The 56649-nt window shown below is 38.3% G+C and carries 68 protein-coding genes (2 of these 68 only partly in view); 58 read left to right on the top strand and 10 right to left on the bottom strand.

The genetic code is table 11. The features are described 5' to 3' along the window. The 3 genes in view from V4519_05355 to V4519_05345 are tightly spaced (at most 25 nt apart) and all read left to right on the top strand, a layout consistent with a single transcriptional unit that may run on beyond the window. On the top strand, positions 1-463 hold the 3' portion of the coding sequence (locus V4519_05355) for an FkbM family methyltransferase (protein MES2437407.1). Its footprint begins 170 nt before the window's first position; 463 of the gene's 633 nt are visible here — the last part of the coding sequence; the start codon falls outside the window, past its left edge; its stop codon occupies positions 461-463. Between the two features lie 25 nt (positions 464-488). Beyond that, on the top strand, positions 489-1409 hold the full coding sequence (locus V4519_05350) for an META domain-containing protein (GenBank protein ID MES2437406.1): 921 nt from the start codon (positions 489-491) through the stop codon (positions 1407-1409). Between the two features lie 9 nt (positions 1410-1418). Further along, a complete protein-coding gene (locus V4519_05345) occupies positions 1419-1775 on the top strand; it encodes a hypothetical protein (GenBank protein ID MES2437405.1) in 357 nt (118 codons plus the stop codon). A 57-nt stretch (positions 1776-1832) separates the two neighbouring features. Here V4519_05345 and V4519_05340 read toward each other — a convergent pair whose 3' ends face one another. Further along, positions 1833-2696 (bottom strand): calcium-binding protein, encoded by an 864-nt coding sequence (locus V4519_05340; GenBank protein MES2437404.1) that lies wholly within the window; start codon positions 2694-2696, stop codon positions 1833-1835. A 123-nt stretch (positions 2697-2819) separates the two neighbouring features. On the opposite strand from V4519_05340, the gene V4519_05335 reads away from it, so the two are divergent. Continuing rightward, positions 2820-3422, top strand: coding sequence for an alpha/beta hydrolase (locus tag V4519_05335; GenBank protein ID MES2437403.1), 603 nt, complete (start codon positions 2820-2822; stop codon positions 3420-3422). 43 nt (positions 3423-3465) lie between these two features. On the opposite strand, the gene V4519_05330 is transcribed toward V4519_05335, so the two are convergent. Further along, positions 3466-4560 carry a hypothetical protein gene (locus V4519_05330; GenBank protein MES2437402.1) on the bottom strand — a complete coding sequence of 365 codons (1095 nt, stop codon included), beginning with the start codon at positions 4558-4560 and terminating at the stop codon, positions 3466-3468. 237 nt (positions 4561-4797) lie between these two features. Continuing rightward, on the bottom strand, positions 4798-5145 hold the full coding sequence (locus V4519_05325) for a phage holin family protein (GenBank protein MES2437401.1): 348 nt from the start codon (positions 5143-5145) through the stop codon (positions 4798-4800). 76 nt (positions 5146-5221) lie between these two features. Between V4519_05325 and V4519_05320 the strand changes: the two genes are divergently transcribed. The 16 genes from V4519_05320 to V4519_05245 all read left to right on the top strand — a co-directional run bounded on the left by V4519_05320 (position 5222) and on the right by V4519_05245 (position 15704). Further along, the gene (locus tag V4519_05320; GenBank protein ID MES2437400.1) at positions 5222-5935 is read left to right on the top strand and encodes a hypothetical protein; all 714 of its coding nucleotides are present in this window, start codon (positions 5222-5224) and stop codon (positions 5933-5935) included. Between the two features lie 10 nt (positions 5936-5945). Further along, the gene (locus tag V4519_05315) at positions 5946-6365 is read left to right on the top strand and encodes a hypothetical protein (GenBank protein ID MES2437399.1); all 420 of its coding nucleotides are present in this window, start codon (positions 5946-5948) and stop codon (positions 6363-6365) included. A gap of 10 nt (positions 6366-6375) precedes the next feature. Further along, positions 6376-7425, top strand: coding sequence for a serine hydrolase domain-containing protein (locus V4519_05310; GenBank protein MES2437398.1), 1050 nt, complete (start codon positions 6376-6378; stop codon positions 7423-7425). Positions 7426-7463: 38 nt separating this feature from the next. After that, complete coding sequence (locus V4519_05305) at positions 7464-8060, top strand: hypothetical protein (GenBank protein MES2437397.1); 597 nt, start codon at positions 7464-7466, stop codon at positions 8058-8060. A gap of 68 nt (positions 8061-8128) precedes the next feature. Next, the gene (locus tag V4519_05300; GenBank protein MES2437396.1) at positions 8129-8398 is read left to right on the top strand and encodes a hypothetical protein; all 270 of its coding nucleotides are present in this window, start codon (positions 8129-8131) and stop codon (positions 8396-8398) included. Positions 8399-8403: 5 nt separating this feature from the next. Further along, a complete protein-coding gene (locus V4519_05295; GenBank protein ID MES2437395.1) occupies positions 8404-8910 on the top strand; it encodes a GNAT family N-acetyltransferase in 507 nt (168 codons plus the stop codon). A 114-nt stretch (positions 8911-9024) separates the two neighbouring features. After that, positions 9025-9294, top strand: coding sequence for a hypothetical protein (locus V4519_05290; protein MES2437394.1), 270 nt, complete (start codon positions 9025-9027; stop codon positions 9292-9294). A gap of 95 nt (positions 9295-9389) precedes the next feature. After that, positions 9390-9920, top strand: coding sequence for a peptide deformylase (def, locus tag V4519_05285; protein MES2437393.1), 531 nt, complete (start codon positions 9390-9392; stop codon positions 9918-9920). 3 nt (positions 9921-9923) lie between these two features. After that, on the top strand, positions 9924-10574 hold the full coding sequence (locus tag V4519_05280; GenBank protein MES2437392.1) for a hypothetical protein: 651 nt from the start codon (positions 9924-9926) through the stop codon (positions 10572-10574). A gap of 5 nt (positions 10575-10579) precedes the next feature. Next, positions 10580-11224, top strand: coding sequence for an HD domain-containing protein (locus tag V4519_05275; GenBank protein ID MES2437391.1), 645 nt, complete (start codon positions 10580-10582; stop codon positions 11222-11224). A gap of 471 nt (positions 11225-11695) precedes the next feature. Next, positions 11696-12541 carry a peptidoglycan-binding protein gene (locus tag V4519_05270; GenBank protein ID MES2437390.1) on the top strand — a complete coding sequence of 282 codons (846 nt, stop codon included), beginning with the start codon at positions 11696-11698 and terminating at the stop codon, positions 12539-12541. Positions 12542-12744: 203 nt separating this feature from the next. Continuing rightward, on the top strand, positions 12745-13917 hold the full coding sequence (locus V4519_05265) for a hypothetical protein (GenBank protein MES2437389.1): 1173 nt from the start codon (positions 12745-12747) through the stop codon (positions 13915-13917). Positions 13918-14020: 103 nt separating this feature from the next. After that, a complete protein-coding gene (locus V4519_05260) occupies positions 14021-14455 on the top strand; it encodes a pyridoxamine 5'-phosphate oxidase family protein (GenBank protein ID MES2437388.1) in 435 nt (144 codons plus the stop codon). Next, complete coding sequence (locus tag V4519_05255; GenBank protein MES2437387.1) at positions 14452-15024, top strand: Maf family protein; 573 nt, start codon at positions 14452-14454, stop codon at positions 15022-15024. The genes V4519_05260 and V4519_05255 overlap by 4 nt, the downstream gene beginning before the upstream one ends. Before the next feature lie 10 nt (positions 15025-15034). Beyond that, positions 15035-15283, top strand: a complete 249-nt coding sequence (locus V4519_05250) for a hypothetical protein (GenBank protein MES2437386.1) — start codon at positions 15035-15037, stop codon at positions 15281-15283. Between the two features lie 4 nt (positions 15284-15287). After that, complete coding sequence (locus V4519_05245; protein MES2437385.1) at positions 15288-15704, top strand: NUDIX domain-containing protein; 417 nt, start codon at positions 15288-15290, stop codon at positions 15702-15704. On the opposite strand, the gene V4519_05240 is transcribed toward V4519_05245, so the two are convergent. After that, complete coding sequence (locus V4519_05240) at positions 15701-16312, bottom strand: TIGR00730 family Rossman fold protein (GenBank protein MES2437384.1); 612 nt, start codon at positions 16310-16312, stop codon at positions 15701-15703. The genes V4519_05245 and V4519_05240 overlap by 4 nt on opposite strands. A 101-nt stretch (positions 16313-16413) precedes the next feature. On the opposite strand from V4519_05240, the gene V4519_05235 reads away from it, so the two are divergent. The 25 genes from V4519_05235 to V4519_05115 all read left to right on the top strand — a co-directional run bounded on the left by V4519_05235 (position 16414) and on the right by V4519_05115 (position 35694). Further along, complete coding sequence (locus V4519_05235; protein ID MES2437383.1) at positions 16414-16821, top strand: MarR family transcriptional regulator; 408 nt, start codon at positions 16414-16416, stop codon at positions 16819-16821. A gap of 4 nt (positions 16822-16825) precedes the next feature. Continuing rightward, positions 16826-18334 carry an efflux RND transporter periplasmic adaptor subunit gene (locus tag V4519_05230; protein ID MES2437382.1) on the top strand — a complete coding sequence of 503 codons (1509 nt, stop codon included), beginning with the start codon at positions 16826-16828 and terminating at the stop codon, positions 18332-18334. A 23-nt stretch (positions 18335-18357) separates the two neighbouring features. After that, the gene (locus V4519_05225; protein MES2437381.1) at positions 18358-19074 is read left to right on the top strand and encodes an ABC transporter ATP-binding protein; all 717 of its coding nucleotides are present in this window, start codon (positions 18358-18360) and stop codon (positions 19072-19074) included. 1 nt (position 19075) lies between these two features. Further along, positions 19076-20311: an ABC transporter permease gene (locus V4519_05220; protein MES2437380.1), complete on the top strand. Its 1236-nt coding sequence runs from the start codon at positions 19076-19078 to the stop codon at positions 20309-20311. 38 nt (positions 20312-20349) lie between these two features. Then, positions 20350-20832: a hypothetical protein gene (locus tag V4519_05215; GenBank protein ID MES2437379.1), complete on the top strand. Its 483-nt coding sequence runs from the start codon at positions 20350-20352 to the stop codon at positions 20830-20832. 75 nt (positions 20833-20907) lie between these two features. Further along, entirely contained in the window at positions 20908-21267 is a 360-nt protein-coding gene (locus tag V4519_05210; GenBank protein ID MES2437378.1) for a response regulator, read from the top strand. Between the two features lie 25 nt (positions 21268-21292). Beyond that, positions 21293-22087, top strand: a complete 795-nt coding sequence (locus tag V4519_05205) for a hypothetical protein (protein ID MES2437377.1) — start codon at positions 21293-21295, stop codon at positions 22085-22087. 164 nt (positions 22088-22251) lie between these two features. Beyond that, positions 22252-22623, top strand: coding sequence for a hypothetical protein (locus tag V4519_05200; protein MES2437376.1), 372 nt, complete (start codon positions 22252-22254; stop codon positions 22621-22623). Positions 22624-22695: 72 nt separating this feature from the next. Further along, positions 22696-23217 (top strand): hypothetical protein, encoded by a 522-nt coding sequence (locus tag V4519_05195; GenBank protein MES2437375.1) that lies wholly within the window; start codon positions 22696-22698, stop codon positions 23215-23217. Between the two features lie 78 nt (positions 23218-23295). Continuing rightward, positions 23296-23574, top strand: a complete 279-nt coding sequence (locus V4519_05190; GenBank protein MES2437374.1) for a GlsB/YeaQ/YmgE family stress response membrane protein — start codon at positions 23296-23298, stop codon at positions 23572-23574. Between the two features lie 97 nt (positions 23575-23671). Continuing rightward, entirely contained in the window at positions 23672-24760 is a 1089-nt protein-coding gene (locus tag V4519_05185) for a DUF2914 domain-containing protein (protein ID MES2437373.1), read from the top strand. A 180-nt stretch (positions 24761-24940) separates the two neighbouring features. Beyond that, positions 24941-25309, top strand: a complete 369-nt coding sequence (locus V4519_05180; protein MES2437372.1) for a hypothetical protein — start codon at positions 24941-24943, stop codon at positions 25307-25309. Positions 25310-25326: 17 nt separating this feature from the next. Next, a complete protein-coding gene (uppP, locus tag V4519_05175) occupies positions 25327-26109 on the top strand; it encodes an undecaprenyl-diphosphatase UppP (GenBank protein MES2437371.1) in 783 nt (260 codons plus the stop codon). Next, complete coding sequence (locus V4519_05170; protein ID MES2437370.1) at positions 26106-26600, top strand: hypothetical protein; 495 nt, start codon at positions 26106-26108, stop codon at positions 26598-26600. Before uppP ends, V4519_05170 begins: the two co-directional genes overlap by 4 nt. Positions 26601-26612: 12 nt before the next feature. After that, a complete protein-coding gene (locus V4519_05165) occupies positions 26613-27056 on the top strand; it encodes a DoxX family membrane protein (protein MES2437369.1) in 444 nt (147 codons plus the stop codon). A gap of 8 nt (positions 27057-27064) precedes the next feature. Then, positions 27065-27901 (top strand): YihY/virulence factor BrkB family protein, encoded by an 837-nt coding sequence (locus V4519_05160; protein ID MES2437368.1) that lies wholly within the window; start codon positions 27065-27067, stop codon positions 27899-27901. 9 nt (positions 27902-27910) lie between these two features. Further along, a complete protein-coding gene (locus V4519_05155) occupies positions 27911-28345 on the top strand; it encodes a hypothetical protein (protein ID MES2437367.1) in 435 nt (144 codons plus the stop codon). Next, positions 28345-29241, top strand: a complete 897-nt coding sequence (locus V4519_05150) for a CAP domain-containing protein (protein MES2437366.1) — start codon at positions 28345-28347, stop codon at positions 29239-29241. The genes V4519_05155 and V4519_05150 overlap by 1 nt, the downstream gene beginning before the upstream one ends. Before the next feature lie 19 nt (positions 29242-29260). Next, positions 29261-29755: a hypothetical protein gene (locus V4519_05145; protein MES2437365.1), complete on the top strand. Its 495-nt coding sequence runs from the start codon at positions 29261-29263 to the stop codon at positions 29753-29755. Between the two features lie 17 nt (positions 29756-29772). Beyond that, a complete protein-coding gene (locus tag V4519_05140; GenBank protein ID MES2437364.1) occupies positions 29773-30333 on the top strand; it encodes a disulfide bond formation protein B in 561 nt (186 codons plus the stop codon). A gap of 354 nt (positions 30334-30687) precedes the next feature. Next, positions 30688-30990, top strand: coding sequence for a polyhydroxyalkanoic acid system family protein (locus V4519_05135; protein ID MES2437363.1), 303 nt, complete (start codon positions 30688-30690; stop codon positions 30988-30990). A 100-nt stretch (positions 30991-31090) separates the two neighbouring features. Continuing rightward, positions 31091-31837: a hypothetical protein gene (locus V4519_05130; GenBank protein MES2437362.1), complete on the top strand. Its 747-nt coding sequence runs from the start codon at positions 31091-31093 to the stop codon at positions 31835-31837. A 6-nt stretch (positions 31838-31843) separates the two neighbouring features. After that, positions 31844-33148, top strand: a complete 1305-nt coding sequence (locus V4519_05125) for a glycosyltransferase (GenBank protein ID MES2437361.1) — start codon at positions 31844-31846, stop codon at positions 33146-33148. Further along, the gene (locus V4519_05120; GenBank protein MES2437360.1) at positions 33133-34683 is read left to right on the top strand and encodes a polysaccharide deacetylase family protein; all 1551 of its coding nucleotides are present in this window, start codon (positions 33133-33135) and stop codon (positions 34681-34683) included. Before V4519_05125 ends, V4519_05120 begins: the two co-directional genes overlap by 16 nt. Before the next feature lie 33 nt (positions 34684-34716). Continuing rightward, positions 34717-35694: a hypothetical protein gene (locus tag V4519_05115; protein MES2437359.1), complete on the top strand. Its 978-nt coding sequence runs from the start codon at positions 34717-34719 to the stop codon at positions 35692-35694. Here the strand turns inward: V4519_05115 and V4519_05110 are convergent. Beyond that, entirely contained in the window at positions 35678-37534 is a 1857-nt protein-coding gene (locus tag V4519_05110; protein MES2437358.1) for a polysaccharide deacetylase family protein, read from the bottom strand. The genes V4519_05115 and V4519_05110 overlap by 17 nt on opposite strands. 122 nt (positions 37535-37656) lie before the next feature. Between V4519_05110 and V4519_05105 the strand changes: the two genes are divergently transcribed. The 5 genes from V4519_05105 (at position 37657) to V4519_05085 (ending at position 45410) form a co-directional block, all read left to right on the top strand. Further along, on the top strand, positions 37657-38286 hold the full coding sequence (locus V4519_05105; GenBank protein MES2437357.1) for a VTT domain-containing protein: 630 nt from the start codon (positions 37657-37659) through the stop codon (positions 38284-38286). A 163-nt stretch (positions 38287-38449) separates the two neighbouring features. Continuing rightward, entirely contained in the window at positions 38450-40348 is a 1899-nt protein-coding gene (locus tag V4519_05100) for a glycoside hydrolase family 6 protein (GenBank protein ID MES2437356.1), read from the top strand. A gap of 107 nt (positions 40349-40455) precedes the next feature. After that, complete coding sequence (locus tag V4519_05095) at positions 40456-40923, top strand: type II secretion system protein (GenBank protein ID MES2437355.1); 468 nt, start codon at positions 40456-40458, stop codon at positions 40921-40923. Between the two features lie 84 nt (positions 40924-41007). After that, entirely contained in the window at positions 41008-43500 is a 2493-nt protein-coding gene (locus V4519_05090) for a hypothetical protein (GenBank protein MES2437354.1), read from the top strand. A gap of 125 nt (positions 43501-43625) precedes the next feature. Then, positions 43626-45410 (top strand): hypothetical protein, encoded by a 1785-nt coding sequence (locus V4519_05085; GenBank protein ID MES2437353.1) that lies wholly within the window; start codon positions 43626-43628, stop codon positions 45408-45410. A 536-nt stretch (positions 45411-45946) separates the two neighbouring features. Here V4519_05085 and V4519_05080 read toward each other — a convergent pair. Continuing rightward, positions 45947-46498 (bottom strand): hypothetical protein, encoded by a 552-nt coding sequence (locus tag V4519_05080; GenBank protein MES2437352.1) that lies wholly within the window; start codon positions 46496-46498, stop codon positions 45947-45949. Between the two features lie 44 nt (positions 46499-46542). On the opposite strand from V4519_05080, the gene V4519_05075 reads away from it, so the two are divergent. Next, positions 46543-46881, top strand: coding sequence for a hypothetical protein (locus tag V4519_05075; GenBank protein ID MES2437351.1), 339 nt, complete (start codon positions 46543-46545; stop codon positions 46879-46881). 39 nt (positions 46882-46920) lie between these two features. Here V4519_05075 and V4519_05070 read toward each other — a convergent pair whose 3' ends face one another. The 4 genes from V4519_05070 to V4519_05055 are packed head-to-tail and all read right to left on the bottom strand — an operon-like array spanning position 46921 to position 51766. Next, entirely contained in the window at positions 46921-48426 is a 1506-nt protein-coding gene (locus V4519_05070) for a glycosyltransferase family 39 protein (GenBank protein MES2437350.1), read from the bottom strand. Then, on the bottom strand, positions 48407-49954 hold the full coding sequence (locus V4519_05065; GenBank protein ID MES2437349.1) for a glycosyltransferase: 1548 nt from the start codon (positions 49952-49954) through the stop codon (positions 48407-48409). Before V4519_05065 ends, V4519_05070 begins: the two co-directional genes overlap by 20 nt. Positions 49955-49965: 11 nt before the next feature. After that, complete coding sequence (locus tag V4519_05060) at positions 49966-51162, bottom strand: glycosyl hydrolase family 8 (GenBank protein MES2437348.1); 1197 nt, start codon at positions 51160-51162, stop codon at positions 49966-49968. Positions 51163-51178: 16 nt separating this feature from the next. Beyond that, positions 51179-51766 (bottom strand): hypothetical protein, encoded by a 588-nt coding sequence (locus V4519_05055; protein ID MES2437347.1) that lies wholly within the window; start codon positions 51764-51766, stop codon positions 51179-51181. 155 nt (positions 51767-51921) lie between these two features. Here V4519_05055 and V4519_05050 point away from each other — a divergent pair, with 155 nt between their 5' ends. The 7 genes from V4519_05050 to V4519_05020 all read left to right on the top strand — a co-directional run. Beyond that, positions 51922-53097 (top strand): bifunctional glycosyltransferase family 2/GtrA family protein, encoded by a 1176-nt coding sequence (locus tag V4519_05050; protein ID MES2437346.1) that lies wholly within the window; start codon positions 51922-51924, stop codon positions 53095-53097. Between the two features lie 14 nt (positions 53098-53111). Beyond that, positions 53112-53588 (top strand): GtrA family protein, encoded by a 477-nt coding sequence (locus tag V4519_05045; GenBank protein ID MES2437345.1) that lies wholly within the window; start codon positions 53112-53114, stop codon positions 53586-53588. 5 nt (positions 53589-53593) lie between these two features. After that, complete coding sequence (gene mscL / locus V4519_05040; protein ID MES2437344.1) at positions 53594-54055, top strand: large conductance mechanosensitive channel protein MscL; 462 nt, start codon at positions 53594-53596, stop codon at positions 54053-54055. A gap of 15 nt (positions 54056-54070) precedes the next feature. After that, entirely contained in the window at positions 54071-54604 is a 534-nt protein-coding gene (locus tag V4519_05035) for a hypothetical protein (protein ID MES2437343.1), read from the top strand. A gap of 3 nt (positions 54605-54607) precedes the next feature. Further along, a complete protein-coding gene (locus V4519_05030; protein ID MES2437342.1) occupies positions 54608-55792 on the top strand; it encodes a trypsin-like peptidase domain-containing protein in 1185 nt (394 codons plus the stop codon). Positions 55793-55861: 69 nt separating this feature from the next. Then, positions 55862-56065: a hypothetical protein gene (locus V4519_05025; protein ID MES2437341.1), complete on the top strand. Its 204-nt coding sequence runs from the start codon at positions 55862-55864 to the stop codon at positions 56063-56065. A 93-nt stretch (positions 56066-56158) separates the two neighbouring features. Beyond that, positions 56159-56649, top strand: the 5' portion of a protein-coding gene (locus V4519_05020) for a class I SAM-dependent methyltransferase (protein ID MES2437340.1). It continues 379 nt past the right edge of the window; 491 of the gene's 870 nt are visible here — the first part of the coding sequence; the start codon lies at positions 56159-56161; its stop codon lies off the right edge, out of view.

Below are 56649 nucleotides of genomic sequence, written 5' to 3'. Positions count from 1 at the left end.
TCCATCACTACAATTAGTTGCAGTTGAGCCTGATCCAAATAATATTAAACTCCTACATTTGAATTTAGCGGATACCCAAAATGTTCAAATAATTGAAGGAGCTGTAAGTTCTCAAGAAGGGAACGAGAAGTTTTATATAGCGTCTAAACAAGGGATGAGTTCTTCATTTTTTGTTCCGCGGCAGAAATCTGAAACAAGAAATGTTACAACATATACATTTGATTCACTATTAAGTTTTTTAAATTGGCAGGAAGTAGATCTCGTAAAGTTTGATATAGAAGGTGCTGAATGGAAAGTGTTTGAGAAGGCATCTACACGTAGAGTAAATATATTGATAGGAGAATATCATGAGTATATTACTGATCAAAAGACTGAAGAGTTTATAAAACTTTTTCCGCACCATACAGGAAAAATCCATAGAATCGCTGATAAACGTTACATTGTAGTATTAATTAGAAAGTAGGCTCTTGAGGTATACTACATACATAATGAAAAAAACTTTAATAATACTAGTTGGTATTCTCATACTTTGTATTACCGGATTTTATGTGCTTAATAGCTATATCTATAATGAAAAGCAAGGGGATCAAGCTCCAGCTCCTGTCGCATCACATAAAGATGCTACCTACGTTATTGATGGGAAAGTTGTAATGCTCAAAGATGGGAAGGTTGAAGTAGAGGCTGCTCCTGGTTCATCATCAAAAATTGTTACTCAGTATTTTGGTAATGAAGTGAAAGCCGATTTTGATAATGACGGACGAGAAGATGTGGCTTTTATTCTCACTCAACAAACTGGAGGTAGCGGCACATTTTATTATGTTGTAGCAGCACTCAATAAAGTGAATGGATATGAAGGTTCTCAGGGATTATTATTAGGTGATCGCATCGCTCCACAAACTACAGAAATAAACGAAAAGAAACTAGTTGTAGTTAATTATTCTGATCGACGACCTGGCGAAGACTTTAGTGTGAAGCCATCAGTAGGAAAATCAATTCAGCTTTTATTGGATGTAAATTCAATGCAGTTTGGAGAAGTGGCAAAAGATTTTGAGGGGGAGGCAGATCCAAAGGTTATGAATCTGGGTATGAAATCTTGGACTTGGATTAATGTGACCTATAGTGACGGCACCGTAATTAAGCCAAAGCAAACCCTAGCATTTACCCTTGAGTTTAATGGGGATGAGACATTCTCTGCAACAACCGATTGTAATCGTTTTGCTGGAAAGGTAGTTACTAAAAATGGATCAATAGATTTTTCAGATATTATTTCAACTAAAATGTATTGTGAGGGTTCTCAAGAAACCGATTTTCACAAAGTACTTGATCGAGCAGCGGGATATCTATTTACAAGCAAAGGTGAGCTTGTTCTAGATCTTGAGCGGGATAGTGGTTCTGCGATTTTTAAGTAGATCTCATATATGAAAATAATGTATATAGTTTTAATTGTGATTGTTGTTGGTCTTGCAATGTTCTTAATAATCAGGAATAAAGAATTAAAGCTACAAGCTGAGAAACCAACAAAACCAACTATGACTTTAAATATCCAAGAGCAGAAAGCGTATGATATTGCATGGGCTGAACTTACTAAGCATTTTAAAGATGGTGAGATTCGTGGTGTATCATATAAATTAATTCATATAATAAAGTCACCTGATACCGAAAATGTATATCACCTGACATTTACTCCTGAAAATAGGATGACTGATAGTGAGATTTGGATAAGTGTTGATGTGTCCGTTGGGATTGTAACCAAATATCAGAAGGCTGAAGCTTAAGTATAAAAAAAGACAACACCTTTCAGTGCCGTCTGGAAAGAACGATGCTCCTTGTTCCTAGTACGGATTGGGGAGCGAGATCTCGATGCTGCTGAACGTGTGGCCGAGCGTGCTGGGGTCGGTATCGGGGTGGTAGTAGAAGGTGTCGAACCCGTTACCACCGTCGATCAGACTCCAGTTGCTCACGGTCACCGGGATCTGGTAGACGAAGTCGTCGCCGTCTTCGCCGAAGATCTCGTCGACTCCGTTGGTGATGCAGAGCACGTCGTTGCCGACGCCTCCGAAGAGGGAATCGTTCCCATCTTCGCCGCTCAGCGTGTCGTTGCCCGCGCCACCCCGGAGGATGTCGTTGCCCGGGCCACCGTAGATCTCATCGTTGCCGTCTTCGCCGAAGATCTCGTCGTCACCGTCACCGCCCTGGCTTTGGAGGTAGACCTTCCCGTAGTTGGTCAACTTGTCGTTGCCCGGGCCACCCAGCATCATGTGGCCGTTTGGGATTGGTGAATTGCCGTTGTCGAAGTCGACGATGTCGGCTCCGCCGTCACCGACCACGATCAGGATGCCACCATCGGTCGTGGCAGAGATCCTATCGTTGCCGTCGCCGCCGAAGATCCTGGTCAACACGTGCTTGGCGGCTGCATCCAGGGCAGCACGCCCGACATGCCTGGCGGTAACGATGTCGTCTCCGCCCTTCATGCTGACTTCGATCTGCGGCGTGCCCTTGAAGACCTTTACCTTGCTGACGCCGAGCACGCTCACGCGCGTCTCCCGTGCATCCGCGGTGATGGTCACGGTGTTGGGCCCGTCATCCCCGACGACGTTGAGCACGCCGGTGGGTTCGAGCGTCATCGACACCGCGAACAGCCGACGCCTCTCGAGCCCTTCGATCATCGTCGAAGCAAACTTTCCAGTCTTACGCATAGCACTTCCTCTTACGTACCTCACTGAACAGCAAACCGTATAACGTACGGTCCGCAGCAGACTCTACATTCACATGATTTTAATTAAATAACAAGTGTATAAAATATATGGTAGGCTTACTCTATGACAAAGCAAATGCTTGTACTACATGGCGGGAATGCTTTTGAAAAATATGAAGAGTATCTGTCATATTTACGTACTAAAGATATTTCCCTTGAAAAATTAAGAGCAAAAGATTGGAAAAGAACTTTGGGAGAAGTGTTGGGTAATGAATATGATGTTCTAACCCCTCAAATGCCAAATTCACAAAATGCTCGATATTCAGAGTGGAAGATTTGGTTTGAGAGAATCATTCCATTGTTAGATGATGAAGTTATACTTATTGGACACTCATTAGGAGGAATCTTTCTTGCAAAATATTTGTCTGAGAACACTTTTTCTAAAAAGATTGCTGGAACTTTTCTAGTAGCTGCACCGTTTAATACAAAAGATGAACATCCACTTGTTGATTTTATTTTCTCAAACAGCCTTGATAACCTAGCGAAGCAGGGAGGCGAGATTTTTATTTATCAGAGTAAAGATGACGTAGTTGTGCCATTTTCAAATGGTGAAAAATATTATCAGGCTTTGCCACATGCGCATGCTCGTTTTTTTGAGGATAGAAAACATTTTAATCTACAAACATTTCCAGAAATTATTGCAGACATTAAATCTTTAAACAAATAAAAAGCTGACTCGGATGAGTCAGCTTTTTATTTAGTTTTAATTATTACTGAGTAATCTCTCGAACACTCATTTTTTTATAGATCAAACCATCAGTACCGACATTGTCACTTCTAAAGTACACACTTATGTTTGGTTTACCTGATTCAGAACCAGCCCGTGAATTACCACTCGTCAAACGTAGTGCTGGATCAATTCCTGAAGCACAGGGTGCGCCACCAACTCCAAAGTTTTTACCAGTGTCGATAATTTCATTTACCTTCCTCCACGTACCTCCGTTGAGACCATCGGTTTCATCAAGCCACAATTCTGCTTTGACGTTACCATCGGGAAGATCGTACACAATATATTTGTATCCAATCCAGGTGTTGTAGGGAAGACCTCCAGACCATATTGGTTTATTTTGTACTGCAACAGATGTTGGATGTTTTGTTTCTTTCTCAAAATCAATTCGTCCATCGTATCTCATGCGAGCTCCCATCCCTCTGGTATCACATGCGTTTTCGTTTTCATTTCCAGTTGTGCCGTGATTGGTACGGGCAATACCTACAATACCTCCCCATGGAGTACTGCTATCTGCCTTACGCATAGCATACACGGTCATCTCAACATTTCTCCAACTGTTTTGTAGAGCTGGATCGTGAATATACATGCGGGGTACAGAGCCAGTAATTTTTAATTGTCCCTGACCATCAACTTTGTATGAAGCATTACCATGATCGGCATCAAACCATGGATCTTTTGGATCTACCCCTGTAAAGTTTCGAGCGACACCATTATTCCAAGATGATGCCCATTCTTTTCCACCAGAAATTGTCGTGTACAATTTTTTGATACCAAAAGTATCTTGTGTGCCAGTCATTGTAGTTGGTATTTGTGGTGGGGTAGTTGTTGCTACTGGCTGAGTAGTTGTTGCGACAGTTGGAGTTGATGATGCTTCGGCTATTTTATAATAATTCTGCCAATATTTTTTCCAATAATTATTTATGCTAGTAATATATTCAGGACTTGTTTTAGTTTTTTCGTAATCGTATCTATAATCTCGTATCTGGGCAAAAACCTGAAGTGCCCCAGTACTTACTCCTGCGAGAACCATCACCAGTGTCACCATGATGATCTTGCGAACTAACAGCTTACTCATTTATATACACCTACTTAATCCCTAATAAACCGACTTTGGCACTATAGCAAGCACAGCGGGTTGATCAATATGAGTAATTAACAGGTATCTCAGCCGTATGGAATACTGCTTCGTAATTACAACAGTTTTTTACAGGAGTACAGATATATGGTCGCATAACCAATATTTTGAGCCATAAAAAGTATACGCGGTAATAGATCGCTATGTAAAAGGGTGGATTTTGACGAGCGAGGTCATCTAGTTTGGATCTTTTGCAACCATTCGATCAAACAATGAGTTTACGAGTGAAAGGACAACACTAAAGATAAGTGCCCACCAAAAGTTCACAACATAAAAGCCAGGAGAAACTCCTGATGCAAGCATAATGATGAGTGCGTTTACGACAAAGGTAAATAATCCCAACGTGAGTATATTAATTGGGAGAGTAAGAATGAGTAGAATTGGCCGAATAAAAATATTTAAGACTCCTAATATTACTGCGACAATAAGTGCTGCACCAAATCCTGAGAGAGTAACCCCCGGTAATAGGTAAGCTGTAATAAGTACGGCTAAAGCAGATACTAGCCATTGTAAAAATATATTCATACATGAATTGTATGTAATATATATACTTGTGTAAATGAAGAGAGTATACTTATCACAAAAATAACACAACAATTCAATGCCAGACAAGTTTCCGGGGTTTGATGAAGGTAATGATAATAGTATCGAAATAGCGACTGAAAAAATCGCTGCTGCTACTAATTTTGATGAGCTGTATGAGGTACTCCGACAAATAGAAGGTGTCCAAGGAAGTACATCTTTTTATTCTGCAGACAAGCTGATTAAGTATATTGATCTGATTAGGAAAATGGCTGAAGATAACCCAGGTGGTTTTATGTATAGTGTTATAGGGGTAACTGGAAGCTGTGGTCTTCGTGAGAAGGTTAATCAACTTGCGATTAACGAATATCCCAAACTAGCAGGAGCAATAAAAAAAGAAAAAGTTGAGATAAAACGAGAGGAGTCTCTTGAACAGCATTACGCCCAAAAACTTCAAGAAGAATATTCATTTGATCCCATTGGCGAGCTCTCAGCAAATATAGATGACCCAAAAGTAGTTGCTAAACTAGAAGCTTTGTATGATAAGAAAGTTTCTCTGTTTAATGAAGAAGATGAAGAAAGAAAATACATGGATGAAGATCTGATGATTCTCAGTATTCATGCAGATATTATTGTTGCCGTAATTAAAAAGGGATCTATTAGTTTTGATCAGGTTAGAAGAATGGTTGAAGTTGATCTTGCGTTTAGTCATATCCCTCCATCTTCTCTCATAACCTATTCTTTACGTAAGGCATGGGATGAAATGAAAGATATACTTGCGAATTATGCTTAATTAAAAATATATGGACATCATCTCTCGAGCAAAAGCTCTCAACTTACCCTTAGGAAAATACTGTGTCTTTGGCAGCGGGGTAATGGAAGTGCATGGCATTCGAAAAGCAAAAGATGTTGATGTTTTGGTAACACAAGATTTGTATAAAGAATTAAAAAAGCAGGGATGGAAGCGTAAATGGTTTTTCTGGAGAACGTTGTGGTGCAAAGCAATCGTTAATGGTGAAAATGAGGCATTCACCAACATTCATTGGACATGGAAGTATCGACCAAAGACTCAGGATCTCATTGATAGGGCAGAGATGCATGATGGCGTGCCGTTTTTACGATTGGAAGATTTATTAGCTTTTGCAAAAAATTTGCCACGAAAGAAAGATAAAAGAAGCGTGAAAATGATGGAAGAGTATTTTGCGAAGAAGTTGAAAGTATAGAATGGATTTTATGGACGAACAGATTTTACAAAAAGCTCAAGAAGCTATAGACGCTAAGATTTTTCCTGGAGGAGTAATAGGCTATGTAAAAACAAATGGCGAACGGAATATTCTTCCGTTTGGGAATTTTACCTATGATGCGGGAGCTCAAGAAGTAAAATCAGATTCTATCTTTGATGTAGCATCACTTACAAAATCTCTTGCAACTGGATGCTTAGCTCTAAAACTTATTGATGAAGGGAAACTAAGTGTTGAAGATAAATTAGTTGATTACATTCCAGAGTTTTCTAATTCTGATAAAGATACAGTGCTCATTAGGCATTTGCTTACCTATACAATAGATGGATATGGTTTGGCATCTTTAGGGGACATACCACCAGAAGAATTGCATGCATATATTATGAAGCATGACTTCAACAGTCCTCCAGGAAAAGTATTCAAGTATACAAATATTCCTGCATATCTTTTAGGTTTGGTCGTTGAAAAAATATACGGCAGTACATTAGATGTGCTTGCCCAAGAATATTTCTATAAACCATTGGGAATGACGCGAACTACCTTTCATCCAGAACTTCTTAGTAAAGAAGAAATCGTGCCAACTGAGATCGATAACCGGGGAATTGTGCAGGGGGTGGTACACGATGAAAGCGCATACATATTTAAAACTAAAGGAAACAAAGTCGTGGGGCATGCGGGATTGTTTTCTACAGCTGGAGATACCCTCACTTTTTTAGAAATGCTTCTACACAAAGGGACTTTTAAGGGTACCACCTATTTTTCAGAAAAGATGATTGGTGAAATGGGTACTAATCAGATTGAAACTTTGGGAGATTCTACTGGACTTGGATGGGAGCTCAATCAGCCTCGATTTATGGGAAAAAATTGTGGGCCTCATACGTTTGGGAAAACGGGTTTTACCGGAACGCTTTGTGTATGCGATGTTGAAAAGGGAATTGCGTATGTTGTATTAACAAATCGCATTTATCCAACACGACCAAAAGATGCGTCTGTTATAAATGCATTTAGAGCTGCGATAGGAGAAATAATTATTTCTAAATAATGTATAATGACTCTACAATTACAAAATAACAAAACTTTATGGTTGACCTAGGACTCTACAATTTTATCAAGAACGCAAAGGCACAGGGTAAATCGAAGGAAGAGATTTTTGAAACCCTTTCAAAAGGGGGATCAAATCAAGAACTCATATCAGAAGCATATACAGCTGTTGAAACAAATAAAGAACCAGAGGTGTCAAAAAGAACCGATGCATATGGTATGCCAGTAACAGCAATAAGAAAGTTTTTTACTGCAGATCGACCGACACTTATTACAGCTATTTGTGGATACTATTTTATTACCTGGTTGTTACTCATACTTCAGCAAGTGATTTTATATGTAATGTATTCAGGAATGGGAGGAGTTTCTTTTGCTCAGTATCTTACACTAAATGTAGTAACGATAATGATGCTTGCAGCATTTATTGGAGTTGTGGGAATTTGGTTTATGAAACGAGTGGGATTGTATCTTTATACAATTTCTCAAATCGGATCGATTGTATATATAGGAGCTCAATATATGGAGTCAGGGATTTCATTCTTTGACCCACAACTTCTCTGGGGAGTTTCGTTTGCCTATCTTGTACCGATTGTTCTTATTGTCGTTGGGTTTAGATACTTCAAGCGAATGGTATAAAACAGAGCATATTTCAACATAAAAAATGCCGGCTAGTCCGGCATTTTTTATTGTGGTAGTGTTACCGTATGAAAGAAAAATACTTCCACAAACTTCAGAAAGAAATCCAGATTTTACAGATGCGAAACTTACGGGTGGATGCTGATAAAGCCTGGGAAACAAGCTTTGTGCGAAGAATGAGTATTGCTGTGGTTACGTATTTTGTGGCTGCTGCTGTAATGTATGTGATTGGAGCCGGGAATGTATTTCTAAATGCGCTTATACCAACTATTGGTTATATACTTTCTACATTATCTTTGCCATACATAAAGAAGTGGTGGATTAAAAATCTAAGATAAATAATATGAAATTCACTATCGATACTATTTCAATAGATCCAATTTTATTACAAGACATCGGGAGTCTTCAAAATCTCGCAGAGAAATCAAAAGACTATATCGAACTTGTCGAAGGACGGCCGCTAAGGGAAAGTGATGCTGGAGATATGTTGCTTTCATTGCCTGATGGCAAACAAATGGAAGATAAATATGTTTTAGCTATTCGCGAGGGGGAAGCGTTTATAGGTGTTATTGATGTGATTAAAGATTATCCAAAAGCAAATATTTGGTTTATCGGATTATTACTACTTGACCCAGAATATAGAAATAAAGGTTTGGGAAGAAAAATATATACAGGCCTTAAAGCAGAATTAAAAAGCCGTGGGGATTTTGAGTCTATTCAGATATCAGTATTTGAAAATAATACTCAGGCATTAGAATTTTGGAAGAAATTGGGGTTTGTTGAAATTAGTTCAAAGATAGAACAAAAAGCAGGCAAGGAAATGAAGTTTATATACTTAGAAGATAAGTAACAGGTTTTCCCCACGTTGTACCTCTATTTATGTGAGTTTAGTAACAGCTTTTGCGTTGTGAGTCTTTCCCATTCTTACTACCATTAATTTATTACTCAATAACAATAAAGGTATATGGTATTAAATGATTTTGTGAAAAGTGTTTTAGTTGGGATTGCTAGTGGAGTAAAAGAAGCAAATAGTGAAATGAAAGGAGATACCTCTAAACCATCTTTCGCACTCAAGAACTCGACATTTTTTGAAGATAAAGGGAAGGGCTGTGTGGAGTTTAATGTTGTACTGGAAAATAGAGATAGTCTTATTCATGTATCACACCAAACAAAGCAAGAGGAAATAGGCAATAGAGTTAAGTTTAATGTAGTGCAAATAATGCCGATCTCATAAGTGTAGGGGAGAGAATCAATGAAAGCTTTATGAAAAACATAGAGCTTTTATTGTATTTGTTTGATAGATGCCATTCATTTTGTTACTGTTCAAATATGATTGTTAAACATGCTACACAAGTTGGAAATCCGATTATTCGCTCAAAGGCTAAGTCAGTTAAAAATATAACCTCAAAGGAAACTAAGAAGATTATTAAAGACCTCGTTGATTCAATGCACTATCATGCATTGGTGGGAATGGCTGCTCCTCAAATTGGTAAAAGCTTACGAGTTTTTGTTACCGAAATTCGACAAACAAAAAATCGTAAGCCAAAAGATTTGGATCCTATCAGAGTATTCATTAATCCTGAGATTACATATTATTCTAAAAAAGTAGCACTAGGATATGAAGGTTGTGGAAGTGTTGCAAGCTCAGAATTGTTTGGCAAAGTGCCCCGATCTGAATCTATTGTTATTAAAGCTTACAATGAGAAGGGCGAGCCATTTGAATTTACTGCACAGGGATTACTAGCTCGAGTGATTCAGCATGAACAAGATCATATTGAGGGTAAAGTATTTCTCGATCGAATAACAGATACAGAAAGTTTTATGAGCAGAAACGAATATAGAGCAAAGTTTAAAAAATAAAATATGAAACCTGAAGAGTTAAAAGCATCACTGGGAGCACTTGGGATTACTGGCCTTGCTTTGGATATAGACGAGACGCTCTCTCATACCTCAAAGATCTGGATTGCAGATATGCATAAAAGCTTTGGAAGTAGAGAAGGACTTACTGCTGAAGAAATGGTACAGAAATATAGATATCCGAATGATGTTCCATATTGGTTGGAACAAGAACATCTTGATTGGATGAACAGAACAATGGGGTCTGATGAAATTAACGAATCATTACCGATAATAGAAAATGCACACTCAGTTGTTCAGAGGATTAATACTATTGTTCCTATAGTTGCATATATTACAGCTCGTCCAGAATCGGTTCGAGAATCGACAAAGCGCTGGCTCACTAAACACAACTTCCCAGAAGCTCCTGTCATACTGCGCCCTCCAGAATTCCATATAAGAGATGCAAACAAGTGGAAAGCAGGAGTGCTTCATTATTTGTATCCTCAGGTGCAAGGAATAATAGATGATAATCAAAAGCTTGAGCGTGATATGACTCCAGACTATAAAGGTACTATCTATCTTTATAATTTAAACTCATGTAATCGCACAGATATTAATGTTGTATGCTGCCCAACATGGGAAGATGCATATGAGAGTATTAAAAAATCACGATAGCTATCATGCAAACAATCGAACAAATTTATAAAGACTATAAAATCATGCCCGGGCTTCAACTGCACCAATTGCGCGTTGCGTCTGTAGCAAAAATCGTATGTGAAAGTCTTCCATATAATGTTGATTCAGATAACGTAGTTCTCGCATGTCTCTTCCATGACATGGGGAATATTATTAAATCTGACCTCCCACGGTTTCCAGAATTTCTCGAACCTGAGGGAATAGAATACTGGCAAGGGGTCAAAGATGAATACATTTTAAAGTATGGGCCAAAAGAACATGAGGCAACTATAATTATTGCTAAAGAATTGGGAGTGCCAGATAATGCTTTTGAATATCTGAACCGAATTGGTTTTTCAAAACTTACTATAAATGAAAAAGATGAGCATCCAGAATTTAAAATTTGCAGCTATGCAGATATGCGAGTGGGACCTCACGGTGTGCTTTCAATCGAACAACGTTTGGCTGATGCGAGAAAAAGATATGAGGGAAGATTGCATACTGTAAATACCGGCGAACATGAATCACTTGCGCAGTCCCTTAGAAATATTGAGAAAGCACTTTTTGCTGATTCAAAAATTAAGCCAGAAGATATTACTGACCAATCTATTAAAGAATTAATGAATAGTTTGAAAAAACATACACTATAATAATTGACTTTGTTTGTGGGTGCGGTAATCTGCATTTGGAAAGGGGTTTTATCCATGAATGCTCCTCCACCTCGTCAACGTTCGGTTGAAGAAGTTGAAAGGATCATCGCAGCTCACGTAGAAAGTCGTTACAGACCTACTGGTGTTGATGGCAAATTTGTCTGTTCTACCTGTGGTGCTGAAATTGCGTTTGATAGCTGCGCAATTTCACTGCACGACCGGAGTTCCGACGAATGCAAAGGGCCAGGAAATGTGTACTCTGTTGCGTTGCCGTATTGCCCTCGCTGCGAAGGGAAGCCTACGGTGACTGGAACCTGTGCCCATATTCCACGCCAGAAAATGTATGTGTACGAATAGCCCCTTCGGGGTTTTTTTATTGGATAAAAATAGACAATGATATACTAAGTATGTACATGAAATGTTCTGACTTTCTGTACGTATATATATCTGTATTAGTTAATAATTTTTGTTATGAAGAAAATTGGTATTAGCATGCTCATTGTTGCCTGCGCATTGGCTGCAACTCCTGCATTCGCTCAAACAAGTACAACTACCGCAACAACATCCCCAGCTGTAAACGCATATATAACTCAGCTTCAAAACTTGCGACAGCTTCAGCAGGGAATGACTGGTGAAGATGTGAAAATGCTTCAGGCATATCTCGCAACTCAGCCTGACATTTATCCAGGAGGACAAATTACTGGATACTATGGTCCACTTACCACAAAGGCAGTAGCAAAGTTACAAAAGAAAATGGGATTGCCTGCTGTAGGCCGAGTGGGTCCTGCAACCCTTGCAGCTTTAAAGAATAATTTAGGTTCACTTGATATAACACTTCAAACACAGAATGGATTGACTGTAGCATGTGCAAAAATTCCACCAGGACATTTGATTGCTCCTGGTCAGCTTAAGAAATTAGGTCAGCTCCCAGTTGCACCAACGTGCCAAAAGCTTCCACCAGGAATTGCTGCAAAGTTGGGGATGGGAACAGGTACTACTACTGGAACAACAACTCCTCCTGCAATAGTCGCTCCAATAATTTCAAATGTTGTTGCAACAAGTACCGCCACAACAACAGCATTAATTACATGGAATACAAATGTAAGCACTACAGGAAAAGTATGGTATTCAACTACTTCTCCCGTAACAGCATCAAGTAGCTCTATCATGAGTACAACTTTAAATGGTATGAATCACAGTGTTGTAATTCCAAACCTTACTGCTTCAACAACATACTACTACACTATCTCAGCAACAAATAGTTCAAATGTTTCAACATCTACAAGTCAGCAGTCATTTATGACTCGCTCACAGTAATAGGAACTATTTGGTTTTTAAAAACTCTGTACACAACATGTACAGAGTTTTTATATTCCAAATCTTAGTATAGCGTTTGCTTATACTTTTTATATATCCTTTAATACTTTTTCATATAAGAATTATTGATGCAAAGCGTTATACTATATATGCATTGTCATATTGAGGCAGTGCAGTTTTATTCATAAGTCTTATTACACATAATGGTAAAAAAATTAGCCTTAGGTGGTGTAGCGACGTTATTGGTTGCTGTTGCATTTGCTTCAGTGTCTCAAGCCGCAATGACAACTGTTGTTACTCCATCTAACACACAAGGTTGGGCAACAGCAGATACTCGTCCAGGAGGGACAGTAAACTTTGTTGTTGATCCAACATCTCCATTTCCGGATGGAGCACTTCAGTTAACTACTGATGATACAAATGCTGCAAAAGCACAGTATCTTCACGCGGCAACTGGAACTCTCGCATCAGTAACTGATCTTAGCTACTACACAAAGCAGGTTGCAGGCCCAGCAGTGGCAGCACCTTCATATCAACTTGCAGTAGATCTTAACGGTGCAGCTGAAGGTGGATTTGCAAACTTGGTCTACGAACCATATTGGAACGGAACCGTAGTGCCAGGAACATGGCAGCAGTGGGATGTTGATGCTGGACAATTCTGGTCAAGTAAAACATTTACTGAAGGAACATGTTCAACAACAAATGGAGCAGGAGGTCCACCTTTCTACACTCTAGAAGCTTTGAAGACAGCTTGTCCTGATGCTGTAGTACTTGGGTTCGGAGTAAATGTTGGTACATACAATCCTGGATACAATGTGTATACAGACGGAGTTGTATTCAACGATACTACCTACAACTTTGAAGTTAATGTAGTGATTGAAGATGTAGACACAACTGCACCAGCAGTTCCAATGCATGTTTCACCACTCAACGGTGCAACAACTACAACAGCATCATTGCTTAAAGTAGATTGGACAGATGTAACCGATGCTTCATCATCACCAGTTACATACTTCTATGAATCATCATATGCAAGTACCACAAATCCTGATGGATCATTTACCGCACCGGTATATGTATCAGGTCCACTCGCAGCTTCTGAAATTGCGACACCAGGAACACCAGAGGGAACATACTACTGGCATGTACGTGCAGTAGATAGTGCAACAGTTCCAAACTCAAGTGCGTGGTCTGATGCATGGAGCTTTACCGTAAACAATACAGTAACGCCACCAGCACCAACAGGTCCTACAAATAAGGATCAGTGTAAGAATGATGGATGGAAGACATTCACAAATCCTACATTCAAGAATCAGGGACAGTGTGTAAGTTCAGTTGCTAATGGATCAGCAACAACAACACCTGCAACTATCTAAATTCAAAGTAATTTGAATGACAAAACCCCAGCCGCTATGGTTTGGGGTTTTTGTTTGGTTGGCAATTTGCCTTGAAAATCTAATGTGCTAGTGTTATAGCAATATGAATGATGTAGAAATAAAAAGTAAAATCTCCGATTTCATTTCTAAGCAAAAGCTAACTGTTATTGCTACGGTAGATCAAGCTAATAACAAACCAGAAAGTGCTTGTATTGCTTTTGCTGAGCGAGAAAATTTAGAGTTAATTTTTGGTACTTCAAATCTCAGTAGAAAATATCAAAATCTTCAAAAGAATCCTCATGTTTCATTTGTTATTGGTTGGGATCCCACTATTGGTACTGTGCAATATGAAGGAATAGCTCAGGAAGTCCCACTAGAACAGAAAGATGCTTATGCACAGATAATGATTGCAAAGAATCCTCGGTCAGAGAAATTCATGAAACGAGAAGATCAACGGTATTTTCTTGTAAAGCCTACATGGATTAGAATTCTTGATATGAGTGTCCAGCCAGATGTTACTCACGAAATAACTCTATGAAAATCATTTTAGGATCATCATCAAAATACCGGAAAGCTGTACTTGAGAGTGCGGGATATACATTTGATGTTATGAGTCCTGATGTAGATGAGATGGCAATTCGATCTACTGATTATTATGAATTACCCCTAATATTAGCTCGAGCTAAGTCGGAAGCTATTATTCCTAACGTTACAGAACCAGCACTTGTTATAACAGGGGATGTAGTGGTTATCTGCGATGGTGAATTATATGAAAAGCCTGAATCACCTGAGCAAGTACATGCATGGCTTAAAAAATATGGAGAAGGATACCCCGCAGAAATTTCATGCGGAATAGTTGTAGTAAATACTCATACAGGAAAAAAAGTAGAGGAACGTGAGATAACTAAGATTTTGTTTAGTCCGATACCCCTTCATGTTGTAGATGAGTTTATCGCAACAGGGGACCCATTTAGTAAAGCGGGAGGCTTTAGTGTGCAGCTTCCAATTTTAAAACCATATATAAAAGAACAAATAGGCAGTATTGATAGTATGATGGGAATGCCATTACATATCATTAAAAAATTACTTAAAGAAGTTCAAAGCTAATGTAATCCATATGAACGAAAGAATATTTTTACAAGAAAATGAAGGATCTGAATTTGATATAGTAAACGACCTTTTTTATAAGTCCCATAATTCAGAAGAGAAGAGAGCTTTATTATCTAGAATGGAACGAGCTGCTACAACAGTAGATCAATTGAATACTGTGCTTTTGTATGTAATGCCTGATACAACAATGGAAAGAATGGTTAAAAATAGAATTAAAGCGCTACAAAATCCTGGAGAAAATCAGACAGCTGCGTAAAAATATGCAAGAAGAAAGACCAAAAGTGGGAATAGGAGTAATCATTGTCCGTGATGGAAAGATTCTTATTGGTGAACGAGTGGGGAATCATGGCTCTGGTACCTTTATGATTGCAGGTGGTCATTTGGAATTTGGGGAATCATTTGAACAAGCTGCATTACGTGAAGCAAAAGAGGAGACAGGGCTTATAGATCTCATTATGAAAGGCATAGTTTCGATTAGTAATGATATTGCCTATGATAAGCATTATGTTTCTATTACTATGCTTGTGGAATCAAAGACCGGCGAGCCGTATGATGCAGAACCAGAAAAATCTAAAAATTGGAAATGGTACGATCGAAATGATTTACCAGAAAATATATTTATACCGAGTAGAAAATCAATAAAAAATTATTTGGGAGGAGTTATGTATTCTGATTAAATAGGGGAAGCCTCAGCAATATTTTCTCCAGTATCTTTAAACCATTTTGTCGGTAACTCTGGAGGAGTATATTTTTTTATATATTCAAATGCGTCTTCGACGGTAGCAGTAACATAATAAAGATCTCTATATAATTCTTTTGCCGTTTTTTCTTTAAATAGTACTTCAAACATTTCTATGAGCTTGTCATAAAATTTATTAGTATTAACAAATACTATAGGCTTACTATGAAGGTGTAATTGTTTTTGTGTGATCACTTCTAATACTTCTTCGAGTGTTCCAAATCCTCCTGCAAGTGTGATAAATGCATCTGCACGGTCCGACATTATCTTTTTGCGCTCATACATATCTGAGGTAACAATAAGCTCTTCTGCCGTAGAGTATGCGAGACCAAGCACTTCCATTGCTTTTGGTATAACAGCAACAACAGTGCCATTAGCTTTTTGTGTATATTCAGCAACACTCCCCATAAGGCCAGTATTACCACCTCCGTATACTAGAGAATACATATTGGCGCCAATTGCTGTGCCTGTCTCTTTTGCAGCTGTAAAATACTGAGATGAAAGTACATCGCTTGAAGAACAATAGACGGCAATATTTTTTATCATGAAGGTAGTATACATCAACTTATACTTGAGCATATTGACTATTGTATATAATTATGTAAGATGCTTACATAATGAATAGAACTCCACATATAGCCGACCTCATGGAAGGTTTTCATCTTATGCAGCAAAAAATGCTGGCAAAGCATAAACCGATGGCAAGTATTGATCAGGTAACGTTTTCCCAATGGAGGGTGCTCGATGTTATAGATGAGCACGATTATGTTACTATTAAGGATATACATACAGCTCTAAACATTACGAGTAGTGCAGCAACCCAGCTTGTAAATGAATTAGAAAAGAAAAAGCATGTAGCAAGAGAGGCACATCCTGATGATAAGCGAGCAACAGCAATAACCTTAACTCGCAATACCAAAAAATTCATTCAGAAGTTTAAAGATCAGCATGTACAGGGTTTTAGGAAGTTGTTTGAAGCATTAGATGATACAGAGTTTGAGCAGTATATACATTTACATAAAAAAATAATAAAAAATATAATTAATAAAAAATAATACTATGCAAAAGATTAAAAGATTCATAAAAAACTATAAAGTATCGGTACCAGTATTCATTGTTGTACTTATTATCATTGGATTTGCAGCTACTCGAGGAAAAGCTGTTGTAAAAAGTGACACAATTACTGCTGCTCGGGGAACAGTGGCTCAAGAAGTAAGTGTAACTGGCAGAGTAATTCCTGCTCAAGATGTAGATCTTGCTGTTCAGTCTGGAGGTAAAGTTACTTCTATTACTGCAAAAGTTGGACAAGAAGTAACAGCAGGACAAACATTGCTACGTGTTGATAGTGCAGATCTACAAATTCGACTAGGACGCCAGCAAGCGGCTCTAGCAAAGGCTCAAATTACTCTTAATAAAGGATCAAGCCAGACAGCAGAGGGGGATTTGAAGAAGGCATATGATGATGGATTTAGTGCTATTGAAGATGCATTCGTAGATGTACCAACTATAATTTCCGAAGTACATGATATGTTGTATGACAATTCATACTCACCATATTTATCTGATAATAACGTTCGAAACACTGGTGATACAGCACAGAAATTAAAATTAGATACTGGATATGAATTTGATCGTGTGGAAGATGCCTATGATGTGATCATCAAACGATACCAATCTTTTAGTAGAACTGCATCTACAGAAGAACTCGAAAGTATGCTCAATGAAACCTACGCGCTCACTAAGAATCTTTCAGATGTTATAAAAGACATGCGAAACCTTGTGAAGTATATTTCTGATCGCACAGCCGCACCGCAACCAAGTGAAATTGCTCGAGATGAGGATACTCTTGAAGGATACACAACTAAAGTAAACTCACACCTTTCTGAAATTGTGACTGTTCAAAATACTATTAAAAACTCACGAAAGGGATTAACTGATGAATCAAGTGATACACAAAGTAATCGTATTGATATTCAACAGGCTCAACTTGATATTCAAGATACGCTAGTTCAAATAAGTAATCGAACAATTAAATCACCAGTAAATGGCATTGTTACAAAAGTAGATGCAGAAGTAGGGGAAACTATTTCTCCAAGTGGCCCTGTGATCTCAATTATTTCGGCAAATCAGTTTGAAATTGAAGCAAATATTCCTGAAGCTGATATGGCAAAGATTGCCGTGGGTGCTGACACCGATGTGACCCTAGATGCATATGGCAATGACGTCGTGTTTAAAGCAAAAGTAGTTGCTATAGATCCTGCAGAAACTCTAGTCGAAGGTGTAGCAACATATAGAACCACATTCCAGTTTGTTGAAAAAGATGAACGAATCAAATCTGGAATGACTGCAAGTATTGAGGTAAAGGGTGAACAGAAAGAAAATGTTATTGCAGTACCCCAGCGATCTGTCATTACAAAGAATGATCAAAAGTTTGTGCAGGTATTAGTGGGTGAAACAATTGTAGATAAACCTGTTCAGACTGGACTTCGAGGTTCTGATGGAAACATTGAAATTACAAGTGGAATTGTAGAAGGAGATAAAGTTGTTGTGTTTACTGAAGCAAAGTAGTTGAATTTCACATACCAATCTTTATGTCACTTGTTAACTTAAAAAAATTAGAAAAGACATATTACACTGACGGGGTCCCAACACCAGTACTTCATGGAATTGATTTTGTTATTGAACCTGGAGAATTTGTAGCTGTAATGGGGCCTTCAGGATCTGGAAAATCAACACTTTTGCAGATATTGGGTTTTCTTGATACCCATACAAAAGGTGAATATATCTTTGAGGGTAGAGAAGTATCAGGATATTCAAAAGCAGAAGTTGCAAAAATTCGAAATGAAAAACTGGGATTTATTTTTCAGGCTTTCAATTTGTTACCACGAACTACGGTACTTGAAAATGTGAAGCTACCTCTTTTGTATTCAAATATTAAAGAATCAGAGTGGGAACGCCGAGCGAAAGATGCGATTGAAGCAGTGGGCCTTACTCATAGAATTGATCATGAACCTGCACAGTTATCGGGAGGAGAAAAACAACGTGTAGCGATTGCGAGAGCTCTTGTATGTGAGCCAAGTATTATTTTTGCTGATGAGCCAACAGGAAACCTAGATTCAAAATCTGGTAAAGCTGTTATGGAAATCATTCAGAAACTGAATGATAAAGGTCACACTATCCTCCTCATCACACACGAAACCTCAACTGCAGAACATGCAAAGCGAATCATTAGAATTCGCGACGGTAACATTGAAAGTGATACTAAAGTATCAACTCAACGCCGTGCTATAGATAATTACACGAAATAATATGCTCTTAAAACATCGTATTAAAACGGCTTTTACAGGACTTAAAACAAATAAATCACGATCACTTCTTACTATTTTAGGAATCGTTATTGGTATTACTTCTATTATTATTGTGATGTCTATTGGACAGGGAGCTGAGAACTTAATTCTTGGACAGATAGAAGGACTCGGGGCAACAACAATTAATATTGATCCAGGGAAGCAGCCATCAGGTCCTTCTGATTTTGCTCAGCTGTATACAGATTCACTTAAGCAAAAAGATATAGATGCTTTAAAAAATCCTGCAAATGTTCAGGGATTGAGAGACATTACTCCAATGGTTATGCAACCTGCATCAGCCATATTTGAGAATGATACAGAGCGATCCACCGTAGTTGGAGTTTCTGAATCTTTTGCAGATATTATTGGCGTATATCCAGAAGTGGGACAGTTTTTTACGGAAGATGACGTAAAGCAGAAAGCGCGGATCGTAATTTTAGGATCTAAAGTAAAAGAAAATCTATTTGGTCAATCTGATGCGATGGGGAAGACGATCAGAGTGAAAGATCAAAATTTTAGAATAGTTGGTATATTTCCAAATGATGAGACATCTATTTTTAGTGTAGATGAAATGATGGTTGCTCCCTATACAACAGTCCAGCAATATCTCACTGGAACCTCGCATTTCAATTCAATGTTATTGCGAGCTCAAACCGAACAAATGGTTCCACGAGTAGTGGCTGATGTAGAGGCTACATTGCGTGAATCTCATGATATTACTGATCCAGAAAATGATGATTTTAATGTAAGTACCCCTGAAGATGCTGCTGCTATTGTTGGCACTATTACTACTGTACTCACAGCATTGCTAGGATCTGTTGCAGGCATCTCACTCTTAGTAGGTGGAATTGGAATTATGAATATCATGCTTGTATCAGTGAGTGAACGAACTCGTGAAATAGGTTTGCGAAAAGCTTTAGGAGCAACAGAAAAAGATATTCTTACACAGTTTTTGTATGAATCAGTAATGCTTACAGGGCTTGGTGGAGTTATTGGAATTATTCTTGGAGCAAGTATTTCATATCTTGCTGCTGTAGTATTGAGTTCTACAGTTGCCTCTGGATGGGAATTTGCATTTCCAATTTCAGCAGCAATTCTAGGTATTAGTGTATCCGCATTTATAGGACTAATATTCGGAATCTATCCTGCAAAACGTGCTGCGCAAAAGAGTCCTATGGAAGCTCTACGCTACGAGTAGAATGACTCTTACAGAAGAGTAATGTAGAATATAAAGATATGAGAAACTATCAAAGAGGTTTTAGCTCAATCATATTATTAGTTCTAATCATGCTTGCCGTTATTGCAGGAATCATTTTCTATTTCTCGCGTTATCAAGAATCTCAAAACATAAATCAAGTTCATACTTCTTCAGGAGTGTATGATTTTGATGATGTTTTTAAAACAGATAGTAAAACGCTTGGCGAGCTTGAATCAATTTTCAAACAAAACTATCAACAAAATAGGAATTACACTACAAATATTCGTGCAACAGATTATTATCCCTTTCAGGATTTGAATGAATCTGTTGTTCGGAATAGAATAATGGTGCGAGTACAAGAACAAAATGGGGAGATCACTTCATACTGCATCGTATATAAAGATCATCCTGATGATGTTGACGATGCTATATGTATTGATACTCAAAATCCTGAAATTGTACCCAATGAAGAGCATTACACCGCATCTTTTTTTACAAAATTAAAGCTGTATAAAAGATAATATGCAAATTTAGGTTAACTTCATTTAGTATTAATTTCGTTATGCTTTTATTAAGTGTAACCAAAAAATAAAGTAATGAAAAAGATTTTAGTAATTGATGACGATGAGGCAATCCTTCACGCAACCAAACTGATTTTAGAACTTCAGGGCTATAGCGTAGAAACCTATACAAATACTGCTTGTATTAAAAAATTAGATAAAGAAAAACCAAATTTAATTTTACTCGACGTCATGCTTTCAGGGGAAGATGGCCGGGAAATTTGCAAGAAGCTAAAAAAACACAAAGCTACCCATACCATACCCATAATACTATTTTCAGCAAATGCTCGATCTGCAATAATAGCAAATCAAAAAGAAATTATGAATGATGGCTTTATTGAAAAGCCATTTGATATGGACCATCTTATTCAGACGGTTCGTCAGTTTGTGCCGTAGGTCATATGTGATCTATACTAGAGTAATGAAAAATAGTATGTGGGATACGTGCACATGGTATTCAATGCTTATCGCAGCATTCTTTTTCATGCTGATAGTACCAGCTCTTACATTTTATATTGGTATGCAGTATCAAAAAACGTTGACGGTACTACATGATTCTTATATTTCAGCTACTATCAAACAAACTGGATATTCACCGATTCGATATCAATACGAAAGTCGTAGCTCGACTGGTGTGGTCATGCCTTTTATTACTTCCTATGAAAACAAAGAAGTATTGAATAAGGTAAATGGTCATCTTTTGGGCATGAGTAATGAAATGACGTGTAATCCTGATTCAGGACGAGTGGGCGATGAGTTGAAACAATATTATACGTATACTGCAACTTCAAGTGTGACATATGCAAAGAATGATATTTATAGTGTCTCCATACATAGCTCATATTTTTGTGGAGGAGCACATCCAAATAATGATGTGAATGAATCTGTCACGTTTGATATGAAAACAGGGGAGCTCGTAGCATTTGAGAACCTTTTTGCCGATTATGAGAAGATTAAAGAAAATTTTGTTACCACCATGTATGCACCTCAAATAGCAAAAGCAGAGCTCACCGTAGATCAAGATACTTGTGATAGTGTCTACACGCGATATCAAGTAGTAACTTCGTATTATGCATATACAGTGAGTGATAAAGGACTAACTATTGAGCCAATGTGGCCCCATGTTATGGAAGCTTGTGAGGAAGCTGTGACCGTACCTCTTTCTGAATTACGCGATGTTATTTCGCCTACAAGTATATTGACTAGAATGAAGTGATATAGATGAGTTTGCTTTTCTTTTTGTGAGCAATAGTGTAGAAAGGTGCTCATGACAATTTTCGATATCATCTGGTCACTCGCTATTGCGATCCCATCAGGAATAGGCTGGACGTTAATAAATAGACTAGAAAAAAGGTAGAAACCAGTGTATAAATAGCCTATATGAACCAATCTTTAGAAAAAAAGTATAAAGAAAAGCTAGATCAGGAATTTCCATCAGCACCAATAAATATTTTACAAATCACTGAAGCTGCTCCAATGCAAAACGTGGATGAGCTTTATGAAGAACGCGTGAGTTATCTTTCAGAAAGAAATATTGATGAGATATTTTCAGATGAGACTATGACTGTAGCTCATTGTGAAAAATTAATTCTTTTCTATCTGCTTGAAGAGGGAACTGTATATTATGAAGATATTGTGAGCATGCTTCATACAGAAGCAGTGATGGCAGAATCTCCTTCACCATCGCTTGAAGTATATGCACTTCGTAAAGCGTGGAATAACATTCCAAAACTATTAGTTCCAGCTGAATAACTATTTTTCGATAGTAACTTTTTGTTGACTTTCACGTCTCAGTTTCCATATTACTAGATAATAGTAAAGATTATGGATACAACAACGATTGGTGTGTTTAACGATAGGATAAATGCAGAAGGAGCACTTCAAGAATTGCGCGCTCTCGGTGTAGCAGATACTGATATTTCATATATCTATATGTCTGAAGAAGGAAAAGCTATTGCAGAAGATGCAACAGGAGCAAAGGTTGCTGGAGGTGCTGCAAGTGGAGCAACTACAGGAGCTGTCGTAGGAGCACTAGCTGGGCTTGCTGTGGCAAACGGAATCCTACCGGGATTGGGTACTTTGTTTGTTGCTGGTCCGTTAGCGACTGCGATTGGTCTTACCGGAGGTGCTGCAACAACTGCTGCCGGTGCAATGACTGGAGCTGCAGCAGGAGGTCTAGTAGGAGCACTCACCGGACTTGGAGTGAGTTCTGAAGATGCAGAAATTTATGAGACTCGCGTAAAAAGTGGAGGTATTCTTGTGACCGCTCGATCTGGTGCAGCCACAGGTGTGCGAAATGTATTTACAAAATATAACGCTGAGGAGATACGAGAATATACAAAATAATTTCTTGTAATATTCTGTATTGCTCATCGTCTCAGTAGTATAGAGAGGTAAATATTAGTAATTAATATAAACAAATATATGGCATTACTTTCATGGCTCGTATTAGGAGCATTAGCAGGATGGATCGCATCAATTATCATGGGAACAAATGCACAGCAAGGTGCTGTCATGAATGTGATCGTGGGAATTGTGGGAGCTGTTCTTGGAGGATGGATTATGAGTCTCTTCGGAACAACCGGAGTTGATGGATTCAATGTTTACAGTCTCATCGTAGCAATTGTAGGAGCCGTAGTACTACTCGCACTCGTGCGTGCTGTACGTGGAGCTTCATCACGAAGTCACCGAACAGCTATGTAATTATGTAATGCGGGTGTACACCTACGTTTCATTACAAAGAAAAACTCTGCACATGCAGAGTTTTTCTTTGTAAATAAATGCTATACTCGAGGTAATTATGAAAGCTCTCATTGATAGGCTGAAAAAGTTTGTTGAGCGATATGAACGTCATATTTCATCTGGTGCACTTATTGGGGGCTTTATTATTGATAGTTTGACCCTTCAAAGAATTGATCAACTATTTGAAAACCTCATAATCATTTTTTACATTCTTGTTGCTGCGGTATCAATTGCACTTGTTAATTTATATGAAGGCGGATATCTAAAAGGTAGATTGTTTGAGCGGCTCCATACATTTTTACCAATAGTTATTCAATTCGTGTTTGGAGGTTTATTTAGTGGATTCTTTGTGTTCTATTTTAGAAGTTCTTCTATAGCTTCAAGCTGGCCTTTTATCTTAGGTCTTCTGATTCTACTTATTGGCAACGAAGTCTTTAAAAAGTTTTATAAGAGAATGGTTTTTACATTAAGTATATTTTTCTTCTGTATTTTTTCATTCTCAATATTTTCACTCCCGGTATTGGTAAAACGAATAGGGGATTTGGTTTTTCTCTCAAGTGGTTTTGCAAGTCTAGTAATTATGGGTTTGTTTATCGGGATACTTTATCTTTTTATACCTCAAAGAATTAAAGAAGTTAAAAAACTGTTAATAATAAGTATTGGGTCTATTTATGCAGTTATAACCCTTTTCTATTTTTTAAATATTATCCCTCCAATCCCACTTTCAATAAAATCTATCGAGGTTGCACATACCCTCGAGCGTACTTCCACAGGTTATCGGTTACAGCAAGAAGAGAAAAAGCTTTTTGATTTCTTAAAGATCTATCAAAAAGTACATGTTGTTCCAGGAGGCTCAGTCTATGTCTACAGTTCTGTATTTGCACCAACATCACTCACAACAAATGTAGTTCATCATTGGCGCTATTATGATGAGAATCAACGAAAATGGCTGACAAAAAACAAACTTGATTTTCCTATTCGAGGAGGAAGGGAAGATGGTTATAGAGGTTATAGTACTAAATCAGCATTAACACCAGGTCGCTGGGAAGTGAGAGTTGAAACTCCACGAGGTCAGGTGATTGGCACCATAAAGTTTGTAGTCGAATCTGTTACTTCACAGCCGGCTCTACAAACGATAATCTATTAAAAATAAAAATGCCCGTGTAGCGGGCATTTGGAATTCTAAGCTTTAATCTTTGGTGTATTGAAAGATATCTGAACGCTTAAAGATTCATACAACTAATGACGTAACAAAAGATGAAATCATACAACAGCTGTGTGACTTTTTTGTGTAAGAAGTTCAGGTTGCTTGCGTCTCTTTACTATTATGGCAACAATAGCAATTCAATCACAAAAAGCATCACGATCATTTCAAGCAAGTAATGCATTGCAAGCAGTAAATAAGGCTGCACTTGTAAGTATTTCTCTTACTGTACTTTTCCTTTCTTACTTCCTTGTACCGCATGTTGGCGTGTTCTCATATATTTTTGATGCCTCATTACTATTTGTGATTCTTGCACCTGTTGTAGCACTCTTCTCAGCTGTTGTTTCTCTTCGACAAATTCACCGCTCAGGTGATAAAGGACTCACTATTAGCTATGTAGCACTAGGAATTACATCTTTGTACTTCATGGTAGCTCTTGCGGTACCAATAGTACTTATTGGAACATATTTACTCTATACCTACGTAATCTAAATAGGGTATACTAGCGTATGACCTATATTCATGCGCTTATATTGGGAATTATTGAAGGAATAACTGAATTTCTTCCCGTATCATCTACTGCACATTTGGATCTATCTGCTCGACTGTTGAGCATCCCCACGAGTGAGTTTTTAAAAACATTTGAAATTGCTATTCAGCTTGGTGCCATTCTTGCTGTGGTAATTATTTATGCTTCATGGCTTAAGCGAAGCCGTGAACTATGGAAGAGAATAATCATAGCCTTTTTGCCTACAGGTATTATAGGTTTTGTTCTTTATAAACTTATAAAAAGTATATTGTTGGGTAATATAGAAATAATGGTATGGACTCTGGGTATTGGAGGTATTGTTCTTATACTGTTTGAACTTTTATATAAAGAAAAGCCGAAGACTGTTTCTTCAGAGCAAGAGTTGGAAACATTATCGTATAAGAAAGCTTTTATTATTGGATTGGTACAAGCTATTGCTGTGATTCCTGGAGTATCACGTTCTGCTGCAACAGTTATAGCTGGGCGATCATTAGGTGTATCCCGACAAGCTATTGTTGAATTTTCTTTTTTATTAGCAATACCTACCATGGCTGCTGCAACAGGGTATTCATTGCTAAAAGAAGCATCAAGTTTTTCATCACATGAGTTTTCATTATTGGGAATAGGATTTGTAGCTGCTTTTATTTCTGCCCTCATTGCAGTGAAAACTTTCTTAAAATATATACGCAACCATACAATGATTGGGTTTGGTATCTACAGAATCTTTCTCGCTTTAGCACTTTTAGGTATACTGTACTCATGAGTAATACTCCAAGCCCATTTGAGAAGATCGCCTTAAAATTTACTCGATGGCTTGGTTCTCCTTCATCAATCGTTATACACACGATTATTTTTATTGCGAGCTTTGCTTCTATACGTTTTGGTGTGCCTATCGACACTGTTTTACTTACGCTCACGACGGGAGTGTCACTCGAAGCTATCTATCTAGCACTGTTTATTCAGATGACAATCAACAGTCAATCGGAAGTAATTAAAAACGTTGAGGAAGGTATTGATGAGATCCAGGAAGATGTGGATGAAATTCAAGAGGATATCGACGAAATTCAGGAAGACGTTGATGAGATCCAAGAAGACGTCGATGAAATTCAGGATGATGTTGGGGAAATTAGTGAAATTCACCACACTGATGTGTTACCGCTCGATCAACAAACAACACTTCATACTATTTATACTGATTTGAAAAAATTAGTTGAAGACGTGGAAAAATTCAAGCAACAGAATAAAGATTCGTGATACACTAATCACATGAGTAAACTATCAATAATTAGTATTGTATTATTGCGAATATCATTAGGATGGTACCTTTTGTATTGGGGAATAGTTGCCTTCACAACCGAAGGTTGGTCTATTGCATCTCTCCTTGAGAACTCTGATACATTTCCTGAATTTTATGATGCATTTTCAACTCCAGAAATGCTCAATCTATTGAATACTGGATTTAAAATTGTATTAATTGCCGTAGGAGCATTACTTATACTCGGATTGTTTGTTCGGATTGTTGCGCTCATCGGTGCATTTATTATGTTGTTTTTATATTTTCCGCTTTTAAAGTTTCCATATGTTGGAACAAATCAAATAATTGTTAATGATTATTTTATATATGCAATTGCATTAGTATATCTACATGCGGCTCGTGCAGGAGACTACTTCAGTATAAAGTCACTCATGCATTCTCGACACCATATATAGTATTTGTAATGAAACGACAACCTCATATTATCGCTCATACATTCAAAGCTTGGAAAGCTGCCGATCCAGCAACAACTGGTGCTGCGCTTGCATACTATTTATTGTTTTCATTGCCTACTGCATTTATTTTAGCATTGGCAGTAGCGGGGCTTTTGGTAAGTCCTGATCTGGTAGAAAAACGTTTAATAAATGAGCTAACTATTTTGTTTGGTTCACAAGCATCATCTGCAATTCGAACACTGATTACAGAAATTCGACAGCCAGGAACCAGTATCGTAGTGAGTATCATAGGATTAATTTCTGTACTTTGGGGTTCAATAGGAGCATTTGGCCAATTGCAGACATCAATGAAAAAGATTTGGGAAGTTAAGGAAGATGCCAATCCTGGAATACTTACTGTAATTAAAGAGAGAGTTGCCGCAATCCTTATTGTCATTATGTTGGGCTTTCTTTTATCTGCCTCATTTATGGCAAGTACAATAGTGACATTGTTTGGTACAGCACTTTCAAAATATGTTCAGAATATTGAATCAATAATTAATCTCGCAAATCTCGGTTTATCAATTATGATTCTTACCGGTATGTTTGTCTTGCTCTACATTGCTTTGCCTGCACAAAAGATAAAATGGAGAGCAGCTATATTTGGTGGAATTATGACATCATTTTTATTTATGGCTGGAAAATTTGTAATGGGATGGTATCTTGCCTCAGGTTTTGCTTCTTCTGGCTATGGCGCAGTAAGTACCATAACCGTACTTCTTGTATGGGCATATATTACTGCCCAGATATTTATTGTTGGTGCTGCTATAACTCATGTCATTGATCAAAAACTCGATAGGGCATAGTATTACCTTATGATTGATATTCACACAAAAGACTGGGTCAACCATCTTATTGTCGCTCTTGGTATCCTTGTAGGGATTGCGCTTTTATATGGAATGATTACGACACTAAAGCCAGTACTTGGGATCAAAAGCAATACTCCTGAATATTCTTCGGCTACGAGCTGTAAAAAATGCATAACGATAGCTCAAAATAACACATCAAAGACAGTTCAACTTTCTGAAACTATTACAATAGAACTGCCTGAGGATCTCTATCCCGAAGCAAATCTTACAGCATTGCAAAATCCTGCTAATATCCTAAAAAAGATTGGACAGCCATCACCAAAAGGGCGTGGAAACTGGGCAGCTGAATTTCAGGTTGTGAAAAAAGGTATGGCTGATATTATTGTAAAGAGTAGTACAGACACAGTTTCAGACTTTAGATTCTCACTTATCGTCGAATAATGAAAAAACATTTTATTGGTATTAGTATCACAGCATGCGTACTACTTTTCTTAGGAGGAGGATTTTATCTGTGGTATCCCAATATGAAAGAGACAGTAAATGTATGGGTAAAAGCAACTCAGGATGTTACATATCATGTAATTGAGAGTAAAGATACTGTTGTAAGTGAAATACGACAAGAGTTTTTTTCAAATCCACTTCGCTCAGCCAAAGATAGCGAAGACGCACGATTGAGTGCAACAGGAGTGATTTCCTTTTCAAATCAAGAACGAGCAAACGCAGGATTACCTGGAGTTAAAGAAAATACAAAACTAGCTGCTGCAGCTCGCATGAAACTTCAGGATATGTTTGAGCAACAGTATTTCGAGCATATTTCTCCAAATGGTCACGGTCCTGGATACCTGGCAACTGAAGCAACATATACCTACATTATAGTAGGAGAAAATCTCGCTATGGGAAATTTTGCTGATGATAAAGCACTTGTTGATGCATGGATGGCAAGTCCAGGTCACAAAGCAAATATTCTCCATGATCGTTTTAAAGAAATTGGAGTAGCTGTAGGTCAGGGAACATACAAGGGCAAAAAGGTTTGGATGGCCGTTCAAGAATTTGGGCTTGCTTCTTCTGAGTGCCCTATAGTAAGTCCTAGCTTAAAAACACGTATAGATGTAGCAAAACAAGAGATTAGTGCAACAGAAGTTGAGCTTGAGGCAATGCGGGGAGATATTAGTAGTATGTCACGTTCAAATCCAGATGAAGATGCTGCGTATGAGCAGAAAGCCCAGGAATACAACAAAAAGGTAGGGACGTATAATGATATGATTGCTGAGCTTAAAGAAGATGTTGATACCTATAATGCAGATGTGAGAGCATTTAATACTTGTATAAAAGGTTAGAATCAAATAGTATAAACATATGGAAACAAAACACATTATAGGATTTGTTGTCGGCATTGCTGCATTGTTAGGGATTTTTATATTTATTACATATCGAGCTCAAAACCCAGCATCACGTGTTGATCTCAGTGCATTTACTCAGTGTCTTAAAGATGAAGGAGCAACTTTTTACGGAGCTTTCTGGTGTCCACACTGCCAAGCTACAAAGAAACTATTTGGATCTTCAAAGGATAATCTTCCATACGTAGAATGTTCAACTCCAGATGGAAAAGGACAGCTTCCTATTTGTATTGAAAAGGGAATTGATACCTATCCAACATGGATCTTCAAAGATGGTTCTATCCTCAAGGGAGAACTTTCACTCCAGCAGCTTTCAGAAAAAACTAGTTGTCCACTTCCGGCAGAACTTTCTGGAGGCACAAGTGCAGATGTAATTACAGGTACTTCAACAACTTCTTCATCGGCAACTTCAGGTGCTACTTCTACAGCAACTACAACTCTTAAAGTTCAATAAGTTTAGGTATATTATTTATGACACCATTCGCACAAAACATTACATTTGTTATTTCGTTAGGTGTTGTCGTATTAAATATTCTCAGTGTGATTTTACTGTGGATCTTAGTGCTTGGAACTCCTGATAAAAAAAATAAAGATCTTGGCAGTAAAATTGCTTCACATGCTTTGGTACTTTCTGCTCTTATTGCAATAGGAGGAACTATAGGCAGTCTCATCTATTCATCAGTGATTGGCTTCATTCCATGTGAATTCTGTTGGTGGGCACGAATTCTATTATTCCCTCAGGCAGTACTCTTTTTTGTAGCATGGTTTAGATCATGGAAATATAAGATAACAGATAGTGCTGTTTATATTTATGCATTGGTTTTCTCTATCATGGGGGTGCTTGTAACAGGTTTCCACTATTACGGCCAAATGTTTAATCCAAGTCTTTTGGATGCATGTATTGCAACTGGAGTTTCATGTTCTCAGATTCCATTTGTTGAATTTGGTTACATTACTATCCCTTGGATGGCATTTTCTACATTCGTAGCGCTCGCATTGGTGATTGGAATTAAGCTTCGATTTTCTAAGTAATAAAAAAGATAGAGGGGTACTCTATCGTTATGGCTCACGCTCGTGAGCTATTTGTCTGCGCCTCACAACATCCATCGGGTCGTTACTACCGGTGTCGATATCGAGCGAAGGATGGAACTCGTCTTTGCGGATCCACAGCCTACACCATGGAATCCTCACAACGTTGGGTAGGGACCTGCACATCCTTCTATCAAGTCTGTCCCAACATCTCCCAAGAAAACGGAACGGCCACAAGATGATATCTAGCATCTTTCATACCTCATGCGGGAACGTGGTTCAGAATATACGTTATAAATAAACTGATGTACTGTCAATCATCGTAACAGACACTCATCTACTTCGTCTTTTGTAGGTATGGCAAACATAACTATTAAGATTCCTCACAATAAGACTCAAGAAGAAGCTATCTCATGCGTCAAAAATTTATTAGATAATGTAAAAGAAAAGTATTCGAAAGAGATAACTAATCTTAAGGAGGAATGGGATAGTCATGAATGCACATTCAGTTTTAAAACAAAGGGATATGAACTATCCGGAACACTTATAGTGGGAAAGATGGAAGTAATACTAGATGCGAAAGTACCATGGGCGCTTACTTTTTTTAAAAGCAAAATAGAAAGGAGAATTAGAGAGGAAGCTCAACATTGCCTAATATAAACCATAAAATATAGTGGTAGTCGAGACCGGTACTTGCTTTTTTTAGAATGTGTTGTAGTATGGGGTCCTTATTAAAGGTAGTCTCAACAATACTCATTATATGAATAATTTAACACAAATAGTCGTAGGGCTTGGGGAAGTAGGAGGAGCGGTTCGGGAAGTCTTAGGGTGTGACGGTCATGATCCGTATAAAGGTGTAATTGCAGAAGGTCATTATGATGTAATGCATATTGCTATTCCATATAATCCTGCACATTATGATTTTGCGGCACTTATAAATGAGTATAAAACCAAATTCACTCCTGATTTAATAATAATTCACTCAACTGTACCCCTAGGTACGTCACGAGGACTTAACGCCGTGCATTCTCCAATTCGTGGTGTTCATCCTCATTTAGCAAAAGGAATTAGAACTTTTGTGAAGTTTTTTGGTGGAGAACGAGCCGAGGAAGCTGCAGCACTTTTTGAGGCGAAAGGGGTAAAAACAAAGTGTACATCTCGACAAGAAGATACCGAAGCTGCAAAGCTCTGGGATACAACTCAGTATGGAGTAATGATCCTTCTTAATAAAGAGATTCATGCATATTGTGAGGAAAATGGACTTGATTTTGATATTGTCTATAAAGAATTTAATGCCAGTTATAATGAAGGGTATCAAGAACTAGGTCGAAAAGAGGTAGTACGACCCTACCTCAAATACATGGATGGTCCGATTGGAGGACACTGTGTGGTTCAGAATTCACACTTACTAAATAGCTTATCTGCTGAGCGAATTAAAAAAGCTAATGCAGACTATGCCGCAGTAAATATGAAAGCACCTCAGGAAGTAGTAGGGAAAACAGCCTAATCTCCCATGACTCTACAAGCAATTCTCCCACGTTTACTATCTCCTTTTTCTTCTGTAAAGAAGATGTTTGTTTTGGCTGTGTTTCTTGTATTACTTCATGTTCTCTTTATTTATAAATTCACGTTGCTTCTGGGAGGTAGTCAGTTTATTTTAGTTAAGATTTATATCATCCTTACAGGATTCTTTCTTACATCACGATTTCTTATTATTATTTTTTATAAAGATGCTCATTATAAAAAATATGCAGACACACTATATCCAAGTGTGAGTTTTGTAATTGCCGCAAAAAACGAAGAGGATTCTATATACAAAACTATTGAGACCTGTATGCAATCTGCATATCCTGGAACGTTAGAATGCATTGCGGTAGATGATGGCTCTACCGATAAAACGAAAGCTGAAATGGAGCGGGCACATGAATTTTATAAAAATAAAGGAGTATCAGTAAATGTTATTTCTTTTGCAAAAAATCGAGGGAAGCGTGAAGGTATGGCAGAAGGAATTTTAGCTGCAACTGGAGAAATAGTTGTATTTGTGGATTCAGATAGCTTTCTTGAAAAGACAGCAGTTAAGCATCTTGTGGAGCACTTTTTAGAAGATTCTATGGTTGGTGCTGTAGCAGGAAATACTGGAGTAGACAATGATTCTACAAATGCGCTAACCAAGATGCAGTCAGCTCGATATGGTGTTTCATTTGATATATTCAAAGCATGTGAGAGTGTGTTTGGTACGGTAACGTGCTGCCCTGGATGTTTTTCTGCGTATCGACGTACTATATTGCTTACTGTTTTGGATAAATGGCGAAATCAAATGTTTATGGGAACGCGAAGTACATTTGGTGATGATCGAAGTCTCACAAACTTTGTGCTTAGAAATTGGAAGGTTGTATATTGCAGTACTGCAAAGGCAGTTACTATTGTGCCAGATAAATATCGAAAGTTTTTTAAGCAACAGCTTCGTTGGAAGAAATCATGGGTCAGAGAAGGTTTAGCGGCATCATCTTTTATTTGGAGAAAGAATATTATTGCCTCACTTTCTTTCTACACAAACTTGTTACTCCCAATATTTAGTCCGTTTATAGTACTCAATGCATTAGTAATACAGATTTTATTGAATCAACAAATGCCGTATGTATTCTTGATTGGCGTTGTATCACTAAGCTTCGTGTATGGATTGTTTTACTACTGGCAATCAAATAATAAGTATTGGTGGTATGTAGTTCCGTTTACTGTTATGTATACATTCGCTTTAGTCTGGCAAATGCCGTATGCAGTATTTAAATTAAGAGACACAACATGGGGCACCCGATAAAACATTCACCGTGGTTTAGATTAGTATTATGTGTAGTACTTATTGTAAGTATTGGTATTTCGATTAATGCTTTTTACCCAGAGGCTCAAAATACGTTGAGAAAGCTCAACCCATATTCAATTGAGTATTACACCTACAAGCCACGTGTGTTTGCCAATATTGAAGTACAGAGTGTGTCGTCATCTCCTGCATTAGCGGTACCAATGCTTATGTATCACGGCGTAAATACTGTAAAGGATGACACAAATACAACAATAAAGAATTTTATCCAGCAGCTGGAGCTATTAAAGCAAAGTGGTTTTACCACAATATCAGTAGCTGAATACGATCAATTCCGACAGGGAACATTTACGCTTCCTCCAAAGCCTATAATCATTAGTTTTGATGATGGCCGAAAAGATAGTTATTACACAACTGATGATGTTTTAAAGAAACTGAATTTCAAAGCAACAATGTTTGTTGCTACAGCAAAAGCTAATAACAAAGATCCATTCTATTTGGATTGGAATGATTTGAGAACACTTCGAGACTCTGGAAGATGGGAGATCGAAGCCCATGGACGTGATTCACATGCAGAGATTCCTCTTGTTAAAAATGCATCAGATGAAGAAGATTGGGGAAGATTCCTAAATTCAAAAATGTATTTAGAAGATAAGAATCGACTTGAGACAACAGAAGAATTTGAGGCACGAGTAGAAGCCGACTATCTTGCTGGACTTCAAGATATTAAAATCAATCTAGGATTAGATGCTCAATATTATGCTATTCCATTAAATGATTATGGTCAGCAAGAACATACAAACTATGAAGAGGCTATCCCATTTAACCAAAAGGTGATTAGAAAGTATTTTAAGATGGCATTTATCGAAGCCAATGACCCTTCAAATGTAACAACATTGCGACTGCCAGTTTACAACTATAAAGATACAGATCCATATTTCATTCGAAGAATAGAAGTTAAAAATATGTCTGCGCTTGATCTTGTGAAGATACTTCATAGCCAAGCTCCAATATCACCAGACCTTGTCTATGCAAATACTAATTTTGTTATTCCTCAAAATGGGGTAACAGATGCTGAAGTTACAATTCAGGAAACTGGGCTACATATAAAAACTATAGAACCAGATCAAAGTGGAAAGGTGCTTTTTGGTGAAGACTATTGGGAAAATTATTCAGTTACAGCAAATATAGATCGTATACAAGGAGCCTCTACAGGATTATTGCTTTACTATAAAGACGCACAAAATTATGTTGCGTTTGGTTTGAGTGGTAATTATTATTTCCTGCGAAGTACAGTGCAGGGTGTTACAAAAGATTTGGTTCCACCTTTTACATCAACCCGAGTTACTGATAAACCTATTGAATTTAAAGTTGAAATAAAAAACGGCAAAATTACTACGTATGTAAATGGGTATCATCTCTTTAGAAATGTAAGTATTAAACAGAAGGGAGGTAAAGCAGGAATTAAGATATGGGATCTCATGTCTACAGCTCATTCTGAGGTTTCTAGTCTCACTATCGCACCAGCTTTTTAGAGCTTATCCTGGTATACTGTGCTCAAGCATAGCATGAAGAATAAGAACATCATTATCGTTAATATTCTATTTGTCTTCATTGGAATTGGAGTTATATTTTTGTTATCGAGAGAAAGTAAACCTGTAATAGTATTAAATCCAGAATCTAATGAGTTGGAGGGAGGAGATTTCCTAAAAGAAGATGGTCTGCCAAATTCGGCTTCAGCTACCTCAGCTATCGCAGTACTACAAAGACCACAACCTACATCTTCTGTGTCTGAACCACGAATGTTTTCTGATGCCTTTCTTACGCCTCAAACACTCGAGGAATCAGCAAAGATTTCAAAAAGTTCAAATAAAAATTGGTGGCTCAATTCTGGGGGACGTCTCTATGTTTCAAATGGAACTGCCAAAACAATTCAGGGTGACCTAGCTCCTTCTGACGCGTGGTACAAGCGATATATTCGGAGTAATCCAGAAGATACTGATGATGGTGCACACCCACAAAACATTTTTCGTCTTGTGAATACTCATGTATGGGGTGATTTTACTCAGCAAGCGTACTTTAAAATTAATTCTTTAATTCTAAGTGAGAGCCCTAATCGAAATGCATCGAATGGAGTCTTGTTGTTTAACCGATATCAAACAGGTGATGATTTGTACTATACAGGAATTCGAGTTGATGGAGCTGCAGTCATTAAGAAAAAAATTAAAGGCGCATACTATACGATGGCAATGAAGAAAATATTTGGTACAAAGAATCAAAAATATGATCGAGATTCAGAACCAAATCTTTTGCCAGTTGCTACATGGATAGGAGTTAAAAGTGAGGTGATTACTAATCAAGATGCATCTGTCACTATTCGTCTCTATGTTGATGAAGGTAAGACCGGAGTTTGGCGTCTAGTCCTTGAAACAAAAGATAAAGCTGAGTCGTATGGTCCCTCACCATTAACAAATGCCGGGTATGCCGGCATTCGTACAGATTTTATGGATGTTGAATTTGATGATTACTCTATTGTAGAGCTTTAATTCCTTGGTCTACTGTGATAACTCGTGCATTCTTTTGTGCAAGATAATCAATGATTAAATTAAAATTTGCTGGTGTTACTGCATATTGATCATTGCTCTGATCTATTCTATGGAATGCAAGGATGAGCCACTGCTTATTTGCAATAGCTGTATCGATCCACTGCCGAATTTGTTCTATTGATGTATCTACTTCTACTGATTGTCGGGGGAGCTGATATTTATCTGTCCCTACGGTTGCATAGCCATCAATTGTAGATCGTGCTGATGAGTACCCACTATTTTTTACTGCTTGAATTGAGATCTCATTATATTCTCCAAAAGGGTAGGCGAAAGTAGTAATTGGTCCCACATTTAGATCTAGAAGATCTTGTCGTGATCCTTGGATTTCGGTTGTCTGTTGAGTTTGACTTAACGTAGTGAGGTGAGGATGGGTCTGCGTATGAGATCCAATTTCATGTCCATCAGCATAAATAGTCTTGATAGTATCTTTGCTAAAGAATCCCGTAAATCCAAAATCTGAAAGCTGGCGACTTGTTACATAGAAAGTACCTTTCATGTTTACACTGTTCATTTTTGGAACTGAGTTTTGATATTGAGATAACCAACCATCATCAAAAGTGAGGCTAACAGCACCATTACTAAATAGTGTTGGCGGTGGGGTAGGAGTTGATCCTTTTACTAAACTCACATTATCTATCGTCAGGAAACCAACTGCAGGTAGTACATGTAATACAGTGACTTTTGCAACACTGTCAGTAACTGTTATAGATTTTTTTATCGTGGTGAATTCTGTGGTAACCGGAGCTGTACCAAGCCATTTGTATGTAATACTTCCATCTTTGTGAATGAATTGTGCAGTAAGTTCTGTAGGAACAGTTGAACTGTAGGTATCGGTATATTCATATGTTCCAGCAGATACTGCTACTGGTTCAAAATACCACTTTGCATCTCCCGTTGTATAACTTGTTGTTGTTACTCGAGCTGCCTTTGATCCACTTACTCCTGATAGTGGATAGGTAAACGAACCTGTATTATTTCCCCAACGATTTTTACTCCAGCCTGTAGGATTACCATTGGTTGCCTGGGATTCTAGATTCCCATTGGGAACAAGATTCTCAGATGGGGTAGGAGTGGGATCTGGAATTGTTGTTGTAATTACTTCTCGCAATTCATAATCGTCTACACTTAATATTCCTACTTTATCTATAAGATGAAATACTGTCATTGCCACTGCATTTGTTGGAACAATTATCGTGTATTTATTTTGAGTGAATGTAGATTGTGCTGGAACTGCGCTCAAATATTTGTATGTGTATGAACCATCAGTCATCTTGTATCTTATTGTTAGGATGCTACTGATTGACGCTTGAGAGTAATTTGAAAATTCATATGTTTTACCAGCAGTAACAGGCACATCAGCAAAAAACCACTTTGCATCACCTGCGGTATAGCTAGTAATTGAAACACTTGCGGCTTTTGATCCATCAATTCCAGTAACCGGATACATGAAAGCACCAAGGTTGTTTGACCAACGGTTTTTTTGCCAGCTTGTAGGAAGTGATGGACTTCCATTTTCGAATCCAGGATTAGCTATAAGATTGGGACCGAGAGATGTTGTTGTTATTGCTTGAGGAGCAAGTAGTGCTTGAATATTGATTGAGCGGGCTTGAGCACGTAGTTCTTGGGTGGGGGCTCTCTGTACTTCAGGATCACTACTGCTTTCAACTTGAGGAGTCTTTTTTTGTAAGTCAGTAGTTTTTGTGGCTGCTTGAGCATTATTACCGAATAAGCTAACTGATATAAAACTGAAAACAATGATTCCGGCAATAATCTTTTTCATATTCTGAATTAAAGTGAAACTATTAGCATTAATTATTATTATGAGGCAATACTAGCAAGGTATTAGAAAAAAACAAATAATATGGTAAGTTAGAGCTACCTCATCCGTTATATACTAAACACATGAATATTATTGAACAATTACATGGACTTTCAGACTTTATTATTAGCCTAGGATATATTGGCATATTCCTTACTATTTTTGCCGAATCAGGCTTCCTTTTTGGCTTTTTTCTTCCTGGAGACTCACTTTTGTTTACATTAGGCCTTTTGGCTTCTAAGGGAGTATTCAATATTAATGTACTAATTATCCTTTGTGTTTCTGCTGCAATATTAGGTGATAGCTTTGGATACTACATTGGATACCGCTTTGGACCTCGATTGTTTAGTAAAAAAGATTCATTTTTCTTCAAAAAAGAATACGTGGAAAAAACTCAAGAATATTTTGAAAAATATGGAAAAAGAACCATTATAGTTGCTCGATTTATACCTATTGTCCGAACGTTTGCTCCTATTATGGCTGGGGTAGGAAAGATGAATTACAAAACGTTTATTAGTTACAATATTATTGGTGGTGTTATCTGGGCTGGTGGAATACTCTATGCCTCATATCAGCTTGGAACACGCATTCCCGGCATTGAAGATTACCTTACCTACATCATTATAGGCATAATTTTAGTGTCTGTTTTACCTGTAGTGTACGAATTTCTCCTAAAACCAAAGAAGTCAGCAGTACAGAAAGTGCAAGATTAAGATCCCATTAAAAAGCAGCCTCAAGGATTTGCTCAGCTGGACAATTGTATTGTCTGGCTTTTTCGATATGGCTCTATATAAGCGTACCCAACAACACCCCTTGTCAAAAAAGGTCACTCTATTAGGATCAACTATGTTGGTTTATTAGTTAGTTTGCTACGTAATGATATACAATAGGTCTCTAAAAAAAGCACTTTCTTTATCTTCAAAACTTCTCTTAATAACAGTTCTTTGGTTGGGTGGTGTGTATGCGTTTGAGTGGTTAAACAAATCTGACATACTCCCTCATACTGTTACTACGGGAGTAAACGCAGATGGTAACATTAATCTTTGGTGGCCAACTCAGGGGGCAAAGATAGGTGATACACAAACATTCAAGGCAATGGTACAGGACAAAAATGTTTCTGATTACACTATGTCTTGGTCAGTAGATAACGGTCAGATGAATTCTATGTATGATTCATACACAGATCATCCTCATAAGGAGGCTGTGGTAGATCTTAAGTCATGGACATGGCGAGGATCTGGTCCATACAAGATTACCTTTAAAGCATTAGATAAAAATAATAATTCACTTGGTGAAACAAGTATTGAAATCAGTACTCCTGATGCACCACAAGGCCCAGTACAAATAGAAGCAGCGTCATCAACATTATCTGCATCAGTAGGTAGTGCATTGCTACAAGCAGCAGGAGTTCCTGTAGCATCTGCTCAGGCACCTGCTCCTACTCAGCAACCACAAACAACCACGCCTCCAGCAATATATTCAACCGTGAGTGTTATTGCTCCAACTTCAGGTTCAACCGTAGGTGGTGTTACTGTCTTCAGTGCAAAGCTTGATAATTCAACTCCAGATAGTTACAAAATGTCTTGGAAGGTTGATAATGGTGGAGAAACAGTAATGAACAACGTGGGTGACCACAAAGAAGCTTCTGTAGATGTATCTACATGGAATTGGAAAGGTTCTGGGCCATACGCAATTACTTTTGTTGTTAGAGATAATTCTGGAAACTTAATTACAACTAAGGATACAAGTATGTCTGTAGGTTCTGTAACTGTGGCGAAGCCAGCACTTGTTACTACATCACCAACAGTATCTCCAACAGATACTCAGAAAAAAAATCAAACAGCTACTGTTGTAAATACTATTACTCAAGCTGTAACGGCTCCTGTGCAGGCTATAGCGGGTAATCCTATTAGTGGTCAGAAGTTGTATGTAAATCCAAATAATGAAGCTTCACAAGTTATTAAGCAATGGCAGAATTCACGACCTGCAGATGCAGAACAGCTTAAGAAAATTGCGAACGGTGCAAGTGTGACATGGCTTGGAGGATGGAACTGGGATATTACTCGAGATGTGCAAAATGCAATTAAGGATGCACAAGCTCAAGGAGCAATGCCTGTATTTGTAGCTTACAATATTCCAGGACGAGACTGCGGTCAGTACTCAGCCGGAGGAGTGGGAAGTGCAGATGAATATCGAAATTGGATTCGAAAAATTGCTGATGCAATTGGAGGAAACAAAGCAGCAATGATAATTGAACCAGATGGTACAACACTTACTGATTGTCTCGGATCACGAACAGCAGAACGATTCTCACTAATCAAAGATGCCGTAAGTACATTCAAATCAAAGGGTAATATTTCAGTCTACATTGATGCCGGTCACCCTGGATGGATTACACCAGATGATATGGCAAATCGATTGAAGCAAGCAGGTATTGCTCAAGCTGATGGATTCGCATTGAATACTTCAAACTTCGTAGACACTCAGAAAAATATTGCGTACGGAACTCAGGTTTCAGATAAGGTTGGAGGCAAGCACTTCGTAATTGATACCGGCCGAAACGGACTTGGTTCTGCACCAAACAATGAATGGTGTAACCCATGGGGACGAGCTCTCGGAGCAAAGCCGACTACAAATACCGGATATCCATTAGTGGATGCATTCTTGTGGGTAAAGGGCCCTGGAGGATCTGACGGAAACTGTAACGGAGGTCCAAATGCAGGGGAATGGTGGCCAGAATATGCTCTCGATATTGCAAAGCGTTCAGCATACTAAACCAACATTTCGTAGCAACGACTAATAAACACAAAACCACTCATACAAGTATGAGTGGTTTTGTTATCCCTAGTTAATAAAATTTATTGTCTTATAATGTAGTAAACATGAGCAAAAATAAAAACGGTTTTACTCTTATAGAACTTTTAGTAGTTATTGCAATAATAAGTCTTTTATCTGCTGTCATCTTAGTTTCTCTTAATGTTGCTCGAAGTAAGGCAAGTGATACAGCGGTAAAAACTAATCTAGCAAGTGCACGTACTCAGGCAGAACAATTTGCAACAGATAATGCGGGTTTCGAATTTAGTTATGACACCATTTGTACAGAAGGAACTGTAGGGGGAATATATCCTATGGTAAATGCAGCTGCTGCTGAAAGTTCTGATGTATCAGTATCTGTAGATGCAATTGGTAATTATGATAGCTCAACATGTAATGACACCTCTACTGGGTGGGCAATTGAAATCCCATTAAAGTCTACTCCCGGTGGATTGTATTGTGTGGATTATTTAGGAAAAGCTGAGGTAACTGCAGGTTCAAGTTTGAGTGCTGTGGATGATGTAACCTGCCTATAATTGCTTATTTTTAGGGTTACTTAATCAAAACCTCATCTTTAAAAAGCTGTAAGAAGCTCGGCCATATAGCGTCTATTACTCTATATGAAAAAGATAATGGTCTTAATGATGGTTCCGGCTATAATTGTAGGTCTTTTGGCCTCTTATATGCCTTTTTTAGCAAATAATACACAGGCAGATATTTCAAACTGGCAAAAAAGCGCCAGTATTTATTCGTTATCAACAACTGACTTCTCAGGAGAACAGTTTAAGCAGTCTGTACGAAATTTGAAATCTACAGGTGCAAACTACGTGTCTCTTGTAGTTACTTATTACCAAGAAGGTAATTCTGGTTCTGAGATTCTTAGTGGATGGAATACACCTACCGATGCCTCACTCAAAGATGCTATCAATTATGTTCATAGTCAGGGCATGATGGTGATGCTTAAGCCACACATAGAAGCACGTGGAGGAACATGGAGAGCTCTCATAAAACCAACAAATCGAAATACCTGGTATGCAAGTTATGGAGCTATGTTGAACAAACTTGCTGTAATTGCTCAGGAAACAAAAGCTGAAGAGATTTGTATTGGAACAGAACTCATTAATGTAGCTGCCTACACTGAAAATCCAGACAACACTCAGCGATGGGTGAAAATGATTGCTGATGTTCGAGCACGATACTCTGGTTTACTTACCTATAGTGCAAACTGGGGAGCAGGAGATTTTGCTGAAGAAGCACCACATATCGCTTTCTGGGACAAACTTGATTACTTGGGAATTTCAGCATATTACCCATTGTCAGGAGGAACAGTAGATAGTTTTATGAAGTCATGGGAAACATGGGATACAACTAAAATTAAGCCTCTTTACGATACTTATAAAAAACCAATCGTCTTTACTGAAATAGGATACAGAAGTGTTGATGGTGCACATTCAGATCCATGGAACGGAAGTCGTGCTGGAAATGTAAATGAACAAGAACAAGCAAATCTCTATGAAGCATTGTTCAAATATTGGGATAGCAAGCCATATATGCAAGGTGTTCATCTTTGGAACTGGAACATTGATCCAAATACTGGAGGGCCATCAGAAAACCATTTCACTCCTCAAAACAAAAAGGCTCAGCAAACAATGACAGAGTGGTTCAAAGGTACCGGTAATCCAAATCCTGTAGGAGTGTGGGGAGCATCAGCATCTGGACTTATCAATCCAGTGAATACTGCCTCAAATCTTTCAGTAAAAGTTACAAATTCACAATCAGCATCAGATGTTGTTGTTGATATTGAAATCTATAATGCATCAAATCAGCTAGTCTTTCAGCAAGTATATGATCATCAAACTATTTCAAATAGTATGCCTGGTCAATATACTGTGAATTGGACCCCAACAACAACAGGAAAGCATGTTGTGAAAGTGGGAGTATTCTCAAATGATTGGTCAAAGAATTTATACTGGGGAAATAGTGTCGTATCGTTTGTAGTGCCACAAGGAACTGGTACTCCTCCAACACCTCCAGTGACTCCACCTGTTACACCACCAACTACACCTACTGGTAATAAGGTTTCTGCATTCATGTTGATTGATGCTAAGACTGACAAACCGGTACGAGAATTAAAAACAGGAGATACTGTGGTTCTTGCTGATTATCCTGAAATGAATATCCAAGCAATTGCAGGCACCGGTACAAAGAGTGTTAAATTCTTTGTTGATGGTAAAACTATTCGAACAGAAAGTGCTGCACCATATGCATTAGGAACTGACGCAGGAGGAAATTATACTCCATGGAGTGCTCCACTTGGTAAGCATACAATCAAGGCTACTCCTTACTCACAAAGTGGTGCAGCGGGAAGTATAGGAACATCTCTTTCTATTGATGTAACCTTTGTTGCAAAGAGCACAACACCACCACCTCCTCCACCTACAACTGGCACAGTTATAGAATCACTTTCACTCTACAATTCAGATACTGATCAGCCAATTCGAGTATTGAATGCAACTGATACTATCAATCTTGCAGAAACTCCAAATATAACAATCGTTCCCAATCTAAAATCTAAGCCTGGAAGCCTTGTTTTCTTCCTCAATGGAGTTAAAGTCGCAACTGAGACAAATGCACCATATGGAATTGGAGGCGATCTAGGAGGTACAAATTACAATAAATGGAATGCTCCATTAGGGAAACACACAGTACGTGTTGTTCCTTATAGTGGAACTGCAGGAACTGGAACAGCAGGTGCTGCATATACAATTGAAGTCACCGTAGTGTCACAAACCACACCACCAGTTACTCCACCAGTTACACCTATTCTCGAAATAAGTGAACCAACTGAAGGACAGGTAATGAAAGGTTTACATCTTCTTAAAGCACGAGTAACCGGAAAAAATGCTGCAGATTATTCACTCACATGGCAGGTAGATGGGGGAGGACTTGTAGATATGGTTTCAAGTGAAGACGGTACATCAAAAGAATCATGGGTAGATTTTACAGGATGGACTTGGAAAGATAATGGTCCGTATGTATTCACATTCATTGCCAAGGATCTTGAACAGAAAGTTATTGGACAGAAAGATGTTACGATCTACGTAAATCCTTAATTCATACAGGCGTTCAGACATTAGTAAAATACAGAACAACACAACAGCACAGAAATGTGCTGTTGTGTTGTGTAAGAGTTAAATCAATGCGGCGTCAAATAATTTATATACTTTATTAAAACCGCATGAAAACAACATCAAAAATCTGTAGTCTGTTTGTGATAGTCGCACTTTTTGTCGGATCGTTTGCATTAACAAGTCCACACATTGCATCAGCGGCAACAGGAGACTGGCAAAAAGGAGCAAGTATAGATCCAACATCCAGTGGTGAATATGCAACCGAGGCGTATCGTGCTTCGTTGCGAAATTTGCGGTCTACAGGTGCAAACACTGTATCGTTAGTTATTCCATATTACGTAGCAAATACAACAGCATCTGATATTCAGAATGGATGGAATACTCCTACAGACGCGGCATTGATTGATGGTATTACCTATGCAAAATCACTCGGTTTTAAAGTTGTTCTTAAACCCCATCTTGAATCACATGATGGAGTTTGGCGAGCGAGTATAAATCCTAGTAACAGAAGTGCTTTTTATACAAATTACAGTGCCAAACTAAATCATTTAGGTGATATCGGAAGGCAAACAGGAGCAGCTGGTATTGTGGTGGGATCAGAATTAATTACCGTCGCTACGTATACGTCAAACAGTGACAATACTCAGCGCTGGTCAACTATGATTGATAGTCTAAGAACACGTTTTCCAGGATTTTTGACCTATAGTGCAAATTGGGGATCGGGAGATTTTGCAGAAGAAGTTCCACATATTGGATTTTGGAATAAATTAGATTACATAGGTATTTCTGGATATTACCCACTAGCAGAAGGACAGTGGAATCCATCTCAAGAAGCCCTTAAGTCATCATGGAACAATTGGAATACCTCGAAAATAAAACCAATTTCAGATCAATATGGAAAGAAGGTGATTTTTACTGAGATTGGATACATGAGTGTAGATAATTCTCATAGTCAGCCATGGAATAGTGGAATGGGTGGTGCATACAATGCTCAAGAGCAAGTAAATAATTATGAAGCATTGTTTAGCTTTTGGAATGATAAATCACATATAGAAGGTATGTATTTGTGGGATTGGATAGCTGATCCTGCAGCTGGAGGACAAGGAAATCGTGATTATACGCCTCAAAATAAGCCTGCATTTGACACTCTTAAAAAGTGGTATGGCACAACAGGAACAACACCCACAAATCCTACAAACCCAACCCAGCCACAACCAGGTGCTTGGAATACAACAGGAACTGTAACGGGGAATACCGTAAATAATCCGGTGAGTCTCAAAGTGGATCTTACAAACTCTGGAAGTGTATCTGGAGCAATCGTAGACCTTGAAGTATATAACTCTGCGGATCAGAAAATATTTCAGAAGTTTTATGAGAACCAAACAGTCTCAAATGGGCAACCAGGTTCGTATACAACATCATGGACTCCAACAACAGCTGGAACTTATAAATTAAAAGTAGGAGTATTCAATAATAATTGGACGACTGCATATTATTGGAATGGAAATGTTTCAACAATCACTGTTGGCCAAGGTCAAACAACTCCTCCAGCAACAACAACCCCGCCAACAACTCCAACTCCAACACCAACCACATACTCAACAAATATCTGGTGGCCAACAGATGGTAGCTCTGTGAATGGAGTTGTACCACTTAAGGCTATGCTTACAAACAAAGCAATTGCAGATTATAAAATGTATTGGCAAGTAGACGGAGGGGGACTTGTTGAAATGTTTAATAGTAATCAAGATTATCCTCACAAGGAAGCATTGGTAGATTTTATTGGATGGAATTGGAAAGGCCAGGGTCCATACACACTCAACTTCGTATCAAAAGATAATGCCGGCAATACTACATTTTCTCAGAAAGCAGTAAATGTATTTGTGAAATAATAGTTACCAGAAAAAAAGCATAAAGCCCGCATATTAGTATGCGGGTTTTGTGTTACTTGCATTTCTTAGTAAATAATTTACTATCATCGTGGGGAAATTCATTGCTAAAAGGAGCTCAATCATGGGACAGCAGAAGTTCTGTATTATGAATGAGCTGGCACCCGAAGATATCGTTCTGTGCCTAGCTCAAGCGGCAAGAATTCAGTTGCCAGCACGACATCGAGTGAGATTGGGGCTGAAAGTATCGGCTGAGTCTGATACCTGGAGTCCCTCGCTTTACGCCGTTTTTTTGGTTTGGAGGACAAAGCAGCCCAGCTCCGATGACTTTGGGAGGATGAGCTTTGTAGCCTGGGTTGATAGCCCCGAGTATAAGTATATTGGGGTTGTCGAAGGCGAGTACGATTTCGTGCACAAAAGAGGAGAAGTTCGTTGGCAGCAGTCCTAACCGATGCTGTTTTTTATTATTAAAATTCATAAACTATCAATAAAAAAACCGACATGAAGTCGGCGGGGTACACAGGTTGATGGCAGGTTTCTCAGCTTTCCGGAGCGACGTATGGAACGTTGCGCGCGGCGAAGAGGAGTATTCGGATCTCGCCATGAAGCTCGTTTAAGAACCTGTTGACGAGCTCTTGATCAAGCTTGGGATCCCAAAAGAACTGCACTGCTCTCATGACGCTTGCGTTGTTGACACGCACGCCGAGATGCCTTCTGACACGTTCGCCAAGGGCGGCAATGTCGGGAACCTCAATTCCTGACGGCGGCGGGAGCTTGTCGGGGAAGCGAAGTAGGACGTACTTGCCCTGGGCACGGTCGGTGTAGACCGTTGTCCCGAGGGGGAGTTTTGCTCCCTTCTTGCGGACTTCCCAGCAGTCGTCGCAGAAGTGCCCAAGCGGGCTTCCCTCAGGAACCAACGCGCCCGAATGCCTCCAGTGAGGCCTAGGGACATAGCAATCGCTGCAAATTTGGTCTGCGAAAACCGCATGAATCGTATTAGGTTCCGTAGGCACGGTTAACCTCCTTGTGTGGGTGACATCTCGTCCAGTGGCAATACTACAAGTTTCAAAGGTAAATGCAAGAATGATCATACTAATATACTGTACAAAAAAAATATTGAGTTCATAATTAAGGTATGAATGAGGGCTTTGGTAGTTATCAAGAAGAAGAACCCACAAATGATCATGAGCATGGACATGTTTATCATGAGCCTCCAAAAAGCCGTGAGCAGATTACAAAATCACTTGATCAAATCCTGCTTAATCTATACATGGATGATCCACAAAAGACAAAAGAGCTCTTAACGGGATTTGCTACACGTCTACAGACTAAATATCAGAATTACAAACAGTATGAATTATATTATCTCCTCGTATCGGATAAGGAAAAGCCTGAAGAAAAATGTACACTCTTTGACTTTCAAAGTCCTGATTCTGTACAGGCATTTATTGAATCATTAAATCCTGAAGCATAACAAAACACCCTGATTTAAATCAGGGTGTTTTAGTTTTTATTATTGAGATGTAGCTTGACCAAAGATTGGCTCGTCGTAGTTTAATTTATAGACATAGAGTTTGAGGTCGGGAGAGAATACGTGGGTATCAATTCGTTCAAAGTTGTTGTCCATGTAGAGTCGGATTGTTTCTGAATATCCCTGATCATAACTTAAGAGAACCCAGGCAATTTTATGACCTTGCTTAATAGTGTTGATTTCTTCTGGAAGTTTTTCTTCACTAAACTGAGGCATAGCACCAGTAAGCTGATTCCAAATTGGAAGGGTCGTGAGTTCTGCTGGTCCACGATAATAATATTCTACAGGGTATCGAGTGAATGGTGCTGAGAGAACAATAACATCTTGAGCTGTTGTGCGCTGTTCAAGATAGGTTACAGCTTCTCGGTAGTTTTCTTTGGTTGGAGTTGTAGGACTTACAATTTCAATTGCAAGACTAGCAAGCATTGCGAAGATAAGAACTGCTTTTACTACATTCTGCAATTGCTTTGGATAGGTAGAAAATACCCAACCAATAAATAAATACAAAGAAGGTATGGTGAGAATCAGATATCGTGATACAAACAATGGTCGAAGGGTAACACTCACCACAAACGCAGCTACCATTGGAATCAAAATCGACATCAACATATACACTGCGTCTGAAGATACTTTTTCGTTTTCTCGTAAAGCCAAGAATCCTAAGAGCACTGTAATTGGCCACAATGAAACAAGAAGGGTATTCATGTGATCATTCTGGAATCCGAACAAGAATTGTGAGAATGAATTGAAAACATCAATAGTAGATGGAGCAGTAAGCATTGGAGCTGTAGTACTTCCACTACCTTGAATTTGCATATAGTAGACCCATGGACTAAATATGAGTACCAAAAGTACAGCTATAGTTATAAATTTTTTAAGTGAATTGGGTGCAAAGCCAGGTCGATAAATAAAATAGAATAATGCTTGTACAAGAAGTACAAAGAAGAAGAAGTAGTGGGTGAAGATTCCAAAGAGTGCAACAATAGAATATCCAATCCAAGAATCACCATCTCGTAATTTATAGATTCCTAAGAAGAAATACTGAGAAAGAATTGTAAGAAGTGTAAGCAAACTGTACATTCGAATTTCACTTCCGTACCAATTCATAAATGGTGAAACAGCATAGAGAGTTGTTGCAAACAACGCAACATTTCTATTGAATGCACGTTTACCTAAGAAGTACATTGCAGGAATTGAGAGCACAAAGAAAATGAGAGAAAGTGCTCGTCCTGTTTCTACGGTATTACCAAGAAATAACTGCCAGAAGTGCAAGATCATGTGATAAAACGGTACATGCACATCTTGAGCAATGATGTTTAATATTTTAGTTGGCGTATGACTTGTTTGCCATAAACTTTGCGCTTCATCGAGGCGTAGACTTTGCTGAGTAAAGAAAAGGAACGCAATTGCAATTACAAAGATAATGAGGCCCAATAGTGGGAGAAAGGCACTTCGATCATTATTAGTTTTATCGTTTTGGTAATGCATATGCGTTTGTAGTTACAACGGCTGCTTCTTCCTTTGATTCCTTTTCAGGAAGTGATGCTTTAATAAATGGGTAAAAGATGACAACATTCAAAAGCACCCATGCCATGTTTGTTGATACCGATGCGCTCAATCCTTCTCGGAAGAGAGCAACACCGAGACCAATTAATGCTATCACATAGTAAGCAATATGAGGACGTACTAGTTTTATAAAGTTTCCTTTAATCGCTGTTTTTGAAGTAATCGCGAACCCACTCTTTCTTCCAATAATAAGCTCGTATAATGCGCGGACATGAATAGACCATGATGCCATTGAGAATGCGATTGCTTGGAAGCTATAGGTGAAGTTGGTTGAAAGCTGGAGACTGTAAATGAGTAAGAAGATATAAGGAATAAACACAATTGCCAATGCCATTGTTGAAATCAGGAAGGGAACAGAACCAGTAAAGAAGAAGATAATTGGAATTATCGCATTCATGATCACAAAGATTCCTGAAAGGTAATAACTAGCAGATGACATGTATTGAATCTTTTGTGCCCATGTGAGTTTTCTACTAAAGATTGGATTGTACTTGAAAAGCACTTCCAAACTCCCTCGTGCCCATCGTAGCTGCTGCTTGTAATATGACAGGAAGTCTTCTGGTGCGAGTCCTTCTGCGAGTACTTCAGGAACATAGGTAGACTTGTATCCAAGCTTGTGGATCATAAGACCTGTTACGAAGTCTTCAGCAATGTTGGTATCACACATACCACCTACTGCAATTAGGGGTTCACGTCGGATAACCATGTTGGTTCCACACATACTTACTGCATTGTGACGATTCTTTCCTTTAAGAATTGATCCGAAAAAGAGTGACTGTTGATCCCATGCACCACGAGTTACATAATTTGTAGCATAGTTTTTGTAGTATTGAGGAGACTGTACGAATGCCATTTTTTCATCTGCAAAGTATCGCATTGTCTTTTGAAGGAAGTCTTTGTGAGGAATATGATCAGCATCAAAGATAGCAACAAATGGACTTGTTGTATTCTTGAGTGCGTTATTTATATTTCCTGCTTTTGCTCCTCCAGGAACTGTACGTGTGATACATCCAGCACCGTATTTAATAGCTAAGTCTTCAATTTCTTTCCAATTGTCTTTTTTAGCAACAAATCCATCGTTCAAAAGATAGACACTAAACTTTGGATACTCCATTGCAAGAGCTGCGACAAGTGTTTCTTCAACAATGTTTGTTGGTTCACCAGCTACAGTAATGTATACATCTACAGGCTCACTAAAAGAATCATCACCTTCTGGCATGTATGACATGTCCCAAATGGTGTAAAGGAAGGTGAGTGCCATCCACAATGAGAATGCTTGCCCTACAATAAGTGCACTGAAAAGATACACATTTGATACCTGAAACCAGAAGGTAAGTATAAATGTGTAAATAATCGCAATCACAATATCAACAAATACCAAGAATTTTGGGATGTTGTTGAACAGAAACGACATCTTCGAAGGCAAGGCTGTTTTTGTGTAGGGTGTCATAATGGTGATAATTAATTTGCTGCGAGATTTGGGAGAAGATTGTTATAAAGTGCAATTCCAAACCATACCCAGTTATCGTCGTAATAGCCGAGCTTAACTTTCCAAGAATTTGTATCTGGGTTGTAAAGTACTTGGAGTTTATTGTCATAAATGACCTTTGCATTCTCTGGATCTGCTACCATGAAATAACCAATTGTACCGCCATAGAAGGCCGCAGATTGATGTTTCTCAGCAGGTTCGCCATTGTGCTTATATGGCACATACAATACAGAATTACTATTCCATTGTTCGCTTAGGAATTTCATATCAGTTAAGAGCGCTTTTGCTCGAGGTTCTTCAAACCACTGCCAATCAAGCGCAATTCTCCATGGTGTGCGAAGTGCATCATATCCAAAGTTGGTAGAAAGATTTTCTGCCTTTGGTGGTAAGATCGCGCCATTGGTTTTATCGAGGAAAATCCAGTCTGGTGGAATATTTGCACTCTTTGTTTGATCAAGAGGAGCCGCCATACTCTTTTCTAGTACTTCATATGAAGTATCTACAAGGCCCATCCAGTTATGTGTTGGATCAACTTTTGCAAATACTCGATATGCATAAGGAGAGAAGTATGAAGGATTGACCACCATTGTTGTTGGTGAGTTTTTCTCGAGATTGTTTGCAACAAGGTATGGTCGGCCTTTAATATCGACTACTTCGTGCGCCCAAACACTATCAAGAATCAATTTTGCTTCATTTAAATAATCCTGATTGTTCCATCGCGCAGAAGCAAAGATAAGAGCAAGAGCAATATCTGTATCTGCATCAGTTGCACTGTTTTGGCCACCTTGGCTTGTCATAATTCCGTATGAACCATCTGGCTGCTTACCAAAGAGCCATGCAAAAAGCTTATCTCCTTCTTTGTGTTGAAGATTGTCTTTTGTAAACTTCCACACTCCATCAAACGTTGGTTTGTCATCAAGCCACACTGCTCTAAGCATTGCATAACTTTGACCTTCAGATGTGGTTATAGAATCTTTTTGTTTATCAAGTACTCGAAAACTTCCTTTCTCGATATATTCTTGTTTGTATGCTTCCCACAGTGTAAGAAGTTCAGTTCGAGGTGAGAAAATGATTGGTACTTGTCGTTTTGGACTATTTTTATACGCAACAAATCCTAAAATTAGGAATGCTCCGACTAATAAAAATATCCCCCAGGTTTTTCGTGACATTGTGATGGTAGTTGGATTATTGCTCTAATAATGGTGATGTTGCCATAGATTCTGGTGCCCAGACCGTTGCTTCACGTGGATCACGTAGAATGCATACTGCGCCAGCTATTCCCATAACCATTGCACAAAAGCTAAATGCATAGGTCGCCATTGGGCTTAGTGAATTGAGAGGTGAGTAGTAATTAGTAGGTGAGTAACCTTGTGTAATTCCACCAATAAGACGTTGGAAAGGAGTCTCGTCTGTTGATCCTGCAACTGGAGTAGTTGTGCCTATTGTTGATTTTGTAGGTGGGTTTTTCTGTGGGGTATCTCGTGGAGGGATAACTGTATTAAGAACTTCTTCAACCGTCTTTGGTTCTTCTTTTGGCTCTACAACGGGTGTTGTTGTAGCTGTTTGTTCTTGTTCTGCAACTGGCTCAGTTGTGGTTGCCTGTGAGGGAGCTACCAAGTCTTTGATGACTTCTGATAAAGTAGGTGAGGCATCGTCGTCCTTTTTACTGTTGGCTTTATCTTCAACTGCGGCAAAAGCCTTTATTGTTGTGCTTGAAAATGCTACAACTATGATAAGGATGAGCAGTAATTTTAGTAATTTTTTGATGGTCATAAATTTCTCAGTTAATGGATTTCGATTGCGGTCTCAGGAATAAAGACGCTAAAAAAGGCTTATTCTTACAGGTATAATAATACCCGCGTTTGCTTCTTAATCTGTAAGAGAATCGGTCTTTTACCGTCACACTATGCATAGATTATAAAATCACCATGCAAAACCCCCTTTTATCTGTCGTAATACCGGCATACAACGAAGCTGAACGAATTGAGGCTACGCTCCTTTCTATTGATACGTATTTAAAGTCACAACATTACACCTACGAAATTATCGTGGTAAATGACGGTTCTAAAGACACAACAGCTGAAGTAGTACAAAACTTACTTCCATCTATTCAAAACCTCCGTTTGAGTAATAATGCTAAAAATCACGGTAAAGGCTTTGTCGTACGACAAGGTATGCTAGAAGCAACCGGGCAGTACCGCCTCTTTATGGATGCAGACAATTCAACAACTATTGATCATGTTGAACAATTTTTTCCTAAATTTGAAGAAGGGTATGATGTTGTTGTAAGTTCTCGTCGAATCGATGGATCTGTGCTCGTGAAAGATCAGAGTAAATTACGTGAATTATTGGGAACTATATTTCGAACAATGATTCATATGATGGTTCCTCTAGGAATTACAGATTCACAAAACGGTTTTAAAATGTTTACAGCTAAAGCTGCAGAAAAGATATTTAGCAAGCAAAAAATAGTTGCATGGGCATTTGATGTGGAAATTCTTGCTATCGCAAAATTGTTTGGTTTTAAGATTAAAGAAGAACCAATTACTTGGGTAAATGATGAACGAACACACGTAACATTAAAGGGAATGGTTCGGATGCTTAAGGAAACATTTCAGATTAAGCTCAATCTCTCAAACGGAATTTATGGTATGTATGATAAACGACTTGGAGATCAGCGACATATTATTCTAGCTAAGTTTTTGATTTTAGGAGCAATCAACACTGCAATAGACTGGATCTTTTATTTAGCACTCACTCGATCAATTCCATTTTTTGCTGATCATCTTATCATTGCGAAGAGTGCTGCATTCTTTATTGGAAGTCTTCCAATCTTGCTTACTGGTTCGTACTGGGTATTCCCACAATCAACACAGACACGAAGTGGGCGAGTTACAATGTACGCTATTCTTGCAGCCGCATTCTTTATAAACACTTCAGCACTTACATCATTCCTAGTACTTGGGGTAAATGATATTCTTGCAATTGTATTAGCAACAACTATTAGCTTTGCATGGAACCTCACAGTGTCATGGATATTTCTTATCAAGAATCACTTGATCGTTATTCCTGCTGTGTATGAAAACGGAACACAGGTTGGCTAGTGTATACTATTTCCATGAACTCTCTTATTACTAGATTTGATGGTCTTGTCTTAGCTTGTATAGCTGTGTTTGTAAAATCACATAAGACTCAACAATCACTTCACCAGTTTGTGAAATTTGGTATTATTGGTGTAGCAAACACAGCAATAGACTTTTGTGCGTATTATATACTCACTCGATATTCACCACTCACATTACTGGAAGGTGATAGTAAGTATGCTATAGCTATCATTATTGCATTTGCTGCTGCCGCAACTTTTAGTTATTTCCTCAATCGCTCATGGACATTCAAACGACAAGAGCGAGCATCAATGGGAGAGGCTACAAAGTTTTATATCAGTACTATTACTGCATTGTTGTTGAGTCTTGCTCTTTTTGCAGTTTTACGAAGATATATTGGTATGCATGATCTTGTAGCAAAAATTGTAGCAACATTAGTAACAATATTTTGGAACTTTTTTCTTAATCGCTTGTGGGTATTTAAATCTTAATTAGTATGATTTTTTCAGCAAAAAATTTAGCTCGGGAATTTAAAGAATTTGCACTTCGTGGAAATGTTATTGATCTCGCTGTTGGTATTATTGTTGGTGCTGGATTCAATAATCTCGTTAATTCTCTTGTTAAAAATATTGTACTTCCGCCTATTGGACTAGCACTCAACAAAGTTAACTTTTCAAATCTTTATTTTGACCTAAGTCGTCAAGATTTTAAATCTTTAGCAGATGCAGAACAGGCAGGCGCTCCAGTGCTTAAATACGGATTATTCATAAATGATGTAATCAGCTTTATTATTACCGCGTTTGTGGTATTTATGTTGGTTCGATGGATGAATGCACTTCACCGACGAAGAAATGAAGGCAATGAAGAAATTCCGACAACCAAACCATGTCCATTTTGTATGTCTGTTATCCCAATTAAGGCAACCCGTTGTCCGCAGTGCACCTCTCAAATATCTTAGGGTATAATAGAGAGTATGAGAACACGAAGTTATATCATTGGTAGTATCGTCATTTTGTTTGGTTTAATCGGGTGGGGATTATATCTTACGTCACGTCCATCTCGAGCGATTCCCTATAGACCACCTGTCGCTACATCAACTCCTATAATTACAGATAGTGCTAGTACTACACCAGAATCGGAAAATTCAGGTATAAAAACATCTACTGGATCATCAACTACAGCAACTCCATCTCCAGCTCCAAATAATTCCGCAGCATGTGCTGAAGATTTGTGGGAGCAAACACGGGCAACAAATACTGAATATGAACGTGGTTCTATTTTAGTGGGTTTTACTTCTGATGTGAATTTCGCAACAGCAATGGGAATTCTTACTAAGTATGATGTTCGGGTACTTAATACCACAAATGCTGAAACAAATTATCCATCATTGCGTCTCATTACGGCAACAGTAAATGATAATCAGGAGTTTATAAAAATATGTGCGCTGCGAGGTAACGCAAAAGTGAGATACGCAGATCTTAATAAATTAGTAAGTCTTCACGATTAACCTATGCATGATCAGAAAAATATTCTTATAGTTATTGCTACAAGTGCAATTACAGCAATTATAGTAGTTGCTCTTACTGTAGGTTTGGTTTTCTCAAACAAGACACAAGTGGCTTTGTATCTGTTAGGTAGTAATCAAGGAACAATGGTTGCTTCACATTCTGAAGGTGCTGATACTTCAGTCGTTCAAGCTGTAGAAAAAACAAACCCTGCAGTAGTTTCAATTATTATTACAAAAGATGTGCCTGTGTTTGAACGTAGTAACAACCGATCGCGAAGTCCGTTCTTTGATTTGTTTGGTGATATTTTCGATACTCCTGAATATACGCAGAATGGAACTGAAGAGCGACAAGTGGGTGGGGGATCAGGATTCTTCGTTGCTCCCGATGGTCTTATCGTAACAAACCAACATGTAGTCAATGATGAAGATGCTGCATACACGGTATATACAAACGATGGTAAAAAACATCCTGCAAAAGTAGTTGCAAAAGATCCTGTTGAAGATATAGCATTTATTAAAATCGAACCAGAATTTGCCAAGGATTATCCTTACCTTACATTTGCTTCTTCAAAAGATATTCAGCTTGGACAAACAGTAATTGCAATAGGAAATGCACTGGGTGAATTTAGAAATACTGTTTCTGTGGGGGTTGTCTCTGGATTGTCACGATCACTCATTGCAGGGAACGGAGCAGGAGTATCTGAAGAATTAAATGAAGTAATTCAAACGGATGCTGCTATTAATCCAGGAAACTCTGGTGGTCCGTTACTTGATCTTGCTGGAAATGTAATTGGAGTAAACGTTGCTGTAGCTATTGGATCACAGAATATCGGATTTGCCTTACCTGCAGATAGTGTGAAGACTGCTGTTGATTCTGTACGAACTCGCGGGATAGTGAGTCGACCTTATATGGGAATTCGCTATGGTACTGTAGAAAATGGAGTAGAAGTAAGTGGTGGTAGAGCAAGTGAATCTGGGGTTGTTAAGGATTCACCTGCAGAACGAGCTGGCATAAAAGATGGAGATATAATTCTCGAAATAGAAGGAACAAAAATCACAGCTGATAAGTCAGTATCATCAATTATTCGGAACAAGAAACCAGGTGACACGATAAGTCTTAAAATTTTGCGATCTGGTCAGGAGCGTATTATTACACTTGTACTCGGTGAATTCCCTCAAACACAGTAGTGTGTAATGTTTTGCGGGTTTGCTCGTCTGTATAGTAAAGGTCGTTTTAATTTTAATTACCTTATTATTATGACAACTGTAATCGAACGAGAAAGTTCTGGAACAGGTGTGGTTGTAGGAATCCTCGTAGTACTCTTGATTGTAGTTCTACTAGCAGTATTCGGACTTCCTTATCTTCAGAATCGTGGAACACCTGCGCCTGCTAATCCAGGAGCAAGTATTAATGTAAATCTCCCAACAGGAGGCGACACAGGAGGACAGACAGGTCAATAAGAGCGACTAAAGTTATAACCTTTAAACAAGACAACATTCCTTCAGCACGAATGTTGTTTTGTTTTTTATGTAAACATAGTAGTATGGCCATATATGGATTTCAAAATTGAAATAACTAAACCTGAAGCTGGTTATGAACTGCTTGATAGTGGTGAAGGCGAAAAGCTTGAACGCTATGGCGATATCATTGTCTCACGACCCGATCCTCAAGCTTTGTGGAAACGATCACTTCCAGAAACTGAATGGAAAAAAGCCAAAGCAGTCTTTTTGCGCACGAGTGAAAATGCACGATGGGAAAAATCTTCAGATGTTCCAGAACGTTGGGAAATAGAATTAGCTGGATTAAAGTTTTGGATTCGACCTACTACATTCAAACATACTGGATTATTTCCTGAACATGTTCCAAATTGGAATTGGATTCAAGACAAAGTAAAAAATGCAGGACGTCCTATTAAAGTGTTAAATCTTTTTGGATATACAGGGGGAGCAACACTTGCTGCTGCACAAGCAGGAGCAGAAGTTGTGCATGTTGATGGATCAAAAACAGCCCTTACCTGGGCACGCGAAAATGCAGAGATTTCTGG

This window comes from Patescibacteria group bacterium (assembly GCA_040387855.1).
Lineage (GTDB): Bacteria > Patescibacteriota > Minisyncoccia > Phycocordibacterales > JAKAEA01 > JAZKCY01.
Note: the sequence above shows the minus strand (reverse complement) of the source record. Positions and strands in the feature narration are given on the sequence as shown.

What these genes read in the sequence shown, in the direction of transcription:
- V4519_05280 (MES2437392.1), top strand. Translation starts at nt 9,924, where the DNA reads ATGAAACCTGAAGAGTTAAAAGCATCACTGGGAGCACTTGGGATTACT.
- V4519_05100 (MES2437356.1), top strand. Translation starts at nt 38,450, where the DNA reads ATGATATACAATAGGTCTCTAAAAAAAGCACTTTCTTTATCTTCAAAA.
- V4519_05250 (MES2437386.1), top strand. Translation starts at nt 15,035, where the DNA reads ATGAACGAAAGAATATTTTTACAAGAAAATGAAGGATCTGAATTTGAT.
- V4519_05210 (MES2437378.1), top strand. Translation starts at nt 20,908, where the DNA reads ATGAAAAAGATTTTAGTAATTGATGACGATGAGGCAATCCTTCACGCA.
- V4519_05170 (MES2437370.1), top strand. Translation starts at nt 26,106, where the DNA reads ATGAGTAATACTCCAAGCCCATTTGAGAAGATCGCCTTAAAATTTACT.
- V4519_05260 (MES2437388.1), top strand. Translation starts at nt 14,021, where the DNA reads ATGAATGATGTAGAAATAAAAAGTAAAATCTCCGATTTCATTTCTAAG.
- V4519_05080 (MES2437352.1), bottom strand. Translation starts at nt 46,498, where the DNA reads ATGATCATTCTTGCATTTACCTTTGAAACTTGTAGTATTGCCACTGGA.
- V4519_05095 (MES2437355.1), top strand. Translation starts at nt 40,456, where the DNA reads ATGAGCAAAAATAAAAACGGTTTTACTCTTATAGAACTTTTAGTAGTT.
- V4519_05195 (MES2437375.1), top strand. Translation starts at nt 22,696, where the DNA reads ATGGATACAACAACGATTGGTGTGTTTAACGATAGGATAAATGCAGAA.
- V4519_05325 (MES2437401.1), bottom strand. Translation starts at nt 5,145, where the DNA reads ATGAATATATTTTTACAATGGCTAGTATCTGCTTTAGCCGTACTTATT.
- V4519_05340 (MES2437404.1), bottom strand. Translation starts at nt 2,696, where the DNA reads ATGCGTAAGACTGGAAAGTTTGCTTCGACGATGATCGAAGGGCTCGAG.
- V4519_05235 (MES2437383.1), top strand. Translation starts at nt 16,414, where the DNA reads ATGGAAGGTTTTCATCTTATGCAGCAAAAAATGCTGGCAAAGCATAAA.
- V4519_05145 (MES2437365.1), top strand. Translation starts at nt 29,261, where the DNA reads ATGGAAACAAAACACATTATAGGATTTGTTGTCGGCATTGCTGCATTG.
- V4519_05245 (MES2437385.1), top strand. Translation starts at nt 15,288, where the DNA reads ATGCAAGAAGAAAGACCAAAAGTGGGAATAGGAGTAATCATTGTCCGT.
- V4519_05115 (MES2437359.1), top strand. Translation starts at nt 34,717, where the DNA reads ATGAAGAATAAGAACATCATTATCGTTAATATTCTATTTGTCTTCATT.
- V4519_05270 (MES2437390.1), top strand. Translation starts at nt 11,696, where the DNA reads ATGAAGAAAATTGGTATTAGCATGCTCATTGTTGCCTGCGCATTGGCT.
- V4519_05305 (MES2437397.1), top strand. Translation starts at nt 7,464, where the DNA reads ATGGTTGACCTAGGACTCTACAATTTTATCAAGAACGCAAAGGCACAG.
- V4519_05320 (MES2437400.1), top strand. Translation starts at nt 5,222, where the DNA reads ATGCCAGACAAGTTTCCGGGGTTTGATGAAGGTAATGATAATAGTATC.
- V4519_05310 (MES2437398.1), top strand. Translation starts at nt 6,376, where the DNA reads ATGGACGAACAGATTTTACAAAAAGCTCAAGAAGCTATAGACGCTAAG.
- V4519_05215 (MES2437379.1), top strand. Translation starts at nt 20,350, where the DNA reads ATGAGAAACTATCAAAGAGGTTTTAGCTCAATCATATTATTAGTTCTA.
- V4519_05130 (MES2437362.1), top strand. Translation starts at nt 31,091, where the DNA reads ATGAATAATTTAACACAAATAGTCGTAGGGCTTGGGGAAGTAGGAGGA.
- V4519_05075 (MES2437351.1), top strand. Translation starts at nt 46,543, where the DNA reads ATGAATGAGGGCTTTGGTAGTTATCAAGAAGAAGAACCCACAAATGAT.
- V4519_05300 (MES2437396.1), top strand. Translation starts at nt 8,129, where the DNA reads ATGAAAGAAAAATACTTCCACAAACTTCAGAAAGAAATCCAGATTTTA.
- V4519_05090 (MES2437354.1), top strand. Translation starts at nt 41,008, where the DNA reads ATGAAAAAGATAATGGTCTTAATGATGGTTCCGGCTATAATTGTAGGT.
- V4519_05055 (MES2437347.1), bottom strand. Translation starts at nt 51,766, where the DNA reads ATGACCATCAAAAAATTACTAAAATTACTGCTCATCCTTATCATAGTT.
- V4519_05155 (MES2437367.1), top strand. Translation starts at nt 27,911, where the DNA reads ATGATTGATATTCACACAAAAGACTGGGTCAACCATCTTATTGTCGCT.
- V4519_05060 (MES2437348.1), bottom strand. Translation starts at nt 51,162, where the DNA reads ATGTCACGAAAAACCTGGGGGATATTTTTATTAGTCGGAGCATTCCTA.
- V4519_05125 (MES2437361.1), top strand. Translation starts at nt 31,844, where the DNA reads ATGACTCTACAAGCAATTCTCCCACGTTTACTATCTCCTTTTTCTTCT.
- V4519_05025 (MES2437341.1), top strand. Translation starts at nt 55,862, where the DNA reads ATGACAACTGTAATCGAACGAGAAAGTTCTGGAACAGGTGTGGTTGTA.
- V4519_05045 (MES2437345.1), top strand. Translation starts at nt 53,112, where the DNA reads ATGAACTCTCTTATTACTAGATTTGATGGTCTTGTCTTAGCTTGTATA.
- V4519_05050 (MES2437346.1), top strand. Translation starts at nt 51,922, where the DNA reads ATGCAAAACCCCCTTTTATCTGTCGTAATACCGGCATACAACGAAGCT.
- V4519_05180 (MES2437372.1), top strand. Translation starts at nt 24,941, where the DNA reads ATGGCAACAATAGCAATTCAATCACAAAAAGCATCACGATCATTTCAA.
- uppP (MES2437371.1), top strand. Translation starts at nt 25,327, where the DNA reads ATGACCTATATTCATGCGCTTATATTGGGAATTATTGAAGGAATAACT.
- V4519_05265 (MES2437389.1), top strand. Translation starts at nt 12,745, where the DNA reads ATGGTAAAAAAATTAGCCTTAGGTGGTGTAGCGACGTTATTGGTTGCT.
- V4519_05085 (MES2437353.1), top strand. Translation starts at nt 43,626, where the DNA reads ATGAAAACAACATCAAAAATCTGTAGTCTGTTTGTGATAGTCGCACTT.
- V4519_05290 (MES2437394.1), top strand. Translation starts at nt 9,025, where the DNA reads ATGGTATTAAATGATTTTGTGAAAAGTGTTTTAGTTGGGATTGCTAGT.
- V4519_05190 (MES2437374.1), top strand. Translation starts at nt 23,296, where the DNA reads ATGGCATTACTTTCATGGCTCGTATTAGGAGCATTAGCAGGATGGATC.
- V4519_05275 (MES2437391.1), top strand. Translation starts at nt 10,580, where the DNA reads ATGCAAACAATCGAACAAATTTATAAAGACTATAAAATCATGCCCGGG.
- V4519_05315 (MES2437399.1), top strand. Translation starts at nt 5,946, where the DNA reads ATGGACATCATCTCTCGAGCAAAAGCTCTCAACTTACCCTTAGGAAAA.
- V4519_05295 (MES2437395.1), top strand. Translation starts at nt 8,404, where the DNA reads ATGAAATTCACTATCGATACTATTTCAATAGATCCAATTTTATTACAA.
- V4519_05230 (MES2437382.1), top strand. Translation starts at nt 16,826, where the DNA reads ATGCAAAAGATTAAAAGATTCATAAAAAACTATAAAGTATCGGTACCA.
- V4519_05160 (MES2437368.1), top strand. Translation starts at nt 27,065, where the DNA reads ATGAAACGACAACCTCATATTATCGCTCATACATTCAAAGCTTGGAAA.
- def (MES2437393.1), top strand. Translation starts at nt 9,390, where the DNA reads ATGATTGTTAAACATGCTACACAAGTTGGAAATCCGATTATTCGCTCA.
- V4519_05065 (MES2437349.1), bottom strand. Translation starts at nt 49,954, where the DNA reads ATGACACCCTACACAAAAACAGCCTTGCCTTCGAAGATGTCGTTTCTG.
- V4519_05135 (MES2437363.1), top strand. Translation starts at nt 30,688, where the DNA reads ATGGCAAACATAACTATTAAGATTCCTCACAATAAGACTCAAGAAGAA.
- V4519_05345 (MES2437405.1), top strand. Translation starts at nt 1,419, where the DNA reads ATGAAAATAATGTATATAGTTTTAATTGTGATTGTTGTTGGTCTTGCA.
- V4519_05330 (MES2437402.1), bottom strand. Translation starts at nt 4,560, where the DNA reads ATGAGTAAGCTGTTAGTTCGCAAGATCATCATGGTGACACTGGTGATG.
- V4519_05350 (MES2437406.1), top strand. Translation starts at nt 489, where the DNA reads ATGAAAAAAACTTTAATAATACTAGTTGGTATTCTCATACTTTGTATT.
- V4519_05240 (MES2437384.1), bottom strand. Translation starts at nt 16,312, where the DNA reads ATGATAAAAAATATTGCCGTCTATTGTTCTTCAAGCGATGTACTTTCA.
- V4519_05335 (MES2437403.1), top strand. Translation starts at nt 2,820, where the DNA reads ATGACAAAGCAAATGCTTGTACTACATGGCGGGAATGCTTTTGAAAAA.
- V4519_05110 (MES2437358.1), bottom strand. Translation starts at nt 37,534, where the DNA reads ATGAAAAAGATTATTGCCGGAATCATTGTTTTCAGTTTTATATCAGTT.
- V4519_05035 (MES2437343.1), top strand. Translation starts at nt 54,071, where the DNA reads ATGAGAACACGAAGTTATATCATTGGTAGTATCGTCATTTTGTTTGGT.
- V4519_05185 (MES2437373.1), top strand. Translation starts at nt 23,672, where the DNA reads ATGAAAGCTCTCATTGATAGGCTGAAAAAGTTTGTTGAGCGATATGAA.
- V4519_05070 (MES2437350.1), bottom strand. Translation starts at nt 48,426, where the DNA reads ATGCATTACCAAAACGATAAAACTAATAATGATCGAAGTGCCTTTCTC.
- V4519_05105 (MES2437357.1), top strand. Translation starts at nt 37,657, where the DNA reads ATGAATATTATTGAACAATTACATGGACTTTCAGACTTTATTATTAGC.
- V4519_05140 (MES2437364.1), top strand. Translation starts at nt 29,773, where the DNA reads ATGACACCATTCGCACAAAACATTACATTTGTTATTTCGTTAGGTGTT.
- V4519_05165 (MES2437369.1), top strand. Translation starts at nt 26,613, where the DNA reads ATGAGTAAACTATCAATAATTAGTATTGTATTATTGCGAATATCATTA.
- V4519_05120 (MES2437360.1), top strand. Translation starts at nt 33,133, where the DNA reads ATGGGGCACCCGATAAAACATTCACCGTGGTTTAGATTAGTATTATGT.
- V4519_05030 (MES2437342.1), top strand. Translation starts at nt 54,608, where the DNA reads ATGCATGATCAGAAAAATATTCTTATAGTTATTGCTACAAGTGCAATT.
- V4519_05255 (MES2437387.1), top strand. Translation starts at nt 14,452, where the DNA reads ATGAAAATCATTTTAGGATCATCATCAAAATACCGGAAAGCTGTACTT.
- V4519_05150 (MES2437366.1), top strand. Translation starts at nt 28,345, where the DNA reads ATGAAAAAACATTTTATTGGTATTAGTATCACAGCATGCGTACTACTT.
- V4519_05200 (MES2437376.1), top strand. Translation starts at nt 22,252, where the DNA reads ATGAACCAATCTTTAGAAAAAAAGTATAAAGAAAAGCTAGATCAGGAA.
- V4519_05225 (MES2437381.1), top strand. Translation starts at nt 18,358, where the DNA reads ATGTCACTTGTTAACTTAAAAAAATTAGAAAAGACATATTACACTGAC.
- V4519_05205 (MES2437377.1), top strand. Translation starts at nt 21,293, where the DNA reads ATGAAAAATAGTATGTGGGATACGTGCACATGGTATTCAATGCTTATC.
- mscL (MES2437344.1), top strand. Translation starts at nt 53,594, where the DNA reads ATGATTTTTTCAGCAAAAAATTTAGCTCGGGAATTTAAAGAATTTGCA.
- V4519_05220 (MES2437380.1), top strand. Translation starts at nt 19,076, where the DNA reads ATGCTCTTAAAACATCGTATTAAAACGGCTTTTACAGGACTTAAAACA.